The 57,671-nt window shown below is 40.0% G+C and carries 51 protein-coding genes (1 of these 51 running past the window's edge); 35 read left to right on the top strand and 16 right to left on the bottom strand.

Features of this window, described 5'->3' with window-relative positions:
- The 7 genes from AN389_RS14715 to AN389_RS14685 form a co-directional block, all read right to left on the bottom strand.
- Positions 1-152, bottom strand: partial view of a calmodulin gene (locus tag AN389_RS14715; RefSeq protein ID WP_055016193.1) — the 5' portion only. Its footprint begins 61 nt before the window's first position; 152 of the gene's 213 nt are visible here — the first part of the coding sequence; the start codon lies at positions 150-152; its stop codon lies beyond the left edge, outside the window.
- Positions 153-295: 143 nt separating this feature from the next.
- Positions 296-508, bottom strand: a complete 213-nt coding sequence (locus AN389_RS14710) for an EF-hand domain-containing protein (RefSeq protein WP_055016194.1) — start codon at positions 506-508, stop codon at positions 296-298.
- 461 nt (positions 509-969) lie between these two features.
- The gene (locus AN389_RS14705; RefSeq protein WP_055016195.1) at positions 970-1,632 is read right to left on the bottom strand and encodes a flagellar brake protein; all 663 of its coding nucleotides are present in this window, start codon (positions 1,630-1,632) and stop codon (positions 970-972) included.
- Between the two features lie 29 nt (positions 1,633-1,661).
- Positions 1,662-3,113, bottom strand: a complete 1,452-nt coding sequence (locus AN389_RS14700; RefSeq protein WP_055016196.1) for a TrkH family potassium uptake protein — start codon at positions 3,111-3,113, stop codon at positions 1,662-1,664.
- A 213-nt stretch (positions 3,114-3,326) separates the two neighbouring features.
- Positions 3,327-3,941 carry a YigZ family protein gene (locus AN389_RS14695; RefSeq protein WP_055016197.1) on the bottom strand — a complete coding sequence of 205 codons (615 nt, stop codon included), beginning with the start codon at positions 3,939-3,941 and terminating at the stop codon, positions 3,327-3,329.
- A gap of 86 nt (positions 3,942-4,027) precedes the next feature.
- Positions 4,028-5,350, bottom strand: a complete 1,323-nt coding sequence (gene pepQ, locus AN389_RS14690) for a Xaa-Pro dipeptidase (RefSeq protein WP_055016198.1) — start codon at positions 5,348-5,350, stop codon at positions 4,028-4,030.
- Between the two features lie 184 nt (positions 5,351-5,534).
- The gene (locus tag AN389_RS14685) at positions 5,535-7,421 is read right to left on the bottom strand and encodes a transglycosylase SLT domain-containing protein (protein ID WP_055016199.1); all 1,887 of its coding nucleotides are present in this window, start codon (positions 7,419-7,421) and stop codon (positions 5,535-5,537) included.
- A 295-nt stretch (positions 7,422-7,716) separates the two neighbouring features.
- Here AN389_RS14685 and fadB point away from each other — a divergent pair, with 295 nt between their 5' ends.
- From fadB to tusA, 3 genes are all read left to right on the top strand, one after another.
- Positions 7,717-9,876 carry a fatty acid oxidation complex subunit alpha FadB gene (gene fadB, locus AN389_RS14680; protein ID WP_055020135.1) on the top strand — a complete coding sequence of 720 codons (2,160 nt, stop codon included), beginning with the start codon at positions 7,717-7,719 and terminating at the stop codon, positions 9,874-9,876.
- A gap of 4 nt (positions 9,877-9,880) precedes the next feature.
- Positions 9,881-11,050 carry an acetyl-CoA C-acyltransferase FadA gene (fadA, locus tag AN389_RS14675; RefSeq protein ID WP_055016201.1) on the top strand — a complete coding sequence of 390 codons (1,170 nt, stop codon included), beginning with the start codon at positions 9,881-9,883 and terminating at the stop codon, positions 11,048-11,050.
- 244 nt (positions 11,051-11,294) lie between these two features.
- Positions 11,295-11,534, top strand: a complete 240-nt coding sequence (gene tusA, locus AN389_RS14670) for a sulfurtransferase TusA (protein WP_055016202.1) — start codon at positions 11,295-11,297, stop codon at positions 11,532-11,534.
- A 120-nt stretch (positions 11,535-11,654) separates the two neighbouring features.
- Here the strand turns inward: tusA and AN389_RS14665 are convergent, their stop codons facing one another.
- From AN389_RS14665 to dnaA, 8 genes are all read right to left on the bottom strand, one after another.
- Positions 11,655-12,179: an REP-associated tyrosine transposase gene (locus AN389_RS14665; protein WP_055018540.1), complete on the bottom strand. Its 525-nt coding sequence runs from the start codon at positions 12,177-12,179 to the stop codon at positions 11,655-11,657.
- 631 nt (positions 12,180-12,810) lie between these two features.
- Positions 12,811-13,260 carry a hypothetical protein gene (locus AN389_RS14660; protein ID WP_055020134.1) on the bottom strand — a complete coding sequence of 150 codons (450 nt, stop codon included), beginning with the start codon at positions 13,258-13,260 and terminating at the stop codon, positions 12,811-12,813.
- A gap of 72 nt (positions 13,261-13,332) precedes the next feature.
- Positions 13,333-15,402: a glycine--tRNA ligase subunit beta gene (gene glyS / locus AN389_RS14655; RefSeq protein WP_055020133.1), complete on the bottom strand. Its 2,070-nt coding sequence runs from the start codon at positions 15,400-15,402 to the stop codon at positions 13,333-13,335.
- Positions 15,403-15,404: 2 nt separating this feature from the next.
- Entirely contained in the window at positions 15,405-16,307 is a 903-nt protein-coding gene (gene glyQ / locus AN389_RS14650) for a glycine--tRNA ligase subunit alpha (protein WP_004588055.1), read from the bottom strand.
- A gap of 140 nt (positions 16,308-16,447) precedes the next feature.
- Positions 16,448-18,874, bottom strand: a complete 2,427-nt coding sequence (gyrB, locus tag AN389_RS14645; protein ID WP_055018542.1) for a DNA topoisomerase (ATP-hydrolyzing) subunit B — start codon at positions 18,872-18,874, stop codon at positions 16,448-16,450.
- Between the two features lie 12 nt (positions 18,875-18,886).
- Complete coding sequence (recF, locus tag AN389_RS14640) at positions 18,887-19,981, bottom strand: DNA replication/repair protein RecF (RefSeq protein ID WP_024032132.1); 1,095 nt, start codon at positions 19,979-19,981, stop codon at positions 18,887-18,889.
- Between the two features lie 14 nt (positions 19,982-19,995).
- Entirely contained in the window at positions 19,996-21,099 is a 1,104-nt protein-coding gene (gene dnaN, locus AN389_RS14635) for a DNA polymerase III subunit beta (RefSeq protein WP_004588058.1), read from the bottom strand.
- A gap of 13 nt (positions 21,100-21,112) precedes the next feature.
- The gene (gene dnaA / locus AN389_RS14630; RefSeq protein WP_055016225.1) at positions 21,113-22,504 is read right to left on the bottom strand and encodes a chromosomal replication initiator protein DnaA; all 1,392 of its coding nucleotides are present in this window, start codon (positions 22,502-22,504) and stop codon (positions 21,113-21,115) included.
- 616 nt (positions 22,505-23,120) lie between these two features.
- Between dnaA and rpmH the strand changes: the two genes are divergently transcribed.
- The 30 genes from rpmH (at position 23,121) to glmU (ending at position 53,222) form a co-directional block, all read left to right on the top strand.
- Positions 23,121-23,255, top strand: coding sequence for a 50S ribosomal protein L34 (rpmH, locus tag AN389_RS14625; protein ID WP_004335215.1), 135 nt, complete (start codon positions 23,121-23,123; stop codon positions 23,253-23,255).
- A 7-nt stretch (positions 23,256-23,262) separates the two neighbouring features.
- The gene (gene rnpA / locus AN389_RS14620) at positions 23,263-23,688 is read left to right on the top strand and encodes a ribonuclease P protein component (protein ID WP_082422755.1); all 426 of its coding nucleotides are present in this window, start codon (positions 23,263-23,265) and stop codon (positions 23,686-23,688) included.
- Between the two features lie 125 nt (positions 23,689-23,813).
- A complete protein-coding gene (gene yidD / locus AN389_RS14615; RefSeq protein ID WP_004588061.1) occupies positions 23,814-24,089 on the top strand; it encodes a membrane protein insertion efficiency factor YidD in 276 nt (91 codons plus the stop codon).
- An 8-nt stretch (positions 24,090-24,097) separates the two neighbouring features.
- Positions 24,098-25,732 (top strand): membrane protein insertase YidC, encoded by a 1,635-nt coding sequence (gene yidC / locus AN389_RS14610; protein WP_055016207.1) that lies wholly within the window; start codon positions 24,098-24,100, stop codon positions 25,730-25,732.
- A gap of 166 nt (positions 25,733-25,898) precedes the next feature.
- A complete protein-coding gene (gene mnmE / locus AN389_RS14605; protein ID WP_055020132.1) occupies positions 25,899-27,263 on the top strand; it encodes a tRNA uridine-5-carboxymethylaminomethyl(34) synthesis GTPase MnmE in 1,365 nt (454 codons plus the stop codon).
- 176 nt (positions 27,264-27,439) lie between these two features.
- Positions 27,440-28,573 (top strand): site-specific integrase, encoded by a 1,134-nt coding sequence (locus AN389_RS14600; RefSeq protein ID WP_055020131.1) that lies wholly within the window; start codon positions 27,440-27,442, stop codon positions 28,571-28,573.
- A gap of 436 nt (positions 28,574-29,009) precedes the next feature.
- Positions 29,010-30,638, top strand: a complete 1,629-nt coding sequence (locus tag AN389_RS14595; protein WP_055020130.1) for a hypothetical protein — start codon at positions 29,010-29,012, stop codon at positions 30,636-30,638.
- A 684-nt stretch (positions 30,639-31,322) separates the two neighbouring features.
- Positions 31,323-32,189: a phage integrase N-terminal domain-containing protein gene (locus AN389_RS14590; RefSeq protein WP_055020129.1), complete on the top strand. Its 867-nt coding sequence runs from the start codon at positions 31,323-31,325 to the stop codon at positions 32,187-32,189.
- Positions 32,190-32,456: 267 nt separating this feature from the next.
- Positions 32,457-32,621: a hypothetical protein gene (locus AN389_RS20400; protein ID WP_160318635.1), complete on the top strand. Its 165-nt coding sequence runs from the start codon at positions 32,457-32,459 to the stop codon at positions 32,619-32,621.
- 50 nt (positions 32,622-32,671) lie between these two features.
- A complete protein-coding gene (locus AN389_RS14585) occupies positions 32,672-34,225 on the top strand; it encodes an anti-phage dCTP deaminase (RefSeq protein WP_055020128.1) in 1,554 nt (517 codons plus the stop codon).
- Positions 34,226-34,589: 364 nt separating this feature from the next.
- Positions 34,590-34,790 carry a hypothetical protein gene (locus AN389_RS14580; RefSeq protein ID WP_055020127.1) on the top strand — a complete coding sequence of 67 codons (201 nt, stop codon included), beginning with the start codon at positions 34,590-34,592 and terminating at the stop codon, positions 34,788-34,790.
- A 31-nt stretch (positions 34,791-34,821) separates the two neighbouring features.
- On the top strand, positions 34,822-35,097 hold the full coding sequence (locus AN389_RS14575) for a hypothetical protein (protein ID WP_235575983.1): 276 nt from the start codon (positions 34,822-34,824) through the stop codon (positions 35,095-35,097).
- A gap of 497 nt (positions 35,098-35,594) precedes the next feature.
- Positions 35,595-37,289, top strand: a complete 1,695-nt coding sequence (locus tag AN389_RS14570; protein ID WP_055020126.1) for a DUF927 domain-containing protein — start codon at positions 35,595-35,597, stop codon at positions 37,287-37,289.
- A gap of 63 nt (positions 37,290-37,352) precedes the next feature.
- Positions 37,353-37,685 (top strand): excisionase family DNA-binding protein, encoded by a 333-nt coding sequence (locus tag AN389_RS14565; protein WP_055020125.1) that lies wholly within the window; start codon positions 37,353-37,355, stop codon positions 37,683-37,685.
- Between the two features lie 61 nt (positions 37,686-37,746).
- Positions 37,747-38,349: a hypothetical protein gene (locus AN389_RS14560; protein ID WP_055020124.1), complete on the top strand. Its 603-nt coding sequence runs from the start codon at positions 37,747-37,749 to the stop codon at positions 38,347-38,349.
- Between the two features lie 1,042 nt (positions 38,350-39,391).
- Positions 39,392-39,841, top strand: coding sequence for an FMN-binding protein MioC (mioC, locus tag AN389_RS14555; RefSeq protein WP_055016211.1), 450 nt, complete (start codon positions 39,392-39,394; stop codon positions 39,839-39,841).
- Positions 39,842-40,267: 426 nt separating this feature from the next.
- Entirely contained in the window at positions 40,268-42,157 is a 1,890-nt protein-coding gene (gene mnmG, locus AN389_RS14550; protein ID WP_055020123.1) for a tRNA uridine-5-carboxymethylaminomethyl(34) synthesis enzyme MnmG, read from the top strand.
- A 15-nt stretch (positions 42,158-42,172) separates the two neighbouring features.
- Positions 42,173-42,793 carry a 16S rRNA (guanine(527)-N(7))-methyltransferase RsmG gene (rsmG, locus tag AN389_RS14545; RefSeq protein ID WP_055016213.1) on the top strand — a complete coding sequence of 207 codons (621 nt, stop codon included), beginning with the start codon at positions 42,173-42,175 and terminating at the stop codon, positions 42,791-42,793.
- 14 nt (positions 42,794-42,807) lie between these two features.
- A complete protein-coding gene (locus AN389_RS14540) occupies positions 42,808-43,593 on the top strand; it encodes a ParA family protein (RefSeq protein WP_004588067.1) in 786 nt (261 codons plus the stop codon).
- 20 nt (positions 43,594-43,613) lie between these two features.
- Positions 43,614-44,540 carry a ParB/RepB/Spo0J family partition protein gene (locus tag AN389_RS14535; RefSeq protein WP_055016214.1) on the top strand — a complete coding sequence of 309 codons (927 nt, stop codon included), beginning with the start codon at positions 43,614-43,616 and terminating at the stop codon, positions 44,538-44,540.
- A 142-nt stretch (positions 44,541-44,682) separates the two neighbouring features.
- On the top strand, positions 44,683-45,063 hold the full coding sequence (locus tag AN389_RS14530; RefSeq protein ID WP_055016215.1) for an ATP synthase subunit I: 381 nt from the start codon (positions 44,683-44,685) through the stop codon (positions 45,061-45,063).
- A 14-nt stretch (positions 45,064-45,077) separates the two neighbouring features.
- Positions 45,078-45,935, top strand: a complete 858-nt coding sequence (gene atpB, locus AN389_RS14525; RefSeq protein WP_055016216.1) for a F0F1 ATP synthase subunit A — start codon at positions 45,078-45,080, stop codon at positions 45,933-45,935.
- Between the two features lie 51 nt (positions 45,936-45,986).
- A complete protein-coding gene (gene atpE, locus AN389_RS14520; protein WP_004588071.1) occupies positions 45,987-46,220 on the top strand; it encodes a F0F1 ATP synthase subunit C in 234 nt (77 codons plus the stop codon).
- 42 nt (positions 46,221-46,262) lie between these two features.
- Complete coding sequence (gene atpF, locus AN389_RS14515; RefSeq protein ID WP_004588072.1) at positions 46,263-46,733, top strand: F0F1 ATP synthase subunit B; 471 nt, start codon at positions 46,263-46,265, stop codon at positions 46,731-46,733.
- Between the two features lie 16 nt (positions 46,734-46,749).
- Positions 46,750-47,283 carry a F0F1 ATP synthase subunit delta gene (atpH, locus tag AN389_RS14510; RefSeq protein ID WP_004588073.1) on the top strand — a complete coding sequence of 178 codons (534 nt, stop codon included), beginning with the start codon at positions 46,750-46,752 and terminating at the stop codon, positions 47,281-47,283.
- Positions 47,284-47,297: 14 nt separating this feature from the next.
- Positions 47,298-48,839 (top strand): F0F1 ATP synthase subunit alpha, encoded by a 1,542-nt coding sequence (atpA, locus tag AN389_RS14505; RefSeq protein ID WP_055016218.1) that lies wholly within the window; start codon positions 47,298-47,300, stop codon positions 48,837-48,839.
- A 60-nt stretch (positions 48,840-48,899) separates the two neighbouring features.
- Positions 48,900-49,760 (top strand): F0F1 ATP synthase subunit gamma, encoded by an 861-nt coding sequence (gene atpG, locus AN389_RS14500; protein WP_055016219.1) that lies wholly within the window; start codon positions 48,900-48,902, stop codon positions 49,758-49,760.
- A 33-nt stretch (positions 49,761-49,793) separates the two neighbouring features.
- The gene (atpD, locus tag AN389_RS14495; RefSeq protein WP_055016220.1) at positions 49,794-51,179 is read left to right on the top strand and encodes a F0F1 ATP synthase subunit beta; all 1,386 of its coding nucleotides are present in this window, start codon (positions 49,794-49,796) and stop codon (positions 51,177-51,179) included.
- Positions 51,180-51,192: 13 nt separating this feature from the next.
- A complete protein-coding gene (locus tag AN389_RS14490) occupies positions 51,193-51,615 on the top strand; it encodes a F0F1 ATP synthase subunit epsilon (protein WP_055016221.1) in 423 nt (140 codons plus the stop codon).
- A gap of 248 nt (positions 51,616-51,863) precedes the next feature.
- Complete coding sequence (gene glmU, locus AN389_RS14485; RefSeq protein WP_055020122.1) at positions 51,864-53,222, top strand: bifunctional UDP-N-acetylglucosamine diphosphorylase/glucosamine-1-phosphate N-acetyltransferase GlmU; 1,359 nt, start codon at positions 51,864-51,866, stop codon at positions 53,220-53,222.
- A 28-nt stretch (positions 53,223-53,250) separates the two neighbouring features.
- Here glmU and AN389_RS14480 read toward each other — a convergent pair whose 3' ends face one another.
- Positions 53,251-54,093, bottom strand: a complete 843-nt coding sequence (locus AN389_RS14480) for a LytTR family DNA-binding domain-containing protein (protein WP_055020121.1) — start codon at positions 54,091-54,093, stop codon at positions 53,251-53,253.
- 141 nt (positions 54,094-54,234) lie between these two features.
- On the opposite strand from AN389_RS14480, the gene AN389_RS14475 reads away from it, so the two are divergent.
- Together AN389_RS14475 and AN389_RS14470 are read left to right on the top strand one after the other, a co-directional pair.
- A complete protein-coding gene (locus tag AN389_RS14475; RefSeq protein ID WP_082429336.1) occupies positions 54,235-55,458 on the top strand; it encodes an acyltransferase family protein in 1,224 nt (407 codons plus the stop codon).
- An 85-nt stretch (positions 55,459-55,543) separates the two neighbouring features.
- On the top strand, positions 55,544-57,337 hold the full coding sequence (locus tag AN389_RS14470) for a choice-of-anchor I family protein (RefSeq protein WP_055020120.1): 1,794 nt from the start codon (positions 55,544-55,546) through the stop codon (positions 57,335-57,337).
- Positions 57,338-57,671: the final 334 nt, after the last annotated feature.

Genomic DNA, 57,671 nt, shown 5'->3' with positions numbered 1-57,671 from the left:
AATTCAGCCATTAAATCCGCATCAACCGATGCTTCAGCTTGGCTGATTGCACCATTGCCATCTACGTCTAACGTATCAAAATCTGTTGCTGCAATTGCAGCTGAAGAAGAGGCAATTGCTATTAGTGCCAGCGCTTTATTTAAATGCTTCATAATTTAATCCTTCAATATACAAGTTACTTAAGTTTAATAAGTCATATTTTTAAATTAATGATTTTCACATCCTTGTTATCCTTTTTCGTAAGCTCCCTTGCCTACTTAGGTTGTCATTGGCAACTCAGGATTGTTATCACATATTAAGCTTTTGAAAATTCTTCTTTTGATAACTCACCATTTTGGTCAGTATCTAATTCTGAGAACATACTCATCAGTTTTGCATCAATAGATGCTTCTGATTTGCTGATTGTGCCGCTGCCATCTACATCTAACGTATCAAAATCGGTTGCTGCAAATGCTGCTGATGATGAAGCTAGGGCGATAAGTGCTAAAGTTTTATTAATGCTTTTCATAATATAATTCCTTCAAGTATATGTGTGCGATTAAGTGGTTTACTTTAAATCACGTTTGTTCAGTACAACCAGACTATTACAACTTAAATGCCAGTTTTTAAAACATTATATTTTTCATATAGTTAAAATAGGTTTTAGCGATTTTTAATAAATTGAGGCGATTTTTTTGTTGCAAACTAGCAACAAGAAGAATTACTTATTTTATAAGTGCAATTAATTCAATAACTTACACATAATAAAAAAGCTACAATTTTTAGCTTAAATTGCAACAGTGATAAGTTTTCAAGAAAGGAGGCTAAAATTTAGGTGTAAGGGGAGCTAAAATATAAAATTAGCTTACTAGTAAAAGACAGCTATATGATTGATTTTATAGTAATAAAAAATTAATTTTTGTGTTTTTTTAAAAATTTTATGGTCATTAAAGTAAAAAACGACCATTTGTTGCTATTAAGCGAAACCGCTTAATCTAATGGCAGCTCGAGTATAGCGGGATCAATAAAATGCTCTTTCATAAACGCCTTCATTTCCTCTTCACTGGCTAAAAGCTTAATACCGCAATTAACCCCCGCGGCGTGCGGTTTTACACTGCATATTTCGCCAGTAAATGCTTTATTGTTGGTATCAACCGTCACCGTACATTGCATATCTTTTATATTTTCGTCGCTTTGATCGCCGCGTACATCAAACATCACCCCGGTAAGCGAAATATCTTTAATCACCCCTTCAAGTACTCTATCGTCACTGAGCGTTAATTTTGCAGGTAATAAGGTCGGTATGCGTGTTTGCGCGCGCAAAGCAAATAACTGAACTTGTGTAGGGTAATTAATAAAAATGAGCCTAGTAGGATGTGAAGCTATCGACATCACCTGCTGCCTAAATGCTATTACTTGCCCGCCACTGCCTTCAATAACCGCTCTTACTACGACCATTACACCGTCACGCAAATAATCATTAGCAGCAGGTAATCGTTTTGAACTTGGGTAATTTAAAATAATAAACTTGTTTTCTAGCAAACCAATAAACTCTGTTTTTACACGTTTACTACTAGTAGGCGTAACAATTTCCAAGTCGACTACTCGCCCTGTTGTTAACTGGTGTAATTTATCTAAATTAGAATGTGGCATGCCTGTTCCTAAGCATCATTTATATATTATTACCCACGCCAAAAGGTCGGCGTAAATAGCACGAGTAAGGTAAATATTTCTAAGCGACCAAATACCATGGCAATCGTTAATAGCCATTTAGCACCATCGCTCACTGCCCCATAGTGCGATGCAACATCACCTAAGCCCGGGCCTAAATTATTTAAACACGCCGCTGTAGCCGAGAACGCGGTAATGTTGTCCATACCGGTTCCCATTAGCGCCAGCATTATAATAATAAACACCAATGCATACGCTGAGAAAAACCCCCATACGGCTTCGACTACTTTATCGGGTAAGGCTTTACGACCCAGCTTAATAGAGTATATAGCGCGTGGGTGCACTAAGCGGTTAAGCTCACGTATGCCTTGTAGGTATAGTAAAAACACGCGTACGACTTTCATACCACCACCGGTTGAACCTGCACAGCCACCTATAAAGCTCGAAAAAATAAGTAATATAGGCAAAAACAACGGCCATGTGGAAAAGTTGTCGGTAGCAAAGCCGGCTGTGGTACTCATAGAAACAGCCTGAAACAAGGCTTGGTCGAGTGTTTCATCGCCATCGGCAAATATTTCGTTAGATGAAAGCACGGTAAAACAAATAACCACCAGCGCTAACTGTATCAGTAAAAAAACTTTAAATTCGGGGTCGCGAATGTACACCTGAATATTACGACTTGCTACTGCCGCGTAGTGCAACGAAAAGTTAACCGCAGCAATAATTAAAAAGAATACACAAATAAAATTAATCACAGGGCTGTCGAAGTGCCCTATTGAGGCATCGTAAGTAGAAAACCCGCCAATCGCCACGGTAGAAAACGCATGGCATATGGCATCAAACCACTCCATTCCTGCCGCCCAATAGGCCAACATGCACGAAATAGTTAGTGACACATAAATGTACCAAAGGTGCTTTGCGGTATCGGCAATGCGGGGGGTCATTTTTGAATCTTTTACAGGACCTGGGATCTCAGCTCGGTATAACTGCATACCACCGACCCCAAGCATAGGCAGTATAGCAACAGCAAGTACAATGATACCCATACCGCCAAACCACTGTAATTGCTGGCGATAAAACAAAACAGACTTAGGCAGGTATTCAATACCGGTAAGTACAGTGGCACCAGTTGTTGTAAGGCCCGAAAAGGCCTCAAACACCGCATCGGCCATAGATAAGTTAGGCTCTTGTAAAAAAATCAGCGGTAACGATGCAAACGCCCCTAGTACCAGCCAAAACAAGACAACGATTAAAAAGCCTTCGCGCGCTTTTAAGTCGCCGTTTTCATGCCTGTTTGGGTAATAGGCTGTTAAACCAATTACCACACTAAATATAAACGCTAATACAAAAGGAACACCACCACCATCTTTATAAAATAAAGACACCACCGCAGGTGGCACCATGGTAATACTAAACAGCGCAACTAGTTGGCCAAGGATTTTTATGATGGTACGAAATTGCATGTAGCTTATCGCTTTTATTATTAGTAAATATAAGTGTGTAATACCAATCCGCAATAATATTTAATCATTTTCAGGGGCTAAACGTGTCGCTATCTGCGTTAAAAAATTCTCATTTAGAATAACTAAATAGCGAATTTTTTGCCTTGCTATCAACACGTTTATCCATCCTCAAAATAGATCACTTAATTATGCGGATTGCTATAAGTTATTGTCTTACTCTTTGATAGTTAACTCAACTGCGCCATGGCTTAAATCAAAAATATCTTTAATGGCCTGATTAGCTTGGCGACTATCAATAGTAATAACCCATTCAATATTAGCAGTAAATTGTTTTTCTATATTAAGTACTTGATAGTTGGTTTTTAACAACTGCTCTATAGCGCCCTGCATGCTGTATTCACTTTGGCCAACAATCTCGATACTTGGTACTTTTGTTACCGTTTTTAGCTGCGAAAGTGCGTTATTTAGCGATCCGCCATAGGCACGCACTAACCCTCCAGTACCAAGCTTTATACCACCAAAATAACGGGTAACTACTGCAGTAATTTCGCCAAGCCCAGAGCCCACCAGCACATTAAGCATGGGTTTTCCTGCAGTGCCATTTGGCTCGCCATCATCAGAAAAACCATAAACATGGCTGCCACCTGGGTTACCCGCTACGTGGGCCCAACAATTATGACGTGCATCGGGGTACTTTTCTTCAATACTTTTAATAAAGGCTTTAGCTGCATTAAGGTCTGGTGTGTGGGCAATATGCACAATAAAGGTGCTCTTTTTAATTTCTTCTTGATGAAACACATCAGCAGCCGGGTATTTATATTCAGACATAATTAAAGCTCAATTAAAAATGGGGCCAAAAGGCCCCTTTGTATTCGCGTATTTTAGCGCGTATTAGCGAACTCGTCTTTATTAGCTTAGTCGAGCGCTAAATCTCGAGTCATATTTTCTAGGCTGTCTTCGTGAACAATAATATTGTCTTCAATACGAATACCGCCATATGGTTTTAACGTCTCGATTTTATCCCAGTTAATAAACTGTTTACTGTCGGTTTGCGCTAAATCACCTAATAACGAGTCTATAAAGTAAAGCCCTGGTTCAATAGTAAACACTTGGTTTTTCTCTATTAAGCGCGTGCAGCGTAAAAATGGGTGCCCTTCAGGCGATGGCTGGTGCGTGCCTTTATCATCACGCATAAAACCGCCCATATCATGCACCTGTAAACCCAGGTGATGGCCCAAACCATGAGGAAAAAACGTTGAAGTAATTTTACGCTCAACAATTTCTGTGGCAGGTAAGTTTACAATATTGAAGTCACTCAGTACTTGGGCAATACGGTTATGACAATCAACGTGTAAATCGCCATACAACATGCCTGGCTTTAAGGCGTTGCCTAGCTCAATTTGTATTTGCGTCATTGTTTGTACTAGCTCAGCAAATTCACCCTGCTTTTTAAAATCGTACGTACGGGTTATATCTGCGGCATAACCATTAAAGTTTGCGCCAGCATCGATTAAAAACGAATTATGAGTAAGTGGTGCTGTTGGCTCAAAATGCGTGTAATGCAAAATAGCGCAATTTTCGTTAAGCGCAACTATATTGCCATACGGCATTTCGTTTTCGCTTTGGCGTGTAGCCATAAGGTACGCTTGTTGAATATCAAATTCGCTACCACCATTGTAAAAGGCATCGCGTGCAGCTTTGTGCCCATCTACCGCAATACGGTTAGCTTGGCGTAAACATTCAAGCTCGTACTGTGTTTTATAGGCGCGGTTATAGTGAAAATAATTAAGTACTGGCTCTGGATTCATAATACTAAAACCTAGCGCTTGTGCTACCTCTAGGTATTCGCCCATGTAAGCATACTTAGCCTTATCGTAAGGTAATAGTTTTTCAACTTGATCAGGCTGTAGCAATAATTCTATATCAAAGTACTCAGCCCAAAAATCGCGTGGCTCATCGGGCACTTTGTGCCAAAAATCAACGGGGCGGTAAAAAATAAGCTTAGGTTTATCGCTCCCATTTACCACAATCCAACAATGTGGATTATCAATAACAGGAAGCCATGCTTTAAAGTGTGGATTAACTTTAAATGGGTAATACATGTCGTCTAAAAACTGGCGCTTAGCTTGGCCTGAGTGAATAACTAAACCCTCGAGCCCTTCACGGTCACAAATTGTACGCGTACGTTGTTGTAATGTGGCAATATGCTCTGCATATAAAACGGCTAATTTATCCATTGTTAATCCATCTGTTAAATTTAACTTGCTTTGAGTCTACCACTTAAACGTAAAGCGCTCAAAAAAGGGGGATATTTAACATGTAAATATCCCCCTAATACTTATACCCATCGTGTTAAGTTATTAGCCCTTTATTTAGCACGCTCGAATTGCTAAATATTTAAGGCTATTAGTATTACATAATTTACCCACCCATTTTCATATTGAGTAACGGCGCGAGCACGTTTCCTTCTCGGCCCATTCGGGTGTGGTAAACTTGGCGATAAGCAAACACGTTTTTTACGTAATCTCGTGTTTCTCTATAGGGGATCAGCTCAACCCATAGCTCTGCGGGTATAGCTTCGTCAGGTAACCAACGTTTAATACGATGATACCCTGCGTTATAAGATGCCGTAGCGAGTATTTCATTACCTTTGTTTTTCTTTTTCAAGTACTGCAAGTAACTAGTACCTAAGCGTATATTGGTTTTAGGTTGATACAAACGCGTACTCGATACCGTCGCTTTGTTAACGTATTCTGCCGTGCTAGGTAGCAGCTGCATTAAACCGCGTGCATTAGCGTGGGATCGTGCATCGGGTGCAAACGAGCTTTCACGCCGCGCAATGGCAATACTCCACGCGGGATCTATTTTGTTACGCTTGCTATAACGTTCAAAAATATCTTGAAATGCAAACGGAAAACGCAGTTCGACATAATCCCACGCTTTTATTTTAGCTAACGTAAATATAACGTTATCGTGCCAATTGTTTTGCGCTGCTACTTTTGAGGCCGCCAGTTTTTCTTCGTCGGTAGAGGTATTGGTTAAGTAATTCCACTCTCGGCGTGCTGAGGTGAAACGCTCTAGTTCGTAAAGTGCTTTTGCGCGTTTAAAGCCCGGCGCATTCATCACTTTATCCACCAGTTTTTGGTCAACCTCTAAAGGGTGATTGTTTAAATCGACCGGCAGCCCTAAACGTGCCGCCGCTAAAAAACCATAGTAATCGCGATTTGTGGCTACTTTAGCCCAAATTTCTTCTGCTCTTTGTTGCTCCCCTCGCTTAGCATAGCTATAAGCCAGCCAATACTGCTGGCCTAAACTTAAATTATCTTTACCCGTAAAAAAAGCTGCTATGCCTTCCCAGTCTTGGGTTTTGAGCATATTACCAAGTTGCCACTGAATTAACTTTTTGTCTTGCCGCGCTTTTGGCACTTTATTAAGCCAAAAGCTGGCTTGCTTGTGCCCACTTGAAGCAAGCGATAAAGCAAACGTGTAATATAAATCTGCTTTTTCTTCGTCGCTGTAGTTAAACATTTTTTCTAGCTTTTGCCAGGCCCTTAAAGCCAGCGCTTTATCGCGCCAAATTAGACGCTTAACTCCGTAAATGGCTATTTCGCCTTCTTTTGCCGACTTATTTTTATACCGATATAACCCCGCTGCAGCACTTGGGTCACGGCGTACTTTTAAATATAAATCGGCTAAGTAACGCTCGTTTTTAGGTAACAACGTTTTTAAATAAGGCAGTAAGCTTTGGGTACCGCCCTGCGCTGCAAGCGTTATGCGCTTCCATACACGCTCATTATTTAAATAGCCTTTTTTGCGCCATTGTGAAAATAGCGAGTCGCATTCATTTGGTTGCGACTTACCCACCGTCCATAAATCGGTAACTTGATTAAAAATGGCTTTTTCTGGCGCCCCTAAATCAAGTTGAAAATCTAAAAACGTGCATGTTAGCGCTGCGTTAGACGTTTCTCGGTAGTTTTTTATATAAGCGGCTTTTTTATTATTTTTTTCAAGATACTCCAACCATGCTTTACGTACCGGCCACTCAAGCGGGGTATGTTCATAAATGGTTAGGTAGTTTTCTATTTCGCTTTGATACTTAATATTAGGATGGCGTTGCCAATATGTTTTTTCGACATACGGCTTTAGCGGATGATCTAACCCGTTTATTGCTTCTTTAAAGTCTTGGTAACTTCCATAGCGCACTTTCTTTTCTGCATCTAAAAACGCGTCATTATCGATACTCGCTTGGGCAGAACTAAAAGGAAGAATAAAGGCAGCTGCCACAGCGCTTAATAAAATTTTTTTCATAATATCCTTTAGGTTTAATGACCTGTCAGGGTTAATAATTTCCAGATTGGGACACTAAAACAATAATGAGAGTGCCTTTAATAAAATATGAACATCATTTAATTTACGCACTCATGATAATTAATGAGTACCTTTCGCACATTCCAGTACACCTTAGCACCAAACCAGCTATATTTTAACCAGCCGTTTGTAACCGAGTTAAATTTTTCGTTGCATTTTAATTTTAAAGCAAGCACACTGGTCGAAATGCAAACTCATCGTACCAGTCTTAGTTCGTCAACTAGGGAGAATAATAATGTTATATAAAAGCGATTCCTTTGAAGTTAGCTTCCTAAAGGAAAACATCGCCGAGTTTAAGTTTTGTGTTGCAGGCTCTGTAAACACACTATCTCAGCAAACTCTTTCAGATTGTGCAGCAGCATTAAAAGAATTAGCGTCTAATTCTGATATCAAAGGCATGATTTTTACCAGTGATAAAGACCACTTTATAATTGGCGCAGATATCTTCGAATTTTTACCAACATTTACTAAACCAGAAGAAGAATTAGTAACGTGGATTAAAAACGCAACCGACGTTTTTGACGCAATCGAAGACTTACCATACCCAACTCTTAGCGCTATAAACGGCTTGGCACTTGGTGGCGGGTGTGAGTGGGCACTTGCTACCGATTATCGTGTTGCAAGTGAAACTGCAAAAATGGGCTTACCAGAAGTTAAACTTGGCATAATGCCTGGTTTTGGTGGCACAGTGCGCTTACCACGCATTATTGGCGCTGATAACGCCATGCTTTGGATTACCTCAGGTAAAGAAAATCGCGCCGCTGATGCACTAAAAGTAGGTGCGTTTGACGCGGTAGTTAGTGCTGACAAACTACTAGAGTCAAGCCTAGCAACACTTGAATTAGCAATTGCAGGCAAGTTAGATTGGCAAGCAAAACGTAACGTAAAACTTCAGCCACTTAAATTAAACCGTGTTGAGCAAGGCATGAGCTTTGCGATGGCAGAAGGTATGGTAATGGGTAAAACCAAAGGCCACTATCCTGCACCGGTTATGGCAGTTCGCACTATTAAAGCAGCGGCCAACTGTGATCGCACCGAAGCAATGGCAATCGAAAATGCTAACTTTGCAAAACTTGCACGTACTAACGAAGCTGCTGCACAAACGGGCATTTTCTTAAATGACCAGTTTATTAAAGGTAAAGCACGCAAGCTTGCTAAACACAGCGATGTAGAAATTAAACAAGCGGCTGTATTAGGCGCGGGTATTATGGGCGGCGGTATTGCATACCAGTCTGCTTATAAAGGTACACCAATTGTAATGAAAGACATCCAACAGGATGCGCTTGATTTAGGTATGGGTGAAGCATCTAAACTACTTGGTGCAAAAGTTAAACGCGGCCACATGCCAATGGAAAAAATGCTGGCAACGCTTAGCAAAATTAAGCCAACGCTTAATGATGCAGACCTTCAAAACGCCAACATTATTGTTGAGGCCGTTGTAGAAAACCCTAAAGTTAAGCAAGCAGTACTAGCCGACCTTGAAAAGAACCTGCCAGAAGGTACGGTACTTACGTCAAACACATCGACTATCTGTATTGATTTACTCGCAGAAGCACTCGATAAGCCAGAAAACTTCTGTGGTATGCACTTTTTCAACCCAGTGCCTAAAATGCCATTAGTAGAAATTATCCGTGGTGCAAAAACCTCTGATAAAACAATTAACGCTGTTGTTGATTACGCCCTTAAACTTGGCAAGTCACCAATTGTTGTAAACGATTGCCCAGGCTTTTTTGTAAACCGTGTTTTATTCCCTTACTTTGCAGGCTTTAGCAAACTCGTTGTTGAAGGCGCTAACTTTGCAAAAGTAGATAAAGTAATGGAAAACGTATTTGGCTGGCCAATGGGCCCAGCTTACCTACTTGATGTTGTAGGTATTGATACAGCTTACCACTGTACTGGTGTAATGGCAGACGGTTTCCCTGAGCGTATGGCACGTGCAGAAAAAGATCCGGTGACTGTTTTTGCTAACGAAAAACGTTTTGGTCAAAAGAACAAAGCAGGTTTTTACAAGTACGAAACGGACCGTCGTGGTCGTCTTAAAAAATCAAGCGATGCAACAGCAGTTGAGCTACTAGCACCAATTACTGATGCACCGAAAGAATTTGATAAACAAGAAATCATTGACCGTTGTATGATTCCAATGATCAACGAAGTGCTTCTTTGTTTACAAGAAGGCATTGTTGCTTCTCCTCAAGAAGCTGATATGGCCCTTGTATACGGCGTTGGTTTCCCTCCATTTAGAGGCGGTGCGTTCCGTTACTTAGATCAAACAGGTTTAGCTAACTTTGTTGCAGCAGCAGACAAATATGCTCACCTAGGTGCGATTTACCAAGTATCAGAGCAAACTCGCAAATGGGCCGAAGAAGGTCGTGTTTTCTATAAGGTGGAAGGTTAATATCATGAATAATCCAGTAATTGTAGATTGTATCCGCACACCAATGGGTCGCTCAAAAGGCGGCGTATTTAAAAACAAGCGTGCGGAAGATTTAAGTGCTCACCTTATGAAAGGGTTATTAGAGCGCAACCCAGCAGTTGACCCTGCATCAATTGACGATATTTATTGGGGCTGTGTACAGCAAACACTAGAGCAAGGCTTTAACGTTGCACGTAACGCCTCGTTACTTGCGGGTATTCCACACTCTGTACCTGCTACAACCGTTAACCGTTTATGTGGCTCGTCAATGCAAGCATTGCATGACGCAGCACGCGCTATTATGACAGGCGCTGGCGACACTTACCTAATTGGTGGTGTTGAGCACATGGGTCATGTTCCTATGACTCACGGTAACGACTTTCACCCTGGCTTAGCAACTTCAATTGCACAAGCATCTGGCTCTATGGGTTTAACTGCAGAATACCTTGCGACTATCCACGGTATTAGCCGCCAGCAGCAAGACGAATTTGCATACCGCTCACATCAACGTGCACATGCTGCAACAGTTGAAGGCCGTTTCCGCCGCGAAATTTTAGCAATGGAAGGTCACGCAGCTGATGGTTCTTTAATTTTAGTTGAAGATGATGAAGTAATTCGCCCTGAAACAACGGTAGAAGGTTTATCTCAGCTTCGCCCAGTATTTAACCCGGCTTCTGGCTCGGTTACTGCGGGTACGTCTTCTGCACTTTCTGATGGCGCTTCAGCGATGTTAGTAATGAGCGAAGAAAAAGCTAAAGAGCTTGGTTTACCAATTCGTGCGCGCGTTAAAGCAATGGCTGTTGCAGGTTGCGATCCATCAATTATGGGTTACGGCCCAGTACCAGCAAGTAAAAAAGCACTTGCACAAGCAGGTCTTACTATTGATGACATTGACGTAGCAGAGCTTAACGAAGCCTTTGCGGCACAATCACTGCCTGTACTTAAAGACTTAGGTTTAGCAGACGTGGTTGATGAAAAAGTGAATTTAAACGGCGGCGCAATCGCACTTGGTCATCCACTAGGTTGTTCGGGTTCGCGTATTAGCACCTCGCTTATCCACTTAATGGAAGATAAAAATGCAAAATACGGTTTAGCCACTATGTGTATTGGTTTAGGCCAAGGCATCGCGACTGTATTTGAACGTGTTCAAGACTAACTATTAGCTTAAACATGTAAAACCATCTTGGTGATTAAAAAGGCGAGCTAGCGCAAGTTAGTTCGCCTTTTTTTATGCCACCAGCTTATTGCTGATATGAATAATGTGATCGGGTGTATTAAACCAGATTATTTTTTACTGTTTTACCCTTACCCGTTATATGCAAAACAGTTAACCAAACAGATTAATTGCGCTAAACTACCCGACCTAACCAAGCCGCGACTATTTTTACAGGTAACTTTTTATGAGCTTTGATAACCCCGATCACCAATTAGACGCCATGGGCCTACGCTGCCCAGAACCTGTAATGATGATTCGCGCTGCTATTCGCAAAATTAATGATGGCGAAACACTACTTATTATTGCCGACGACCCTTCAACCACTCGCGATATTCCAAGCTTTTGTACGTTCATGGATCACACGCTGGTGGCTAAAGATGTTGAAGAAGCACCGTATAGGTATGTGGTGAAGAAAGGGCTTTAAGGTTTGAAAGTTAGTTTAGTAAGTTGGTTTTTTAATATTTAACGCATCGTCAAGAGCATAAGCCAAATGTAGGTTGGGTTGAGTTTTACGAAACCCAACTTGTTTTATCCCACCGAAATATTATTCATCATACAAAGTGCACGAATCACTATTGCAATCCCAATATTGGCTTAGTTTAGAATTTTTGACGTATTGATGAAAACTTGAAAATGGCCAATCATTCACTTTAATAACATGGTTATGTTTCACTGGGTTGTAGTGAATATAATTAATATGGTTGTTTAAGTCTTCTTCATCCCTAATTTTATGTTCCCAATAGCGACGCTGCCAAATCCCGCGCTCACCTTTGGCTATTCGACTTTTATTACAAAACTCTGTTGATGGCAGCTCTCGAGAAAAGCCTGATTTAATAAGTCGCCAACGCATTGCGTAATTACTATCACCTTTAGGTAATTGCCAAATAGCATGAAGGTGATCGGGCATGATAACAATTGCAATCGTCTTTATTGGATGCTTTTTTGCCACCTTTGAATATACACGGCGTAATAACTCTATATTTTCCACAAGCAAAGACTGAGATCTATCTTCTAAATTTACCGTAAAAAAATAACATGCGCCCGCCTCTAACATACGCTTATAACGCATATTTTTATCCATAAAATAAACAGATAAATAAGAGTATAGATTAGTTTTGTTAATTGTAATCAAGACAAGTTTACGTAACTCAACGAATTTGATAACCACCAGCACAGTTCTATTCGCCGCATATGTTGGGTTTCGTTTCACTCTACCCAACCTACTTAAAATCTACTTATCTTTTATCACGCTTTTGATTTACGACTGTAGTTAGACTAACTAAGCTCATAAACATACAATCAATAAAAATTATTATTGATGTAGGTTGGGTTGAGTTTTACGAAACCCAACGAATTTGATAACCACCAGCATAGTTCTATTCGCCGCATATGTTGGATTTCGTTTCACTCTACCCAACCTACTTAAAATCTACTTATCTTTTATAACGCTTTTGATTTACGACTGTAATTAGACTAACTAAGCTCATAAATTGATTGTATGTTTATAGCAATCAATAAAAATTATTATTGATGTAGGTTGGTTTGAGTTTTACGAAACCCAACGTATTTGATAACCAGTAGCCCAGTTTTACTCGACGCACATTTTGGGTTTCGTTTCACTCTAACCAACCTACGACATCCTTGTCACAAATCTATATGCCCACTCGGGCAGCTAAAAGCTGACAGCTCCCAACTAATAGCTATTTCTTCGTTATCGTCACTTTCGGCTTATCATAGTCACTGTAATCAATGCTTACTATATACGTGCCTTTTATTGCGGGCGAGTAGCTAAAGTAATTATAAATAGTATTACAGTCTGCAAGTACAGATTGGCCGAGCGTTAGTTTTTGCCCTGCCGGTTGGGCATCGCTGTAGCCGCAGTTGTAGCCTTCACTAAAATCGGCGTCGGCTATTTTAAATTCGTACACTTTACCCGGGGTACTAAATTTAACTTCTGCTTGGTAAAGCGCGCCGCCCACAGGCATAAATTGGTACTGAGGTTCTGCGTCCCAAAGTGTAAAGTCGCCTCTAAGGTAAATTGTTTTATCCAACTCTTGCTGTGGCAGCACATCGTTAATAGACACCTGGCTAGTACATGCGGTTAGTAAGCTGGCAATAGCAAGCGTTAAAATTCGTTTCATCGGCATCATTAATTGAAGTCCTTTGTTCTGTTAAAACTAAAAAGCCAGCAAAACGCTGGCTTTCTATTGGCTTAAGCGAGGTTATTTTTGTAGTACAGATATATCTGCAATATCTAAAAATAAGCGGCTTAACTGGCTTAATAGCGCAAGGCGATTTTGCTTTACAGCTTCATCGTCGGCCATAACCATGACGTTGTCAAAAAAGTTATCAACACTTTGACGGATACCGGCTAATTGGCTCAATGCCTCTTGGTAGTTTCCATCAGCGTAAAGTGGTGCAAGTTCAGTGGCAAATTTAGCAACTTGTGAAGCAAGTGCTATTTCTGCGTCATCACTTAACAAGCTCTCATTCACATCGCCTGCCGCAGTAATGTTATTTTTAGCTAGGATGTTACCTACACGCTTATTAGCTGCTGCAAGCGCTTCTGCGGCGTCTAATGTACGGAAATGGCTTACTGCTTTAACTCGGCGATCAAAATCAACAGGCTTAGTTGGACGGCGTGCAAGCACAGCTTGAATAACGTCTACTTCAATCCCCTCATCTTGATACCATGCACGGAAGCGCCCTAGCATAAAATCAAATACGTCGGTTGATACATTTAGATTAGTTAGCTTATCACCAAATAGTGTTTGTGCTTTTGCTACTAAGTCTAAAATATCCAGTGGTAGTTCTTTTTCTACCATGATACGCAGTGCACCAATGGCAGCACGACGAAGCGCAAATGGGTCTTTGTCGCCTTTTGGTGCTTGGCCTATACCAAAAATACCCACCAGCGTATCAAACTTATCAGCAATAGCGACTGCACAGCTAATTAGGTTTGTAGGTAGGTTATCACCTGCAAAGCGAGGCATGTATTGCTCGTTTTGTGCAATAGCTACATCTTCTGCTTCACCATCAAAGCGTGCATAGTGCATACCCATCACACCTTGCACGTCGGTAAATTCCATTACCATTTCGGTCATTAAGTCAGTTTTACTTAATAGGCCGGCACGTTTTGCAAGGTCTTTGTCGGCACCTAGTTGCTCTGCAATGTAGCCAGCAAGTTCGCTAATACGTACAGATTTATCTTTAAGCGTACCTAACTGCTTTTGGAATAAAACAGTATCAAGTGACTCTAGTCGGCTTTCTAAGGTTTTCTTTTTATCAGTCTCAAAGAAGAACTGCGCATCAGCTAAACGTGGGCGCACTACTTTTTCGTTACCTGAAATTACCACGCTTGGATCTTTACTTTCGATGTTAGATACAAACAAAAACTTATTTAAAAGTTTGCCGTCTTGATCTAATAGCGGGAAGTATTTTTGATCGTCCTTCATGGTGTAAATTAGTGCTTCGGCAGGTACATCTAAAAATGCCTCTTCAAATGTTGCCGTTAACGTTACTGGCCACTCTACCAGTGATGTTACTTCTTCTAATAAGTCTTCATCCATCGCAACAACCGCATTCACTGCGCTTGCAGCGTCTTCTATTTGTGCACGAATTAGCGCTTTACGTTGTTCGTAATCAGCAATAACGTAGGCAGATTTTAATACGTCGAACACGTCATCTGCGTGGTTAATGGTGATTTTTTCTGGGTGGTGAAAACGGTGGCCTTGTAACTGGTTAGTTACTTGCTTACCTAAAATTTCGCCTTCAATAAGTTCATCACCAAATAAAATAGTGACGGTATGAACTGGACGAATAAATTGTGTTTTATTCGCGCCCCAACGCATCGGCTTAGGAATTGGTAGCTTTGCTAACGACTTTGCAATGGCATCGCTCATTAGGGTTTTGGTTTCTTGTCCTGCTACTTTAGCAATATGTAAAAGCCAAGCGCCTTTATCGGTTTCGAGAGTTTGTGCTTCACTTACCTCAATACCACAACCACGTGCCCAACCCATTGCTGCTTTTGTTGGGTTACCTTCGCTATCGAACGCTGCTTTCATTGCAGGGCCGCGCTTTTCAACTTCTTTATCTTGCTGCTTAGCTTCAAGCGCTTTTACTTGTAAACCTAAACGACGAGGCGATGCATACCAGCTTACACCTTCATGCCCAAGCTCTAGTGTTTCAAGCTCAGCTGTTAGGTTTGCGGCAAAGGCTTCTGCTAATTTACGCAGTGCTTTTGGTGGCAGCTCTTCGGTGCCAATTTCTACTAATAAATTTTGTGCTGACATGCTTACTTATCCTTACACAGCGGGAAACCAAGCGCTTCACGTGCATCGTAATAACTTTGTGCACATGCTTTTGATAACGCTCTTACACGTAAAATATAACGTTGACGCTCAGTAACCGAAATTGCATGGCGCGCATCTAATAAGTTAAATGCATGCGATGCTTTCATTACTTGCTCGTATGCAGGTAGTGGTAAATTTGCTTCAATTAGCTTTTGGCTTTCTGCTTCACATTTATCAAACTGTGCAAATAAGTCATCTACGTTTGCGTGTTCAAAGTTGTAAGTAGATTGTTCTACTTCATTTTGATGGAATACATCGCCGTAAGTTACACGCCCTAATGGACCATCTGCCCATACTAGGTCGTAAATACTGTCTACACCTTGAATGTACATTGCTAAACGCTCTAGGCCGTAAGTAATTTCACCGGTTACAGGAGAGCACTCTAAGCCCCCTACCTGCTGAAAGTAAGTAAACTGCGTTACTTCCATACCATTTAGCCAAATCTCCCAACCTAAGCCCCATGCGCCTAGCGTTGGTGATTCCCAGTTATCTTCTACAAAGCGTACTTCGTGCGTTAGGGTATCAATGCCCATTGCTTCTAGCGAGCCTAGGTAAAGCTCTTGAATGTTATCTGGTGATGGCTTTAAAACTACCTGAAATTGGTAGTAATGTTGTAAGCGGTTTGGGTTTTCACCGTAGCGGCCATCGGTAGGACGACGACACGGTTGCACGTATGCGCTCGACATTGGCTCAGGGCCAATAGATTTTAAGAATGTTTGCGGGTGAAATGTCCCTGCGCCCACTTCCATATCAAGTGGTTGAATAATGACACAGCCTTGCTGTGCCCAATAATCCTGTAAAGCCAGGATCAAACCTTGAAAGGTTTTAACGTCATATTTTTGCATATTTGGCTTTTTACTATCTGAAAGTAGCGTGAAAATTACCCTCAGTATACCTTGTGCACACGCAGGTTTTAAGCAGTTTGTGCGGTTGTTAAAATAAAAAAGGAGCCATTAGGCTCCTTTTAAGATATGAGTATAATTTTTTATACGTCTAGGTTAACTACGCGAAGAGCGTTCGTTTCAATAAAGTCACGGCGTGGCTCTACTTGATCGCCCATTAAGGTTGCAAACAATTGATCCGCCGCTACAGCATCTTCAATTGTAACCTGTAGCATGCGTCGCGCTGAAGGATCCATGGTTGTTTCCCAAAGCTGATCAGGGTTCATTTCACCTAACCCTTTATAGCGCTGAATGTAGATCCCGCGCTTAGATTCTGCGATCAACCACTCTAAAGCATCCACAAAGTTATCAACAGGTTTTGTTTTCTCACCACGTTGAATATATGCGCCTTCACCAAGGATGTTAGCAATGTTAGTACCAGTCACAGCAATGCGTTGGTAGTCGCGCGAGGCAATAAAGTCGTAGTGTAATACATGGGCTTTATCAACACCGTGCTGACGAATATTCACAACCGGGAAGTACAAGTTACGCTCTGCATCGTGCTCTGTGCCAGCATGGAAAATTGTTGCATCTTCATCACGTGCTATTAAGTCATCAACAAGCTCTTTAGTCCACTCAATTACTTTAGCTTCGTTAGATAAGTCTTCTACTTTTAACTCGCTTTGGTAAATCAAACGTTCCATCACCGTGTTAGGGTATTTACGTTTTAAGCGTTCAATGACTTTAACTGTGTTTTGGTAATCTTGTACTATTTTCTCAAGCGCTTCGCCTTCAATCGCACTTGCATTTTCGCTTGTGTAAAGCGCTGCATTATTTAGTGCAAGTGATGTTAGGTAGTCTACAAGCGCAGGATCGTCTTTAATATAACGCTCTTGCTTACCTTTTTTCACTTTATAAAGTGGCGGTTGTGCAATGTAAATGTATCCACGCTCAACAATTTCTGGCATCTGGCGGTAGAAGAACGTTAATAGCAATGTACGAATGTGAGAACCATCCACGTCCGCATCGGTCATGATTATGATGCTGTGATAACGCAGCTTTTCTGGGTCATATTCATCACGGCCAATACCGCAACCTAGTGCTGTAATTAGCGTTGCTACTTCTTGTGAAGAAAGCATTTTGTCAAAGCGTGCTTTCTCTACGTTCAAGATTTTACCTTTAAGTGGCAAAATTGCTTGGTTTTTACGATTACGACCCTGCTTAGCTGAACCGCCAGCTGAGTCACCCTCCACTATATATAGTTCAGATAATGAAGGGTCTTTTTCTTGGCAGTCTGCTAATTTACCAGGTAAGCCTGCTAAATCCATAGCGCCTTTACGACGAGTCATTTCACGGGCTTTACGCGCGGCTTCACGTGCTCGTGCTGCATCAATAATTTTACCAACAACAATTTTGGCATCCATTGGGTTTTCTAGTAAGAAATCAGAAAACTTTTCAGCCATTGCTTGCTCAACCGCAGATTTAACTTCGCTTGATACTAGTTTGTCTTTAGTTTGTGATGAGAACTTAGGATCAGGTACTTTAACACTTACAACCGCTGTTAAGCCTTCACGCGCATCATCGCCCGTTGCGTTACTGGTTGTTTTAGCTTTTTTGTTAAAGCCTTCTTTTTCCATGTAGTTATTAAGTGTACGTGTAAGCGCAGATCTAAAGCCGGCTAAGTGAGTACCACCATCACGTTGTGGAATATTATTAGTAAAACAGTAAATGTTTTCCTGGAAGCCATCGTTCCACTGCATTGAAACTTCTACGCTAATACCATCTTCTTCACGCTCGTGAGTAAAGTGGAATACACCTTTATGTACTGGTGTTTTATTGCGGTTTAAGTATTCAACAAACGCTTGGATACCGCCATCATATTTAAAGTGGTCGGTTTTATTTTCTTCGCGTTCATCAGTTAAGATGATACTTACACCTGAATTCAAAAACGATAGCTCGCGTAAACGCTTAGCTAAAATATCGTAATGAAAATCTAGGTTTGTAAATGTCTCAGCACTCGGCCAAAAACGTAGTTCTGTACCTGTTGTATCAGCGTCGCCAATAATAGCTAATGGTGCGTTTGGTACGCCCATGCTGTAAGTTTGCTCGTGTAGTTTGCCTTCACGACGAATAGTAAGTGTTAGTTTTTCTGATAATGCATTTACTACTGATACACCAACACCGTGTAAGCCACCTGATACTTTATAAGAGTTATCATCAAACTTACCACCAGCATGAAGTACCGTCATGATAACTTCGGCAGCAGACACACCTTCTTCTTCATGGATAGAAGTTGGGATACCACGGCCGTTATCTCTTACCGAGACTGAACCGTCTAAGTGAATCGTTACATAAATATCATCACAATGACCTGCTAAGGCTTCATCGATAGAGTTATCAACGACCTCAAACACCATGTGGTGTAAGCCTGTGCCATCATCGGTGTCCCCTATATACATTCCAGGACGCTTTCTAACTGCGTCTAATCCTTTAAGTACTTTAATACTCGACGAATCGTAATTCTCAGACATGGTTAATCCCACTTATCTTGTTATTAGGTTGCCATGTTTCACGTGGAACATTTGTAGTTCTCGTTGCATGGGTTCCACCACAGCAGAAATACTTTCAGACAAAATTGAAGAGATAAAAATTTGAGAACTGCAATGAGCCAATAATTGCCCCACTTTCTCTTTTGTATCTTCGCCTAACTCTGAAGGTAGATCATCTATTAGCAATATAGATTGCTTATCTGTCTCTGACTCAATTAAACTATTTTGCGTTACTTTTAACGCATAAAGCAATAACTTCAATTGACCGCGCGAAAACGTATTTTCTACACTGTTGCCAGCGACACTAAAACTAAAATCGGCCTTATGAGGGCCTTTACTAGTAAAACCTTGGCGAGCGTCTCGCTCAAAGTTTTGCTCTAATGCATCACTTAAAGACTCGCTGTCTTTCCAGCCTGCATTAAAGTTGATTTCTAAATCGCGTATAAGCGTTAATTCTGCACACATTTTATCAAAAAACTGCTGCTTAAACCTACTTATATACGCCATTCTTAATTTATTTATTTGTTCTGCCAGTCTAACAAATTCTTTGTCCCAAAACCTAATTTGGTCAAAATAATTCTTTGGCTTACTTTTTAAAAGTGCATTGCGTTGTTTAAGTACTTTATTAAACGATTGCCATAAATAAAAAAACTCATGTTCCACGTGGAACAAACCCAAATCTAAAAATTTACGTCGCTCTTTTGGGCCACCAAAAAACAATGAATAGCTTTCGGGTGTAATAATTTGCACAGGCATTAACTGTGCAAGCTCAGAGATTTTTCTACTGGCTTTGCCTTGTATTTTTAAATTAGTTTCACCGCTTTGGGTTTTACTAATCCCAATAGGAATAGACAAGTCGTGTAGCGCTTTGCGGCCATGTATTACAAACTGATCTTGTTGATGTTGAATAATACTTTTATGTTTAGGTGTTCGAAAAGATTTGCCATGAGAAAGGTAATAAATAGCCTCTAAAAGGCTGGTTTTTCCGCTGCCGTTTTCACCATAAATTATATTAACGCCGTTGACTGGTTCTAGCGTCAGTGCCTCAATATTACGAAAATACTTGAGGCTCAAGTGACTTAAACTCATTTATAATGGGTATCTTATAATCGCATAGGCATAACCACGTACATTGCCTCTTCATCGCCCGCACCTTCAATAAGTGCACTGCTGTTTGAATCAGCTAATGTAAATAGTACATCTTCTGTTTTTAATGTATTTAGTACATCTAATACATACGACACATTAAAACCAATTTCTAGTTCATCACCCTCGTACATTACTTCTACTATTTCCTCAGCCTCTTCTTGCTCAGGATTATTAGCCGTAATTTTAAGTAAGCCGTTAGCTAAGTTTAGGCGTACACCTCTAAACTTTTCGTTTGATAAAATAGACACACGTTGAAACGCATTACGTAACCACTCGCGGTTAGCAGTAATCACTTTATCTCCACCACGTGGTAATACACGGCGGTAATCCGGGAAACGGCCATCCACTAACTTACTTGTAAAAGTAAATTCCACATCGATAATACGAATATGGTTAGCGCCAAATTGAATAGTAACTAATTCTTCATCAGCCACCATAAGGCGCATAATTTCTTGCACACCTTTGCGTGGTATGATTAATTGGCGCTGCGTATTTAACGATTGACCTAATTCTTTTTGCGCTATTGCCAAACGGTGGCCATCGGTCGCCACTGTTTTAATGTCAGTATTATCAACTTCAAACGACATGCCATTTAAATAGTAACGCACATCTTGATTTGCCATCGAAAAATGCGTGCTTTCAAGCAACTTGCGTAGCTCTAAACGCGTTAATTGAAACTCTACCTCGCCATCCCATTGCTCTAAATTAGGAAAGTCTTCCGCGGCAAGTGTAGTCAATGAAAAGCGGCTTTTACCACTGGTTAATAGCAGTTGGTGCTCTTGTAAGCTCAATGTGAGCTCAGAGCCATCTGGTAGGCTTTTACAAATATCGAGTAATTTTTTAGCAGGTAGCGTTAATTTTGTATCAGCAATATCATCACCAACAAAAACACCTGCAACGAGTTCAATTTCAAGGTCTGTACCTGTCATTGAAAGTTGCCCGTTTTCTACCACTAACAATACATTAGATAATATAGGTAACGTATGTTTACGCTCAATCGCACCCGATACTTGCACTAATGGCTTTAAAAATTGTTCTCTTGAAATGGTTATTTGCATAATAAAGTCAGCCCTAAGATGACAACGTTCTTATTAAATTTTGATAATCTTCTTTTATTTCGTGGCTTTCATCACGTAGTGATTTAACCTTACGACACGCATGTAATACGGTGGTGTGGTCACGCCCACCAAATGCGTCACCAATCTCAGGTAAGCTGTGATTAGTTAATTCTTTAGATAATGCCATGGCTACCTGACGCGGCCTTGCGATAGAACGGCTGCGGCGCTTAGATAACAAGTCAGACACACGTATTCTGTAATACTCAGCCACGGTGCGTTGTATGTTGTCTATAGTGACAAGTTTGTCTTGTAGTGCCAACAAATCGCGCAATGCTTCTTTCACAAAGTCGATAGAAATCGGACGACCGGTAAAATTAGCATTAGCTATTACACGATTAAGTGCACCCTCTAGTTCGCGTACGTTTGAACGTAATTTTTTAGCGATAAAAAAGGCAACTTCGTGCGGTAAGTTAATTTTACTCTGCTGCGCTTTTTTCATTAAAATAGCAACGCGCGTTTCAAGTTCTGGCGGCTCTATCGCAATCGTTAAACCCCAACCAAAACGTGATTTAAGCCTGTCTTCTACGCCCTCAATTTCTTTTGGGTAGCGATCAGAGGTTAAAATAATTTGCTGATTACCCTCTAATAATGCGTTAAAGGTATGAAAAAACTCTTCTTGCGAGCGCTCTTTATTAGCAAAAAATTGAATATCATCAATCATTAGCGCATCTACACTACGGTAATAACGTTTAAATTCTTCGATGGCGTTATTTTGTAGTGCTTTTACCATGTCTTGCACAAAACGCTCAGAATGCATGTAAACAATTTTAGCATCGGGCTTGTTTGCCATAATGCCATTACCTACTGCATGTAATAAGTGAGTTTTACCTAAGCCTGTACCACCGTAAATAAATACTGGGTTAAAGGCAGAGCCAGGGTTATCTGCAACTTGTGTTGCAGCCGCTTTTGCTAGCTGGTTAGATTTACCCTCAACAAAACTGTCAAAGGTATAGTTTTCTTTTATATTAGATTTATAGCCCGATTTAGGCGCAGGCTCTACTGGTGCTTTTTGCTCTACAGGTTGCTGTTTAGCAGGTGTCTGTGCACTAGGTGATGCAGGGGCTTCAACACTTGGCGCCGCCGCTTGAGTATTGAGTAGTGGTTTACTACCTACATCAAAACGTAATTCGGGCGCTTCATCACCACAAATTTCTACCAGTAACTCATTAATTCGGTTTAAATACTTTTCTCTTACCCAATCAAGAACAAAGCGATTAGGTGCGTAAATCGTTAAGGTATCTTCGGTACTTTCTGCTTGTAGCGGTCTTACCCACATACTGAATTGTTGCGAAGGCAACTCATCTTGCAATACATATAAACAACTTTGCCAAACCGACAGATACACAGTTAAACTCCCAGAGGTATAATTTTTATTCCCGCACATCAATAATGATTAAAAATCATGCATTTATTGCGTTTAATTGGCCAGCTACGCGACCCAAGACCGCGTATTATGAAGGCACTTTATCCACAAGTAAAAGATTGATTTTTATAAAATTGTTGATATCAGTGTATAAATATCTTAATAGACTGATTTATATCGACTTTTATTTTAAAGCCAGATAACAGATCATAACAAAAACACAGGCAGATCGCGAACCAATTTTACGATCTAAATGAGTTTTCCCATGCTTTTATTCACTTTTTAAACATCAGCTGTGGAAAACTTCTTTATTATGATGATCCTAGTTGATCACCCTACTTTATTACGATCCACATTCTTTTAGTCGCTCCAGGCTATTAATTCGCCTTTTTGCATAAAAGCAGACCATTTTGCTTTAAATTTAATCCATAAATATCAAGCCAGCGCACAAAAAATGTAATAAACACGGTGTTTACAGCGCAATTATGATTGACTTTAAAGTGCTTAATCTATAATATCTCGCGCTCGCAATGGCACCTGTGCCAGGATCGCGACCTGCATAGGATGTTTTAACTTTAACCGATCGGATGAGATTGTTATGAAAAGAACTTTTCAACCTAGCGTTTTAAAACGCAAACGTGCTCACGGCTTCCGTGCTCGCATGGCAACTGTAAATGGCCGTAAAGTATTAGCACGTCGCCGCGCTAAAGGCCGCAAAGTACTTTCTGCTTAATATATAAGTGGAAGACTTTAGCTTTGGCAGGGAGTTACGTCTGTTAACTCCCTCGCATTACTCTCGCATATTTAATGAACCCGCTCGGGCTGCAACTCCTTTATTTACTCTTTTAGCTAAACCTAATGACCAAGATAAACCTAGGTTAGGACTTACTGTTGCTAAAAAACGTGTAAAAAAGGCATGCCAACGTAACCGTATTAAACGACTCGCTCGCGAAAGTTTTCGTTTAAATCAACACACCATCGATAATATTGATATTGTGCTTATGGTAAAAAATGGTATTGATGAGCAGTCTAACGAAGAAATAACCAAACAACTTACAAAATTGTGGCGCAAAATTAATGAACGCTGCAAACCGGGTGCACCTAAGCCACCACCCTTTAAAAAACGCCCAAACAAATCAGCTAAATCTAATAAACAAACCCGATAGCAATAGAATTGCAGGGTTAATTAGGGTATCTTTAGCTCACCTTTTAATCATGCGTTTAAAATCTTTAATTGAGCTTTTAAATACATGGTATCTATTCACTAAATATTCGCAGGGGCATAAACACCATGAGGTTACTTAAACCACTTGTTGCTATACCAAAGCGCTGTTTAGTGTTATTTATCCGCGGTTATCAAATGTGGATAAGCCCACTACTAGGCCCGCATTGTCGTTTTAATCCAAGCTGCTCCCATTATGCTATTCAAGCAATTAATTTGCATGGATTTGTAAAAGGGAGTTGGTTAGCACTTAAACGCATATTAAAATGCCATCCTTTACATTCAGGCGGAGAAGACCCCGTTCCTGAAAAATTAACCCGTATTAACCACCAACACGAGAAATAAGAGCTGTTATGGAATCGCAACGCACGTTTTTATTAATCGGTTTAATGTTAGTGTCGTTTTTATTATTTCAAGAATGGAATAACGATTACAACACGCCTAAAGCCGATCCAAGTGCCACTACACAAACACTAAACACAACGTCACCAGAGTCTGATGATTATATACCGTCATCGTCAGATTCAGGTTTACCTGCTTCGGCTACTGCTGCTAAGCGCTCAGTTATAGAAATAACAACTGACGTTTTCACAGTAAAAATCGACACCAAAGGCGGTGACATTGTTGAAACAGACTTACTCCAGTACGAAGATACTAAAGGCAGCGATATACCTTATATGCTACTTGGTGAGTTTGAGGGCAAACAATACTTTTCACAAAGCGGTCTAATTGGTTTAAATGGCCCAGATGCATCAGCAAATGGTCGTCCTACTTACCAAGCAACGCAACAAGCTTACACGCTAAATGGTGATGAGTTACGTGTACCGCTTACCTATGTTGATAGTAACGGCGTAAGTTTTACTAAAACATATGTATTCAAAAAAGGTCAGTACGATGTAGACCTAGAGTACACAGTAAACAACACGACAAGTGCGCCAGTACAAGTACAGCTATACACGCAAATTAAGCGTACCGTACAAGAAAAAGGCAGTTTAGTAGATCAAAACTACTTAGGTGCTGCTTACGGTACTGATGAAGAGTCGTACGAAAAATACAGCTTTTCAGATATGGCTGACAAAAACCTAAATAAAAATACCCAAGGCGGTTACGTAGCATTTATTCAGCATTACTTTGTAAGTGCATGGGTACCTAAGCAAGACGAAACACACACGCTTTATAGTTTAATTACTAAAAGTAATGCTGCGATTATTGGTACAAAAGCAGCGCCTGTAAATGTACAAGCCGGCAGTGAGCAAACACTCAGTGCGACCTACTACATGGGCCCTAAAGAGTCTGACTTATTAGAAGCGCTTCATCCAGATTTAGACCTTACTGTAGATTACGGTTGGTTATGGTTTATTTCGCAGCCTTTATTTGTACTTCTTAAATGGTTACACAGCATTTTAGGTAACTGGGGTGTTGCTATTATTGCCATCACAATTATCGTCAAAACGTTAATGTACCCGCTTACTAAAGCGCAATATACATCAATGGCTAAAATGCGTGCCCTTCAGCCTAAAATGGCAGCCCTTAAAGAAAAATATGGTGATGACCGTCAAAAGTTCGGCCAAGCTACTATGGAGATGTACCGCAAAGAAAAAGTTAACCCTATGGGTGGCTGTTTCCCTATTTTGCTACAAATGCCTATTTTCTTAGCGCTATTTTACGTATTCTTAGAATCGACAGAACTACGTCATGCTGAATTTGTACTTTGGCTAACTGACCTTTCAACAAAAGACCCATACTACGTGTTACCAATATTGTTTGGTGCAAGTATGTTTGTAACGCAAAAGCTACAACCAATGACGGTTACCGATCCAATGCAGCAAAAAATGATGACCTTTATGCCGGTTATCTTCTCTGTATTCTTCTTATGGTTCCCATCTGGTTTAGTACTTTACTGGTTAGTGTCTAACTTAATTTCTATTGTCCAGATGCTTATCATCTACCGTGGCATGGAAAAGAAAGGAATAAAAGTAAGAGGCTAATTGCCTATACCCAAGCCACATCAAGATGGTTTGGGTATATTACTTATATAAAGGCGACTTAGGTCGCCTTTTTTATTGCCTGTTTTTTATAACTGCGATTCGCTACAAATAAATGCATAGGTTACAATAGCGCCATTAAAGTTACTCTCGTTGGCAAATTAATAGCATGATCAATCAAGACACAATTGCAGCACAAGCTACCGCTCCTGGGCGTGGTGGCGTAGGTATAATTCGAGTTTCTGGCAGCCTTGCTAAAAGCGTAGCCGAAAAAATAATAGGTAAAGTACCTAAGCTTCGCTATGCCGACTACGTTCCTTTTAAAAGTTTAAGTGGTGAGCAACTTGACCAAGGTATTGCTATTTATTTTGCAGGCCCAAACTCATTTACCGGCGAAGACATACTTGAACTGCAAGGTCACGGCGGCCCCGTTGTACTGGACATGCTATTAAAAGAAATTAGCCAAATAGAGGGCGTTCGTTTAGCAAAGCCTGGTGAGTTTTCTGAACGCGCCTTTATGAACGATAAGCTAGATTTAACCCAAGCAGAGGCTATTAGCGATTTAATTAATGCAACCTCTGAGCAAGCTGCTAAAAGTGCCCTACAATCGCTACAAGGTGAGTTTTCTAAACATATAGAAACCCTAGTAGAGAAAGTTATTCATTTACGTATGTATGTAGAGGCTGCCATTGACTTCCCTGACGAGGAAATTGACTTTTTATCCGATGGCAAAGTATCGGGTGATTTAGATGCCATCATCAGTCAATTAAACACAGTAACAAGCCAGGCTAAGCAAGGCAGTATTATGCGCGAAGGTATGCGTGTTGTTATTGCTGGGCGCCCTAATGCAGGTAAATCAAGCCTACTTAATGCCCTAGCAGGACGCGAAGCCGCCATAGTAACCGAAATAGCTGGTACTACTCGCGACGTACTACGGGAGCACATCCATATTGATGGCATGCCACTGCATATTATCGATACCGCAGGCCTACGTGAAAGCCCAGACCGTGTTGAACAAATAGGTATAGAGCGCGCGTGGGATGAAATAAACCAAGCTGACCGCGTGTTGTTTATGCTTGATGGCACCGACACCACCGACACCGATCCACACGCTATATGGCCTGAATTTATGGCAAAATTACCGCAAGGTATGGGTGTTACTGTTATCAGAAATAAAGCCGATTTATCGGGCGATGCAGTAGGTATGGATGAAAACCAACAATACCCTGTAATTAGTTTAAGCGCTAAAAATGCACAAGGTATTGAACTTGTTCGCGACCACTTAAAAGCTTGTATTGGTTTTCAGGGCGCTACAGAAGGTGGCTTTATGGCACGCCGTCGCCACTTAGATGCACTTGAACATGCGGCCTATCACTTAGATACTGGTAAAACACAGTTAGAAATGCACGTAGCCGGCGAAATATTAGCCGAAGAGCTACGCTTAACGCAGCAGTACTTAAACGAAATAACCGGTGAATTTACCTCAGACGACCTACTAGGCAAAATATTTAGCTCGTTCTGTATTGGTAAATAACAAGGTAAACTAAAGGAAACAAACATCCAACTTAAGTTAAAAAACCTAATTTATTCATACATTTAATTACTTTTTTGTATTTCTCTAGCTTCCTTTAGTTTCATAATATGGGCCTCGAATGGCCCACCGACCTCTTTGTTGTGGGCCACTATTGGTCCACCAAAGAGGAAGTTATTATGAAACTAACCATCGAGAAAAAATCAGCTGATAGCACAGGCCGCCAACAACTACTATTAACCAGAAATTATGGTTCTTACCTTAACGAAAACGGCAAACGAGTTAAACGCCGTAAAAGACAATCAATGGACTTGTTCATTTATGCCAATCCTAAAGACAAGTTCCAACGTGACCACAATAAAAAGACCTTAGATATTTCAGAAAAGATAAGAGCGCAAGCGATTGTCGATTTAGCTAACAACAAGCACCACTTTGAAGACTCAGAAAAACAGCAAGAAAGCTTTTATAGCTACATGCAGCAAATTATTAATGACAAAGAGCACACTGATAGCCCATCAAACGTATCATTGTGGGAATCATCGTTAATGCATCTAAAGAGATATTGTGAGGGTAACCCTTTATCCTTTGCTGACTTCGATGCTGATGTATTACTTGGGTTCAGAACATACCTAATAAAACATGCACGAACAAAATCAGATAAGCTACTTTCTTCAAATACTACATCATGCTATTTCAATAAAGTGAGAGCGGCTTTAAACAAAGCATTTCACGAAGGCATTATTCGCCGAAATCCTGTAAACGAAGTAAAAAGCATCAAGATAGAACAAAACCCTCGTAATTACTTAGAAGAGGAAGAAGTAACTGCACTTTATAAAACAGAGTGCCGGTATGATGTACTGAAGCGAGCATTCTTATTCGGATGCCTCACAGGCATGCGCTGGAGCGATATTCAAAAGTTAACGTGGGGCAAACTCACAATGATCGATCCACGAGCAACTTTTAATCACATTAAAACAGGGCAACTTCAGTACTTATACCTTCCATCTGATGCCACTATGCTCTTAGATTCACCAGGAGAAGCCCATGAACGTGTATTTAAAGGCTTAAGATACTCAAGCTATACAAATGTTGCACTAACACAGTGGATGCTCAGAGCGGGGATTACAAAGCACATTACCTTTCACTGTGCGAGACACACATTTGCTGTACGTATGCTAACTAATGATGTTGATATTTATACCGTATCAAAGTTGCTTGGTCATTCAGAATTAAAAACGACACAAATCTATACAGACATCATAGATCGTAAGCGAAAAGAGGCGATGACCACCTTACCTAGCCTATTTCAATAAAGGATATTAGGTTGGGAAATATGGGAAACTGGGAAAGTATAATAAAAACAAACAAATATAATATTATTTACCTTCCCTCTTTCCCATTTTTTATTTGAAAAGCCAGTTGTATCCAGGAGGTGTGAAAGCGTCGAGTGCTTGCCACTCAGAGCGCCGCATACCTCTTGGATAACCTTCACTACGCAGAGAAAATCCAGTCAAGCAAGAAATCGCCCGAAGGGTTGCGAAGCAAGGGGGCCCCGCTTGCGGGGTTCCGATTTATTGCTTTACTGGATTTGAAAGGAGTGGTTTTTATACACTGCCTATTATCAAGACCATAATGCAAGGCTGTTACTCTTAAGCAATATGTATATGTATACAAGGGCCGATGTGGTAATTTAATTTTATTCTTAGGAACAGATATATAAATTAGTCTAACCGATAAGGATATTAAATAGTGTCACTACAAGTCATCCAACAACATATCTTAGAATTTTTAAATTCCAGAGATCCAGAAGTCCTTGCTATAAGTGGGGCTTGGGGAGTAGGTAAAACTTTTGCTTGGAATCAAGAGCTAGTCAACTGTAGGAATAATAAAACGTTAGCTTTTGATAAGTATTCATACGTCAGTTTATTTGGAGTCAACTCTTTAGAAGTATTGAAGACAACCCTATTCGAAAATCTTATTGATAGCTCTTTGATAGGATCAGACCCGAGCTTGAAATCGTTAAAGGATAATACTGTTAGTATGAGTAAGTCCCTCGGACAAAAAAGCATAAAGCAAATTAAAAACTTGCCATTTTTGAAAAATGCTTCTTCAGTACTCGATGCAATGTCTTATATGTACGTGTCCAACAGTTTAATCTGTATAGACGATCTTGAAAGGAAAGGTGATGCACTCAGCTCTAAAGATATTCTTGGCATAGTGTCTCAATTGAAAGAGCAAAAGAAGTGCAAGATTGTTCTCTTACTAAATGAAGCGAGTATTTCTGATAGCCCAGACTACAAAGAATTTAAGGAAAAAGTTATAGATAAGGAGATAACTTTTAATCCTACTCCGTCAGAATGTATCGACCTAATTATCCCTAATGAATTTGAGTGGATCGAAACAGTTCGTGAGTGTGCAGAAACCCTTAGCCTAACAAATATGCGAGTGATTTCTAAAGCATATTCTCTAATTTCAAAGTGCTTACAACATTGTGATAACTTAGAGCAAGAAATATCTAGGCAAATTTGTCACACTATCACCTTGTTCACTACGAGCTATTACTGCTCCAGTTCAAATAAACGCATACCGCCCATAGATTTTATTAAAGCCAATTCATTTATTAAATTGTCTACAGAAGAAACTGATGATCATAAAAAGTGGAGAGGTCTATTAGTTGCGTATCAATTCACCTATGTAGACGACTTAGATAAAGCACTATTCCAAATAGTTGAGTCTGGATTTATCGATGTTGAACCTTTTAAAGCCATAGCCAAACAAACCAATAAAAAGTTAATTGAATCTAATCAAGAGAATCTCTTTCGTGAAATCTGGAAAGAGTTTCACAACTCTTTTTGTGAAGAGGCGGACTTTGTTGAGCGTTTCATGGTAATTACAACAAATGCAATTAGCTCAATAAGTGCTGCTAACTTAAGTAGTTCTGTTCGGCTGCTGCGGGAGCTAGGGCAACAAAGTAAAGCTTCCGAACTGATAGATGTTTTTGTCTCAAAAAACCTAGAACTAGGACGTTTAAATTATCTCGATAAGTATGATGACTTTGGTCTTGAAATTGATAATGAACTAATCGAAAGTGTTACAGCAGCACTAAATAATTCCCCTAACTTGGAACCCACCAGAGAGTTCCTGATTAGAGTATGTACAAGTTATGATACTAGTGAAGAAGATAAGGCGAGAATGTCTCAAATCACGGAATCAGAGTTCTATGATTTCTTTAAAGAAGAAAGCGGAGAACCCTGGAGAAAATTATTAAAACAGTCATCTGGTGAACATGCTGAAGCAAATGCAAAGTCGGCTTTGAAGAAAATCGCCCAGGAGTCCAAGCTAAACGAAATAAAACTAAAAAGGCTTGGGTTAGATTAGGAAAGCACTACAATACGAGCAATAAAGTGAATGTCTGATTATCGCCTCTACCCGATGTAAGTGACCTTCAATGGCTATTTAGTAAAGAGATCTCAAACAAAGATTAGAAACATTCTTACTTCCTAAACCACCTCTAAAATTTTAACTTTATGGCTGATTTATAACGAGTCGTCCCTACTCGAAAGAGGTAGGGACGACTCGCAGAGTCGCCCATCGAGGCCACTGCTCATGATGCCTCGACACCAAATCCGCCTTGAAAAATTGCAGGGCCAAAAGAGGGATGGAGATTTGGGCGCGTCGAAAAGGTGTTGCAATCTCTGATCACTGTGATAGTTTTAATAATGAACCAGCTCGAAATGAGCACAAAGAAAAAGGGCGTACTCACTGCCCGCAACACGTTCCTGAGGAGCTGCATTCGCAGCATTAAGGGTCACACGACCACCCCACTATAAACAACACAAATATAAACCACAGTAGTTCGCGCTGTATTTCAACAGAAATCACACGGCTCAGCTTTGTTGCTTTAGACCAGTTAGCCTTTATGTCTTTCGACAATATGCTCGGTTACGCACCGTTCATATGGCTTTAAAACTTACCTATTTTGGCGTTTCGCCCCCTGGTCTTCGGTTTGGTGTTTTTCTCAATACTTTCAAAACTATTTTTTAAATTTATGAGGAACATGAAATGAGCCAATTAGGATATCGTCTTCACCAAATGGTGAACGACACACACCGCGAAAGTAGCTTTAGCACTAGAGCTACCCGAAGCAAAGTTTTAAACCTTGCAGCAACACAACTACTTAGCCATGGTTATAGATTAAGAGATCCATCAGGTCTTAAAACCAAACATATCAATCACCTTGTAACGCGTTGGCAAGATGAAGGTTTAGCACCCAAAACGATTAAAAACAGAATGGCAGCACTGCGTTGGATTGCCGAAAAAATAGGTAAACCTAATATCTGTTCTCGCAGCAATGATGATTACGGCATTCCCAGAGCTCGCAACAACCCTATTGGCAAGTCAAAAACGTTAGACATGGATAAGCATGCCAAGATCAAGAGTGACTTGATCAAGCTTTCCCTGCGTTTGCAGCAAGAGTTTGGGCTTAGAAAAGAGGAGTGTATGAAATTCAGCTTATCCTATGCTTTGATAAATGCTAACACTCTACAAATAAAAGGCTCATGGGCTAAGGGTGGCAAATACCGCAAAATTCCGATTTTAAAAGAATCTCAACAACAGCTTATTCGTGATATTGCCGCTGTTACTAAAGGCGCACTTATCGAACCTGACAAAAACTATAAGTCACAAATGGAACAGTACGACCGCGAAACAATTCGAGTTGGATTAAATAAAAATCACGGACTGCGTCATCATTACGCAAGGGAGCGTTATTTAGAGCTTACAGGCTGGAAATGCCCTGCCGACGGTGGCCCGCATAGAAAAGAGCTCTCGCCAACCGATTATGAGCACGATACCAAAGTCCGTGAGCAAATTAGCCAAGAGTTAGGTCATGAACGTTTGAAGATAACCTATGCATATTTAGGAAGTTAACAGCCCTTTATTAAATATATAGTTGCTTTTATTTAAGATTTTCGTTTCAAAGAATAAATTTGGCTTTCATTTGATTGGTAGCTATTAGAAAAAAAGTCGTTGATTTTATCTGTTATGCTTTGAGTCATTTTAGCCTAACATATTTATCTTTCGAGTTTACTGTGCTATCAATATATCAAAGGAGAAGGTGTTGTTTATTTGCGTGTCTGTATGTAAAATGCGCGCGCATTTACTTGTATCACGTTACTTTAGTATTTAGGAAAAGCCATGATAATCAAATATTTAGAAGAAGAAGAAACTAAAAATGTTTCTCCACAGGTTGTAAAAAACAACTCTTCTAAGGTTAAATGTTTGTACAGTGTTCGTAAGAAAAGGAAAGAAGAAGAAGCAAAAGCTAGAGTTTATAAAGCAGTTAACACTTTGAAATGGTAAATATTATTGTAATAATGATTCTTGCTAATCAATGAAGCAAGGATATTATTATGGCTCAAACAGCGGAAAAAATATCTGAGTTACCAACAGCTCAGAAAAATATTGATAAAAATAAAGAAACTCCCCTCTCAACCATCCAAAAAAGAAGATCTCAAGAACTAATTATTGGTTTATGCGGTTCTGTAGGTTCAGGTATTCGAGGCCTGAAGAGAACTTTAGAGAAACAACTCCAAGAATTTGGATATTATGTTGAGCATATCCGTCTAAGTGAACTTATTATCTCTGCTAATGAAAAACCTAGTGAATTAAGCGAGTTAACCGGTTTTCAAAGGTATAAAGCACTACAAGATGCTGGTGATGCATTAAGAAAAAAGCATCGTTCAAGTATCTTAGCTGAAATGGCAATACGTGAAATAACCTTCTCAAGAGAAAAAGAATTTGGAGGAAAAGAAGATACTGGAGGTGCTTTAAAAAACCAGCAAAAAGCTGCTTATATAATTGATCAGTTGAAGCATCCTGAGGAAATTCTTCTGTTGAAAGAGGCTTATCGTAATAACTTCTACCAACTTGGCATGTTGAGAACCGAAAATGAAAGACGCGCAAATTTAACTGAAGAGCGCATGAGTGAAAGCGAAGCTGGTGTCTTGATTGAGCGAGACAGAAAAGCTGTCGTATCTCATGGGCAACATGTAGAAAAGTGCTTACATAAATCAGACTACTTTATCAGAAACATAGATAACCAAGATGATATTAAAAGTTCTGTGACAAGGTTTATTAAACTTGTTCATGGAACTGACCACATAACCCCAACAAAAGATGAAGTAGGAATATATGCTGCGTATTCAGCATCTTTGCAGTCAGCATGTTTATCTCGACAAGTAGGAGCAGCAATAGCCGATAATGAAGGGAATATTTTATCGACAGGTTGCAATGATGTACCTAAATTTGGTGGCGGGCTTTATAATGCTGAAAGTAAAAATGATAGACGTTGCTTTAATCACGAAGGGCGCTGTTTTAATGATAAACACAAAGATCTTCTAAAATTAGAAATCGAGCAAATCTTAAAAAATCGAAATATCAAAGACTCAAGTGAAATAGCCAAGCAAATAATAGAAGAATCAAAGGCTAAATCATTGATTGAATATTCTAGAGCAATACATGCTGAAATGGACGCAATAACTTCTCTAGCAAGAAATGTGAACAATAGCACAGTAGGTAAGACCTTATACTGTACAACTTACCCATGCCATGTTTGTGCAAGACACATAGTTGCATCAGGAATAGAAAGGGTTGTTTACATAGAACCTTATGAAAAGAGTTTAGCAACGCAACTACATAGTGATTCTATTTACCATCCTGATAATAGAACTCAAGAGGGCAAAGTTCTAATTGAAAATTTTGAAGGTGTGTCACCATTCAGGTATTCAAAGTTTTTCAGCTTTAATCAAAAAAGGAAGGATCATGCAGGAGAAGTAATTGGTAGGTTTGTTTCAGGCTCTGGCCATGTTGATTATCAACACCTTGATAGTTATGGCGAGTATGAGCTCAAGATAATTCAAATGCTTGATGAAGAGCTTCCAGAAATAGAAGCCCCACAAGATTAAAGAAAGGGTGACAGATGTCACCTTTTTTATAACGACTTTCCTAAAAAATAACTATTCAATAAAAATATTATTGACGACTCTACAACCTATAAAAAAACTATTTGGATGAGATTGTAGAAAGATAGCTTTCTATTAAATGTGGTACCACCTCAGATAAAAAAGGACGCTAATACATAAAAGTTAAAGAAATTTTTTAATAAATTTTATGACTAAGCTGTCTTAATATACTGAATTTTGTATGTAATTTACTACTCTTCTTTTTAGCGTAAGACATATCCCATTGATTTAGCCCCATTACTCAACTTAACTGAAAGTAAGCTCAATTATAGTTCAAATTAGGCATGCCTAATTTTAGGAATCTAGTATGTGGAAAAAAGCGTTAAAAGTATCAGGTTTAGTGGCACTAGGTGTTGTTGATGTTTTGCTATCAGTTTCTGATGAAAATGACCAGCTAGATGAATTGGATGATGGTATGGGTAACATTATTGCTGATGGTGAAGAGATGACTCGCGCAGAAGCTGAAGACGTTAAAGCGCGTGGCGAGCTATACGATACTTACCTGTAAATTAGGCATGCCTAATTTGAAAGGGGAAATGATGACAAATAAAGAGCTTTGGCCATTTAAGCCTGTATACGATGAGCTGAAGATCCGCTTAGCTGGTATCGAGGATGAGTGTAAGCCATTAGGTTTAGAGGTTAATCTTCGCAATGAAACGGAAGAAGAGATGTTTATTGCTTTAACCACACAAAAAGCATTTGCATTTAATGTAATGAATGAACATGACGATATTTGGGATATTCAACTGGAGTCTTTTTCCGCATTTAAAAATCGTAGCGCTCAAATTTTCTTTCCTTTCACGGGCCTTAAGTAACTGGATTTTAGAGCTTTGCAATTGGGAAGGTAATATCTATTTAGGTAATACAAGACATTAGGGTGTTCTTATGACTGATTATGACTGGTTTCAAATGTGGGTATTAATGGTGCTGGCTATTCGCGCGACTCGCCACTTCGACAAACTAAAACATGATCTATTTGAAGCAATTAAAGAGGGGAAAATATAGCAATGGCTCCTTTACTAACAGGCTGCGCTTTAATTCTAGTAATAGTGATATTTTTTGCTGTTCTATTCCATTTTAAGGTTAAAAGATAATATTCAACCCTATAGTTAATGCTTTTTTGTTATCAAAATAAATTAGGCATGCCTAATTCTACCCTGCCAGAGCATACATTTTAGCCTTTAACGCCGTACCCAAAAAAAAACCACTTTCACTAACCCCCCCTTTTCTGGGAATTAAGACTTGCCTTCGTGATTGAATTGGTTTTGAGAAAACAACCGAAACCAATAGAAACTAGAAGGTAACTAATAACATGTATGAATTAAGAGATTCAGGTTTATTTTACACCCCGACAACTGATTCAGAATCGAGGTTCTTGTGTGGCCCAATTCAAGTACTTGGCATTTCAAGGGGAGATAATGGCACTAAGGACTATGGTTTGCTTGTTGAATGGAAAAACTTAGACGGTATTTGCATACGTAAGCTGATACCTCGACGTCGGATAATGAATGAAAAAAGTAACTTTGTAAAAGAGCTACTTTTGGATACAGGGCTTGTAATATCAAGCCGTAAAGGAGTTTGGGAGCCAATAATATCTTACCTCATTCAAGCAAGACCAAAGCAGAGATATAAAAGCTCGGCTCAAGCAGGCTGGCTTAATAATAGCTTTGTCACACCGAGCTGGTGCGTTAGCAATGGAGCTGAAAAAGTTATTTATTCAGGAAATAAAAGCAACGAATTCCTCAGTACTTCAGGTACTGTTTCGAGTTGGCAAAAAGAGGTAGGAAGCCTGTGTATTAATAACCCGATCTTAGCCTTCACTGTCTGTGTCGGGTTAAGCGCCCCACTGCTTCATTGGCTGAACTGGCCTAGCAGTGGTGTGCATTTATTTGGTAAATCGAAAATATCCAAAACAACCATACTAATTCTAGCAGCTAGCCTATATTCCGGTACTAACTTTTACTATACGTGGAGAGCAACAGAAAACGGGCTAGAAGCCACTGCTGTTGAGCATAATGACTTGCTCCTTTGCCTTGATGAGCTCCATCAGGCCCCGCCTGAAGTTGTCGACCAATCTATATACACCCTCGCAAATGGACTGTCTAAAATGCGCAGTAACAAAACCATTACTCAAGACGACATAAAAAACTGGCGTCTACTTTATTTAAGTACCGGAGAAATGGGGCTAGAGGAGAAATTGGCACCAATTCAAAAAGGAGTCAAAGCTGGGCAGGAAATTCGCTTTTTAGAAGTTCCAGTCCAGAGAAAGTATGGGGCCTATGATGAGCTGTACGGTCACAAAACGATGAATGACTTTTCTGACTCTATCTGGAAAGCAGTAAAAGAAAACCACGGAACGATCATGCCTAAATGGATTGAACACTTAAGTTCAATTGACGATCTTTCTGGCTTGTTAGCTTATCGAGTCCATGAACTTCGCGATAAGTGGCAAATAAGTAAAGACAATAATCATGGCAGCCAGGTACTTGAAGCAGCTAAACGTTTTGCACTGTTTGGGGTTGCTGGCGAAATAGCTATATCAGCAGGGTTAATGCCTTGGCCAAAAGGCTTTGGAGAGCATTCAGCGAAAGTAGCGTTTGACTCTTGGCTTGAGATGCGAGGCTCTTCCAATGACTCTGAGGATGAAAAGCTGCTTAAAGAAATACCTATCGCATTAAAACGCTGGCGCAACAAACTATTACCTGAAGGTCAGCCGCTGAATGATAACTATGGTTACGCATTAGATTTTGACGGCAAACAAGCATGGTTGTTAACACGCCAAGCATTTCTGGAAGGACTAAATATTAAGTACAAGCAGCAAATATCCCAAGCGGTAAAATTTATGGAAGAAAAATCTTGGATGGAAACGAGCGAAGGACGCGATACTTTCAAGCGTGTTGTGGATGGCGGGCCAAAGGGTGGCCGTTACTACAAAGTTATTCCACATCGCATAACCGAAGAACTCGCGCTAGATGAAGCGCTTTCGCGAGCCGCTTTCCCATGTTAGTGGATTGAATTTAAAACAGTTTCCCAATTTCCCGTTTTCCCAAGAGATTTAAGAGAGTAGACTATGAACGTGAGCAAAAATGAAAGACCAAGTAATGTTCAAAAGATGACTTTACTAGAAAAAGTACAGATAAAAAGTTATCTAAGCACAGTATCTAATCTTACCGTCGATGAATGTGTTATCTACACAGGGTTAGCAAAAAGCTATATTTATAAACTCACACATGAGGGGATCATCCCTCATTCAAAGCCCAATGGCAGAAGAATCATTTTTAATCGGTTAGAGCTTGATGAGTGGTTATTTAGTAATAAGGTTCAAAGTGGTGATGATCTGAGTGATTTCATCAAACACTCGGCAAAAGCACTTAATAGAAAAGCGTCTACAGGATATAGGTAGTAGCGTAGCCTTATTTCCAATAATATATACTCTGCCAATCAATAAAAATGGAATATTTAATATGTTCATAGCACCAAATTTCACTGCTAATCAATGGAAAAATTTAAAGTTAGAGCAAAACGAACAGGATTGGCAGAAAGCTATAGATATTTTCAAAAGTAGGATTGAATCAAGATACATAGAACCTGTCGAGAAGCTCCTAGAAATTGAAGATGAATTGAAGCCATCTGAGCGGAGATTTGGTTTTACAATATTAGCTATAAATCTATTACTAATGGAAACAATTCAAGCATTCAAAGATGGGTTAGAAACGACTGATGGTCAATCTAAAAAAGTTTTTAAAAACTTTCTGAAATCTAGCCCACACTTCTCACCTTACTTCACTACTGATAGCCAACGAGAAACATTTTATAAAGCTTTTAGGTGCGGTATTCTCCATCAAGGTGAAATTCAAAGCTCTGCTTTAGTTTGGTCGATAGGTGAGCTGTATGAACGTGCTGAAGGAATGGAAACATTAAATAGAAACGCTGTTCATAAGGCAATAAAATCTGATTTGGAAGACTATATCAATGGGTTAAGAAATCCGGCTTCAGAAAGCTTGAGAGCAAAATTCAGAAAAAAAATGGATTTCTTGGCAAACCGCCAAGAACAGGTAGTTAACTAACCTGCAAAAAAAAGCTTACTTTCTTTAAGTTTACTTGCACGATATTTTCTAATGCGAAAGTGGGCCACCACAGACCCACCAATAAAATATAAACCCACTGTTTTTATTGATTTTTTCACTTATTGTATTGGTAAATAAGTCACTAAATCAGCGTAAAATAACACTTACTTTAGGGCACATTTGTGCCCTTTTTTATACCCAGTATAGAAATTTAAAAAGCTAAAAAAGGGCTAAAGTTAAATAAAAACGCGCCTAATTTTAGCGTTTACAACTCACCTATTTAATCTCTCATAATACAAAAAAACACCAGGTAAAGCATATAATTGGCGCTCTATATAGCTAAAAAAAAGTGCTGATATGGCGCTAAACGCTAAGCTTAAGTAGATCATTTTAGCTAAAGTTAGTGAGTTTATTAGCAAAAGTAACCGCTACTATTAATGCCCACGCTCCCATTTTTAATTGATCCACCAGCCAAACTCCTCGCCTAACATAAAAAATTAACGGAACTAATTAAAAATATTATCCACAATCGCCTACTTTATGGCTAATAAGTCAAAAATAGCGGCCCATTTATACGCTTAAACAGTCACGATCCATATAAAAGCGTGGTTTATTACACTTAATTTCACTTTTTTAAGGCTGATCAGCTTAAAGAGATCGTTATTTAAAAATAATTTTTTGATCGCTTTTTGAGTTATCAACAAGATTACTATCCACATTATGATCAACCACAGGCTAGCTATATAAATTCATGCGCTGGTGGACTCACGTATAATAAAAAATCAATAACTTAGCTATATTTAGATCGTCTAAAAGCAGTAGTTAAGCAGAACTTTCCCCAACCTTATCAACAACTTGATCAGAAGATTACATTTAAATAGTTTTTGTTAACTCATTTAAATTCAATAGCTTATATATTGAATTTCAACAAAGAGTAAAAACAACTCAAAAATAGTTATACAAAATTACAAAGGTTTTCTTTACTGCAAGCCTAACTCAGTTATCATAGCGGGCAAATAAGTAATGTGTGATCAGTTTAAATATGAGTTCTGTAAATATAATCGTGGGTAGTCAAATGGGATCTGCAGAATATGTAGCAGAACAACTATGTGATGAGTTAAATAACCAAGGTATAAGTGCTGAACTACATGATCAACCTAATTTATCTGATATTGATCAACACAATACAATATGGCTTATATGCACATCGACCTATGGCGCGGGCGATTACCCCGACAACCTTTTACCCTTTATTGAGCAGCTAAATCAGCAAAGTGACTTGTCAGCAATTAAATACTCAGTCATTGGCTTAGGTGATACTAGCTACGACACCTATAACCTTGCTGGGCGCAATATAAATAGTTTAATGGCCAGCAAAGGCGCAAAATGCATAGCGCCAAGGCTTGAATTAAATATTCTTGATGAGGCATTACCCGAAGATACCGCGCTTGAGTGGTTAGACTCGTGGATAGAGAAAACACAATTAAAGTAATGTGATCGGTTAAAATGCATAAACAAAGTTACCCACAATTTACTAATAATTTAATAGATTTTGTGGATAACCGCTGATCAAACTGCATTTTTAAGCATGCTTATCCATGGGATAAGATCCAATCGATATTGGGCTGTGTATAAACCCCCTTTTTGATCAGAGCTTATTTGCCTGATGATCCGATCATATTAACACCTTTAGATCTGATCTAATTTTATGTTTTAAATGAATAAATAGAGCTTATCAACAGAAAACCCGATCACTAGTAGTAATAGTATTAAAAGATCTCTTTAAAAGATCCTTTATATTATAAGTGATCAGTGACTTAGATCTTGGCCACTGTTTAATCATTTATCTTCTGCTAATTTCTAGGTAGAATACGCTCCCTTTTGAAGTTTACTGGTTTGATTAAGTAGGATCCCATTAATGATTTTTCACGAAAAGTTTGACGTTATCGTAGTAGGTGGTGGACATGCAGGCACTGAAGCCTCATTGGCTGCTGCACGTATGGGGATGAATACCCTGCTGCTAACTCATAATATGGATACACTTGGTCAAATGTCTTGCAACCCTGCAATTGGTGGCATAGGCAAAGGCCATTTGGTTAAAGAAATTGATGCCCTTGGCGGTGCTATGGCACAAGCTATTGATAAAGGCGGTATTCAATTTCGTACCTTAAATTCTTCAAAAGGACCTGCTGTTCGCGCAACTCGAGCACAAGCTGATCGTGCTTTATACAAAGCAGCAATTCAAAACACCTTACAAAACCAAGAAAACCTAAAAATATTTCAGCAATCGTGTGATGATCTTATTGTTGAAAATAACAAAGTTATTGGTGTAGTAACCCAAATGGGATTACGTTTTAGCGCACCAAGCGTTGTATTAACTGTAGGTACTTTCCTTGGTGGACAAATACATATTGGTTTGGAGAATTTTAAAGGTGGACGTGCAGGCGATCCCCCTTCAATTGCACTTGCTGATCGTTTACGTGAATTACCGTTTAGAGTAGACCGTTTAAAAACCGGTACTCCACCACGTATTGATGCCCGTACAGTTGATTTTAGCAAGATGCAAGAGCAACCAGGTGATGCACCTACACCGGTATTTTCGTTTATTGGTAAACAAAGCGATCACCCACAGCAAATACCGTGTTATATCACCTACACTAATGAAAAGACCCATGAGGTTATTCGTAACAATTTACATCGCTCGCCTATGTACTCTGGCGTAATTGAAGGCATTGGACCACGTTACTGCCCTTCAATAGAAGATAAAATTGTGCGCTTTGCTGATAAAGACAAACATCAAATATTTGTAGAGCCAGAAGGATTAACTTCTTATGAGCTTTACCCTAACGGTATTTCAACCAGCTTACCGTTTGATGTGCAGTTACAAATTGTGCAGTCGATAGATGGTTTTGAAAACGCACATATTTGTCGTCCTGGTTATGCTATTGAATACGACTTCTTTGACCCACGTGATTTAAAGCAGTCACTAGAAACTAAATTTATAGACGGATTATTCTTTGCAGGCCAAATAAATGGCACTACTGGTTACGAAGAAGCCGGTGCACAAGGTTTAATTGCCGGCATGAACGCCGCTTTACAAGTGCAAGGCAAAGACGCGTGGACTCCACGTCGTGATGAAGCCTATGTGGGCGTACTTATTGACGACTTAGCAACGCTTGGTACAAAAGAACCGTACCGCATGTTTACTAGCCGTGCAGAATACCGTTTATTACTGCGTGAAGATAACGCTGATATTCGCTTAACAGAAAAAGGCCGTGAACTTGGTTTAGTTAACGATGAGCGCTGGCAGGCATTTAATGAAAAAATGGAAGTGATCGAAAAAGAGAAACAGCGTATTAAAGAAACCTGGATCCATAAAGATCATGCTGTGGTTAATCAAGTAAACGCCTTATTAAAAACACCGCTTACTCGTGAAGCAAGTTTAGAGGATCTACTTCGCCGTCCAGAAATTCGTTACGACGATTTAATGGCTATTGATGGATTAGGATCTGAGTTTACAAACCAAGCTGCACTTGAACAAGTTGAGATCCACACTAAATACGCAGGTTACATTGCGCGCCAGCAAGATGAGATCAATAAACAACTTCGCCATGAAGAAACCATTTTGCCTAAAGAGTTCGATTACTCAACGGTATCGGGTTTATCAAACGAGGTTGTTGCTAAGTTAACAGATGCGCGTCCAGACACTATTGGCCAAGCTTCTCGTATTTCTGGTATCACCCCAGCGGCGATTTCGCTATTATTAGTGTATCTGAAGAAGCAAGGCTTATTACGCAAAACTGCGTAACGGTAAAGGTAAACTGTGTTACAGCAACAATTATCAACATTGTTAGCGCAAACTGATATTGCGCTAACCGAAAAACAACAACAGCAATTAGTTAAATACGTTGAGTTACTAAACAAATGGAACAAAGCGTATAATTTAACGTCTGTGCGCTTACCAGAAGAAATGATGATTAAGCACATTATGGACAGCTTAGTTGTTGCACCTCATTTACCCGGTCATCATTATATTGATGTAGGCACAGGTCCTGGCTTACCGGGTATTGTGTTAGCTATTGCACTACCTGATACGCAATTTGTGTTGCTTGATAGTTTAGGCAAGCGTGTTCGCTTTTTAATGCAAGTTAAACATGAGCTTGGGCTAAATAATGTCACCCCAGTGCAGTCAAGAGTTGAAGAATATCAACCAAGTGTTAAATTAGATGGCGTACTCAGTCGTGCGTTTGCTTCACTGCAAGATATGGTTGATTGGTGTTCACACTTAATTGATCACTCAGGCAAATTTATTGCACTAAAAGGTGTGTTCCCTAGTGAAGAGCTAGAGTCGCTACCTGAGGGTGTAAAATTTGAAGAGAAAATCTCACTAGTAGTGCCTGAGCTTGATGCACAACGACATTTAATTATTCTTTCTAAAGACTAGGGATCAGAGACATAGTGGCAAAAGTCATCGCATTAGCAAATCAAAAAGGCGGCGTTGGTAAAACAACAACGGCTGTTAATCTCGCTGCATCTATGGCTGCAACGAAGCGTAAAGTGCTGTTAATAGATCTCGACCCCCAAGGTAACGCTACAATGGGTAGCGGTGTAGACAAGTATGGCGATGTAGCCACCATTTACGATTTACTCATTGAAGAAAAGCCAATGGATGAAGTGATAATCACTGAAACCTCGGGTGAGTATCATATGATAGCGGCCAACGGCGATGTGACCGCAGCCGAAGTAAAATTAATGGAATTGTTTGCACGCGAAGTTCGCCTTCGTAATGCGCTTGAAAAAATACAAGATAAATACGAATTTATTTTTATCGACTGCCCGCCTTCACTAAATATGTTAACAGTAAACGCCATGGCTGCTGCTGATTCTATTTTAGTACCAATGCAATGTGAATATTACGCGCTTGAAGGGTTAACCGCATTAATGGACACTATTACGCAACTTGCTAAGTTAGTTAACCCTAACTTACAAATCGAAGGCATTCTTCGTACTATGTACGATCCGCGTAATCGATTAGCAAATGACGTATCAGAACAATTAAAACAACATTTTGGCGATAAAGTATACCGCACCGTAATCCCACGTAATGTGCGTCTTGCCGAGGCACCGAGTTTTGGTGCACCAGCAATGTACTACGACCGCGCATCAAGTGGTGCAAAAGCCTACTTAGCACTTGCGGGCGAAATGCTACGCAGAAAAGAAAAAACAGCGCCGGTAGTCGCCTAACTTTAAGGTAAAAAAATAACATGTCTGCTAAAAAACGAGGTTTAGGCCGAGGACTCGATGCCCTTTTAAGTTCATCAAAACCAGCGCCAAGCTCAAGCAAGGAACAAGACACAGTCAATGTGACTGAAACTGTACAAGCTGTTGCTCAGCCTATTACGAATGAATTGCAAAATTTGCCTATCGAGTTTTTGCATTCAGGAAAATACCAGCCTCGTAAAGATATGTCTGAAGAAGCGCTAGAGGAGCTCGCAAGCTCTATTCGCTCACAAGGCATTATTCAACCAATTGTTGTACGCCCTGTTGCAGAAAATAGCTTTGAAATCATTGCTGGTGAGCGTCGTTGGCGTGCTGCGCAAATAGCAAAACTTGAAAGCGTACCTTGTATTGTAAAAGAAGTGCCAGATGAAGCTGCCGTTGCCATTGCGCTAATAGAAAACATTCAGCGTGAAGATTTAAACGCAATGGAAGAAGCGATTGCGTTAAACCGATTATTAAATGAATTTGAATTAACGCATCAGCAAGTTGCCGATGCAGTGGGTAAATCGCGCACTACCGTGACTAATTTACTACGATTAAACAATTTAAATAGCGATGTTAAAATTTTGTTAGAGCATGGCGACATAGAAATGGGTCACGCACGTTGTTTATTAGCACTTGAAGGTGAAGCGCAATCTGACGCTGCACGATTAGCTGTTGCTAAAGCTCTGACTGTTCGCGAAACAGAAAAATTAGTACGCTCAATTTTAGAGCCGGTAGTCGCGAAAGAGGCACCTGAAAAAGACCCAGATGTTAAGCGTTTAGAGCAAAAATTAGCCGACAACTTAGGGGCTAAAGTAGAAATAAATTACAATGCGAAAGGTAAAGGTAAATTGGTTATTTCTTACACCAACTTAGATGAGCTTGATGGCATTTTAAATCGTATAAATCACAGCAATACCGACCATTAAAATTTTACATGTCCAATAAGAGACATTTGTAGCTATTTTGTGTTACAAAGCGTCTACTCAAGTTGCAAAACTGGTAGGATTAAGTATAATTTCGCCAGTTTTCACACCCTAACAATTAGAACGCCATAAAGGTTAACTAAACGTGACTAATAAGTTAGCAAGACCTTATAGGCTTGCCGCATTTAAATTAATTTGTCTTCAGGGTATCGTAGCACTTGTAGCTGCAGTAATTATTTTTGTTGGTTGGGGAGTTAACGCCAGTACATCAGCACTTGCTGGTAGCAGCGTTGCAATACTTCCTCACCTAGTATTTGCGCTTTATGCATTCAGATATATGGGTGCAAGCAAAGCAAATCAAGCGTATACCTCGTTAAAACGCGGTAACGGATTAAAATTTATGCTAACAATCGTATTGTTTGCACTGATACTCAAGTCAACCACGGTCGTTTTAGTGCCGTTTTTTTGTGTTTATGTATTGGTGCTCTTTAGTGGATTGTTCGCGCCCGTTTTTTTTAAACATTAACTTTGGGATATAACATGGCTGCAGAAGAAGTTACTATATCAAGCCATATCCAGCATCACTTAACAAACGCTAAGATGTGTATGACCGACTCAGGTCTTGCCTTCAACAAAGCGTGTGCAGACAGTGGTTTCTGGACATGGAATATAGATACCCTCGCATGGTCAATCGGACTAGGTCTAATATTTTTATGGATCTTCCGTAGCGCCGCAAAAAAAGCACACACAGGAGTACCTGGTAAATTTCAATGTTTTATTGAAATGATTGTTGAGTTCGTTGGTGACAACGTACGTGACACTTACCATGGTAAAAGCAAATTAATTGCTCCATTAGCCTTAACAATTTTTGTTTGGGTGTTCTTAATGAACTTAATGGATTTAATCCCAGTTGATTTCTTACCTGCATTTGCCGGTTTTGTTGGTGAGCAAGCCTTTGGCATGGACTCACACGACGTTTACATGAAAATTGTACCAACCACAGACATAAACTTAACCGCTGCATTAGCATTGGGTGTGTTTATTCTGATGATTGGTTACTCTATTAAAATTAAAGGGGTTGGTGGCTTCATTAAAGAGCTTACACTTCACCCGTTTAGCTCTAATAGCAAAGTAGCTATGATTTTCTTAATTCCTTGTAATCTATTACTAGAAACAATCGCTTTAGTGTCTAAGCCTTTCTCGTTAGCACTGCGTTTATTCGGTAACTTATACGCTGGTGAATTGATATTCATACTTATCGGCGCAGTTGGTTTAATGCAACTTCCGTTGCACTTTGTTTGGGCTGTATTCCATATCTTAGTAATCGTGTTACAAGCATTCGTATTTATGATGCTAACAATTGTTTACCTAAGCATGGCAAGCTCTGACAATCACTAATTTATACACTTTTTATATTTAACTTTAACAATTGAAACTTTGGAGAAAAAAATGGAACTAGTATTAGGTCTTAAGTACATCGCAGTTGCTTTACTTATCGGCTTCGGTGCAATCGGTACTGCTATCGGCTTCGGTAACATGGGTGGTAAATTCCTAGAAGCATGTGCGCGTCAGCCTGAACTTGCACCTTCATTACAAGTTAAGATGTTCATCCTAGCTGGTCTAATCGATGCGGTAGCAATGATCGGTGTTGGTATCGCAATGGTAATCCTGTTCGTACTTTAATTTTATTTTTTGAACAGCTTACTATTTTAAGGAGGAGCGGTCGTGAACATAACAGCCACTCTTATCGGTGAATTAATTGCGTTTACGGTGTTTGTACTATTTTGTATGAAATATGTATGGCCACCACTTAATGATGCAATTGAGTCTCGCCAGAAGAAAATTGAAGATGGTTTAGCTGCCTCTGATAGAGCCGAAAAAGACTTAGAACTTGCGCAACAAAAAGCTGCTGAGCAGCTTAAAGATGCAAAAGCTCAAGCGGCTGATATCATTGAACAAGCTAAAAAGCGTGCCGTGCTTATTGTTGACGAAGAAACTGTTCGTGGACAAGAAGAGCGTGAAAAAATTATTGCTCAAGGGCACTCTGAAATCGAATCAGAGCGTAACCGTGTAACAGAAGAGCTACGTAAGCAAGTAGCAACTCTGGCAGTGGTTGGCGCAGAAAGAATTTTAGAGCGTGAAATCAATCAAGCCGCACATAGTGACATCGTTGAAAAACTTGTCGCTGAGCTGTAATTAGGAGGGTATGAGCATGTCTGAATTGACTACTATCGCTCGCCCATACGCTAAAGCGGCTTTTGAACTTGCCGTTGAAAAAGGCACAATTGAAAGCTGGAATGACATGTTGTTTTTTGCAGGCGAAGTTGCCAGCAATGAACAAGCATCAGCCATTTTAGCTGGATTGCCTACTGCTACTGCACAAGCTGAGTTATTTATTAACTTATGTGCTGAGCAGCTCAACGAACAAGGTCAGAACCTAGTGAAGGTGATGGCTGAAAATGGACGTTTGATTGCACTGCCTGAGGTTGCTCAGTTATTCGCTGCGTTTAAAGCAGAGTATGACAAAGAAATCGACGTAGATGTGATTTCGGCAACCCCTCTTGCTGCAGCGCAGCAAGAGTCATTGGTAGCGACACTTGAAAAACGTTTCGCACGCAAAGTTAAGCTGAATTGTAGTGAAGACGCTGCAGTAGTTGGCGGCCTTATTATTAAGGCGGGTGACACTGTAATCGACGGCTCAGTACGCGGTAAATTAAACCGCTTAGCCACAACACTACAATCGTAATTGGGAAAAAGAGCATGCAACTTAATTCCACTGAAATTTCAGATCTGATCAAACAACGTATTGAGCAGTTCGAAGTTGTAAGTGAAGCTCGTAACGAAGGTACTATCGTATCTGTTACTGACGGTATCATCCGCATCCACGGTCTAGCTGACTGTATGCAAGGTGAGATGATTGAGCTTCCAGGCAACCGTTATGCTATCGCACTAAACCTTGAGCGTGACTCAATTGGTGCAGTAGTTATGGGTCCATACGCTGACCTTACTGAAGGCGTAAAAGTATACACAACTGGTCGTATCCTAGAAGTTCCTGTTGGTGCTGGCTTACTTGGTCGTGTTGTAAACACACTAGGTGCTCCTATCGACGGTAAAGGCGCTTTAGATAACGACGGTTTTGAACCTGTAGAAAAAATTGCACCAGGTGTAATCGAGCGTCAATCTGTAGATGAGCCAGTTCAAACTGGTTACAAATCTATCGATGCGATGATTCCAGTTGGTCGTGGTCAGCGTGAGCTTGTAATCGGTGACCGCCAAACAGGTAAAACTGCACTAGCAATCGATGCAATCATCAACCAAAAGAACACAGGCGTTAAGTGTGTGTACGTAGCGGTTGGCCAAAAAGCATCTACTATTGCTAACGTAGTACGTAAATTAGAAGAGCACGGTGCACTTGCAAATACTATCGTAGTTGTAGCATCTGCTTCTGAGTCTGCGGCACTTCAGTACTTAGCACCGTTCTCGGGCTGTACTATGGGTGAATACTTCCGTGACCGTGGTGAAAACGCATTAATCGTATATGATGATTTATCTAAGCAAGCTGTTGCTTACCGTCAAATCTCATTACTACTTAAGCGTCCACCAGGTCGTGAAGCATACCCAGGTGACGTATTCTACCTTCACTCGCGTCTTTTAGAGCGTGCATCGCGTGTAAACGCTGATTACGTTGAAAAGTTCACTAATGGTGAAGTGAAAGGACAAACTGGTTCATTGACGGCATTGCCAATCATTGAAACTCAAGGCGGCGACGTTTCTGCGTTCGTACCGACAAACGTTATCTCTATCACCGATGGTCAGATCTTCTTAGAAACTGACTTATTCAACTCAGGTATCCGTCCGGCAGTAAATGCTGGTATCTCGGTATCGCGTGTTGGTGGTGCTGCACAAACTAAAATCGTTAAGAAACTAGGTGGCGGTATCCGTCTAGCCCTAGCTCAGTACCGTGAATTAGCTGCGTTCTCGCAGTTCGCGTCTGACCTTGATGATGCTACTCGTGCTCAACTTGAGCATGGTGAGCGTGTAACAGAGCTAATGAAGCAGAAACAGTACGCACCAATGTCTGTTGCTGAAATGTCTTTGTCGTTATTTGCAGCTGAGAAAGGTTACTTACAAGACATCGAAATCTCTAAGATTATGGATTTCGAAGCGGCTTTACTTTCTTATGCAAGTAGCACATACGCAGAGCTTGTGGCTCAAATCAATGAAACTGGTAACTACAACGCCGAGATCGAAGCGCAACTTAAAGAACTTCTTGAGAAGTTCAAGTCTACGCAAACTTGGTAATTTAGTTATTAATGGTGCGCTTTAGTTTACTAAAGCACACCTTGATTCGGAGAGAGAGTCATGGCCAGCGGAAAAGAGATTAAAAGCAAGATCGGGAGTATTAAAAATACTCAAAAGATCACTAGCGCAATGGAAATGGTTGCTGCGTCTAAAATGAAAAAGGCGCAAGAACGAGTGGCTTCAAGCCGTCCATACGCTGACAAATTACGCAAAGTAATTGGTCGTGTTGCTCAAGCAAATCTTGATTTTACTCACCCGTTCTTAGAAGAGCGTGAAGTAAAACGAGTTGGTTATATTGTTATCTCTACTGACCGTGGTCTATGTGGCGGCTTAAACTCAAACGAGTTTAAAAAAGTTGCATTAGACATTAAAGCGTGGAAAGAAAAAGGCGTAGACGCTGATTTTGCAACTTTAGGTAGCAAAGCGGCTAGCTTCTTTCAACGTTTTGGCGGTCAAGTGCTTGCTAAAAAAGCAGGCCTTGGAGATAAGCCTTCAGTACAAGACGTAATTGGTCCTGTAAAAATTATGCTAGATGCATTTTCTGAAGGTAAAATTGACCGTTTATTCCTGGTATATAACAACTTTGTTAATACCATGAAGCAAGAGCCAACAGTAGATCAGTTACTCCCTTTGCCAAAAGCTGAAGAAGAAGTATCTGCCCACACATGGGATTACTTATACGAGCCAGGCCCAGACGCTATATTAGAGTCTTTGCTTGTACGCTTTGTTGAGTCTCAAGTGTACCAAGGTGTGGTTGAGAACGCTGCCTCTGAACAGGCTGCCCGTATGGTTGCAATGAAAGCTGCAACAGATAATGCCGGCGACCTTATGGATGAGTTACAGCTTGTTTATAACAAGGCCCGCCAAGCAGCAATCACACAAGAAATTAGTGAGATTGTTTCTGGTTCAGCCGCAGTTTAATGCTTCAGGCAAAGATTAACGAGAGGAATAGACATGAGTTTAGGTAAGGTCGTCCAAATTATCGGTGCCGTTGTAGATATTGAGTTTTCTCAAGACAACGTGCCAGCCGTATATGACGCACTAAAAGTAACAGATGGCGATTTAGCTGGTTTGACTTTAGAAGTTCAACAACAGCTAGGTGGCGGTGTTGTTCGTACTATCGCACTAGGTACTACTGACGGTTTACGTCGTGGCGCAGCGGTAGAAAATACAGGTGAAGCGATTCAAGTTCCAGTTGGTAAAGCAACGCTTGGTCGTATCATGAACGTACTTGGTGAGCCAATTGATGAAGCTGGCCCAATCGGCGAAGAAGACCGTATGTCTATTCACCGGGCAGCGCCTTCATACGAAGAGCAATCAAGTTCAGTAGAACTTTTAGAAACTGGTATCAAGGTAATCGACCTTGTATGTCCATTCGCTAAAGGTGGTAAAGTTGGTTTATTCGGTGGTGCCGGTGTAGGTAAAACCGTAAACATGATGGAACTTATCCGTAACATCGCAATCGAGCACAGCGGCTACTCAGTATTCGCAGGTGTTGGTGAGCGTACTCGTGAGGGTAACGATTTCTACCATGAGATGAACGATTCAAACGTACTTGATAAAGTATCGCTTGTATACGGTCAGATGAACGAGCCTCCAGGTAACCGTTTACGCGTAGCGTTAACAGGTCTTACTATGGCTGAAAAGTTCCGTGACGAAGGTCGCGACGTACTTTTCTTCGTAGATAACATCTACCGTTACACGCTTGCTGGTACAGAAGTATCTGCACTACTTGGTCGTATGCCATCAGCGGTAGGTTACCAGCCTACACTAGCTGAAGAGATGGGTGTGCTTCAAGAGCGTATCGCTTCAACGAAGACAGGTTCAATTACATCAATCCAAGCGGTATACGTACCTGCGGATGATTTAACGGATCCATCTCCAGCAACTACCTTTGCTCACTTAGATGCAACAGTAGTACTTTCACGTGATATCGCATCACTTGGTATTTACCCAGCGGTAGACCCACTTGATTCATCTTCACGTCAACTTGACCCATTAGTAATTGGTCAAGATCACTACGATACAGCACGTGGTGTTCAAACAGTTCTTCAGCGTTACAAAGAACTTAAAGACATCATTGCAATCTTAGGTATGGACGAGCTTTCTGACGAAGATAAGCAACTTGTATCTCGTGCACGTAAAATCCAGCGTTTCCTATCTCAGCCGTTCTTCGTGGCAGAGGTATTTACAGGTGCGCCAGGTAAATACGTATCACTAAAAGACACAATTGCTGGCTTTAAAGGTATTCTAAGCGGTGAATTTGATGACCTTCCAGAACAAGCGTTCTACATGGTTGGTTCTATCGAAGAAGCTCAAGAAAAAGCTAAAAGCATGTAATTAGGAGGGTAGTATGGCAGCTATGACTGTACACCTTGACGTAGTAAGCGCAGAGCAGAGCTTGTTCTCTGGTCTAGTTGAATCGATTCAAGTATCTGGTAGTGAAGGTGAGCTAGGTGTTAATGCCGGTCACGCCCCACTACTAACTGCCCTTAAACCTGGTATGGTACGTTTAGTTAAGCAACATGGTGAAGAAGAACTGATCTATATTGCTGGCGGTACACTAGAAGTTCAACCGAACATAGTAACCGTACTTGCAGATACAGCTGTTCGTGGTGAAGACCTTGACGAACAAGCGGCAGAGCAAGCTAAACGTGACGCAGAAAGCCAAATGGCTAATGCGTCAGCTGCTGAGTTTGATTATCAACAAGCAGCGATGCAATTAGCAGAAGCTATTGCACAACTTCGCGTAATTCAGCAATTACGTAAAAAGTAAGCCTATCCGGTTTTAAAAAGCCCACATTATGTGGGCTTTTTTGTGCCTGTAATTTGGCTTTACACTTATATCGGTTGGCAAAGCTGGTTACAATAAGTGTAATTATTATGAACAGTTTGTTTATCATAGATTCAGTCATTATTTTTTATTATATGACTGAGTATGTATACATGGAGTGACATGCGTAATCTGACAAACTCACTTTCATTAACTCATCAATAAAACAACGGAAAAAGGAAATTGTTTTAATGGCTCTAACAACAGTAATTCTTGCTGCGGGTAAAGGTACTCGTATGCGCTCTGCTTTACCAAAAGTACTGCACAAAGTGGCGGGTAAACCTATGGTGCAGCATGTTATAGATAACGCAAAGGCACTGGGTGCAACCACCACTAATTTAGTTTACGGACACGGCGGCGAACTATTACAACAACAACTTGCCGATAACGATGTAAATTGGGTACTGCAAGCAGAACAACTTGGTACCGGCCATGCTGTTGCACAAGCAAACCCTCATATTAACGATGACGATACCGTATTAGTTTTATACGGCGATGTTCCGCTAACAAAGCAATCAACGCTTGAGCGCTTATTAGCTGCAACACCTAATAATGGTTTAGCGGTATTAACCGTTAATTTGGTTAACCCTAATGGCTACGGCCGTATGCTGCGTGAAAATGGCAAGCTTGTTGGTATTGTTGAGCAAAAAGACGCAAGTGCAGAACAGTTACTTATTAGCGAAGTAAATACCGGCATTATGGCAGTTAACGGCAAGCTTTTAAAAACATGGTTAGGCAATCTATCTAACAACAATGCACAAGGCGAGTACTACCTTACCGATATCGTTGCGATGGCACACAGTGAAGGTGTAGAAATTACTTCGGCGCAGCCAGATCATGCAATGGAAGTTGAAGGCGCAAATAACCGCGTACAACTTGCAGGTCTTGAACGAGCTTATCAAGCATGGCAAGCAGAAGAGCTAATGTTAAATGGTGCCACCCTCGCCGACCCAGCCCGTATAGATGTTCGTGGCAACGTTAAAACAGGCGAAGACGTATTAATTGATATAAACGTTATTTTTGAAGGCAATGTTATTCTTGGTAATAATGTACAAATTGGCCCTAACTGCGTACTTAAAAACTGTACCATAGGCGACAACGTTGTAATAAAAGCAAATACCCTAATTGAAGATGCAAGCGTAGCTGCTCAATGTACGCTAGGCCCATACGCCCGCTTACGCCCAGGTGCGGTAATGGAAGAAGACTCGCACATTGGTAACTTTGTAGAGATGAAAAAAACCCGCTTAGGTAAGGGTTCTAAAGCAAACCACTTAAGTTACTTAGGCGACGCTGAAATTGGCGAAAAAGTAAATATTGGCGCAGGTACAATTACCTGTAACTACGATGGAGTTAATAAAGCAAAAACCATTATTGGTGATAACGCCTTTATTGGTTCAAATTCATCACTTGTTGCTCCTGTAAATATTGGTGCAACAGCAACAATAGGTGCAGGCTCTGTGATCACCAGTACCGTTGAAGATGAGCAGCTTGCAATAGCACGCTCTAAACAGCGTAATTTAACCGGCTGGAAACGACCAGTTAAAAAATAATAATGAAAGGCTACTTAGGTAGCCTTTTTTATTTCAGCTTTAGCTTAAATTGCTCTTTGTAGCGTCTAGATAGGTTAAGTACTTTACCTGTAGTTAGCTTTATTTCACTATCACCACTAGGTAGCGGTGTAATAGACTCTATTCTATCAAGGTTTACGCCATGGCTGCGGTGGACTCTACAAAAGCCTTTATCTTCTAATTGCTTACTTAGTACTGTAAGGGTCGTTCTTAAAGGGTAAATAGACGTGCCAATATATAAGTTTACATAGTTACCTGATGATTCAAGCCAATCAACATCGTCTATTTTTACAATAAATTCTTTGCCACGCTTTTTTACGAGCAAACGGTTTAGAGTGGGTGTTGCTTGTTGCTCGCTTTCTTCTATAGAAGATGCCTCCCCTAATAACTGCTGAACAACATATTGATATGCTTTTATTAGCGTAATAAAAAACACAAAGCTAATAGCATCCTTTTGGTATTCGTATATTAATTCAAACCAACTCAGTCCAAAATCATAAGAGCGACCATAAGCTAAATATACAAGCTTGCGACTACCAACCATAATAGCAATATGTAACATGCTAAATATAATCGAAGCGCCAAAATACATAGCCAATGAAGCAGGTACTTTTTGCCAATTAAAAGGTGTGTTTTTCAAAAACCAAATTAAAGCCGGAAACATAAGCAATGATCCTAGCGCGCTTGAATACTCCCATACAAATGGCTCCCAAATTAAAAATGTTAAATCACCAGCTCTTTTTGCCTCCATTATTTGGGTTGTAGCGTTTATTGTATTGTTTATCAAAATATATGCGCAAAGTAATGCAGAGGCATATAGGGTTTGAAAACGCTGAAAGTGTTGTAGGTTCATAATATGTGCTTATATTTATGCGGTGGGTTTATCCCTAAATACCACCTTTTATCACTATTGCTTGTAATATAAGCACTTATGAATAGTTTTTGCGAGTTGTTTAAGCCTTACTAGTACCAATACGCATATATTGGCTTAAGCATGAATAAACAATTACACCTCACAACTCATTTAAATAATCGTCATTACTTTCTTGATTGGCTAAGAGTAATTGCGTTTGCTGTACTTATTTTTTATCACATAGGTATGTTGTACAGCGAAAATTGGGGTTTTCACTTTAAAAGTACTTATACATCTCAATACGTAGAGTATTTTATGTTGATGTTTGCTCCTTGGAGAATGCTACTTATATGGTTTATATCTGGGGTAGCACTTAGCTTTATGCTTGATAAGGTAAGTGGCGTTAAATCAAACTTCTTTTTTATTTTAAATCGCTCTATTTTTATATTACTCCCTTTGCTGGTGGGCTTATGGTTAATAGTTCCCTTTCAGCTGTATGCAGAGATGTCGCAACAAAGCGTTATAAACATATCGTATTGGCAGTTTTACTCCGCGTTTTTAGATATTAATAATGAAATGTTTACTAATTACCAATCTGGAGTATGGCCGCACATAGATGTAAATCATTTATGGTATTTACGTTCTCTTTGGCAGTTTATGCTTATCATTTTTTTATTTTCACTATTCATGAAGCTTCCTATTTTTACGCCTTTGCTCAAGTTGGTTAAAATAAACCTACCCTTACTAGCAAGCTTATTAGTCATAGCAATGCTGCTTACTAATAACTATTTAAAAGGAGATGCAATTCGTGAAACTAACGGCTTTATATTTTTATTGATAGGGTACCTGTTAGCAAAGTACGCTTATTTTTGGGCGAGCTTAAAACACTATTTTTGCCTGCTATGTGTAAGCTTTGCCCTGTTGTGTATATACATAGTAATGGCTTATCAAAACGTGTTTGATTTACCTAGCTATGTTTTTACTACTCTTTACAACATTCAAAGAGTATTGGGAGTGCTAACCATGCTTGCACTCGCACAGCATTTTTTAAACTTTAAAACTAGCTACTTAAAAATATTAAATAGTTGGGTATTCCCTTTTTATCTATTACATCAAAGTGTACTCATAATTCTATGTTTTGTTTTGCAGCCTTTAAAGCTTGGTTATTTTATTGAGCCACTCTTAGTTGTTATTGGTACATGGTGTGTTTGCGCGGTCATTACATTAGTCGTTACACGCATTGATATTTTAGGGCCTTTTATAGGTGTTAAAGCTAAAAATAGCTATTCCAAGCCTTTTAAATTATTAGGTTATACAGTAAGTCTTGTTCTTGTATGCCCCTTAGCATTAAAACTCGTTTTTTAAGTTAAAAAAGCTTTATTAAAAGTGCCATAACTTTGTCATACCGGTGTGTTGATATTTACCAAATACCACACTAAGGAAAATAACAATGTTAAAAAGGTCACTTATAGCACTTTCACTCATATCAATATTAACAGGTTGCTCACTAGATGGAGATGACGGCCAAGACGGCACGCAAGGTATCCAAGGGGAGCAAGGTACTGCGGGTCAAAATGGGACTAACGGCACCAATGCAAACTCTGCGTTAAATATAAGTTTAATAGGCCGCGCTGTACTTAATGCCCAAAGCCCTGAAGGCGCGGCTGAAATAGTTGCATATCAAGCATCTAAAAAGTGGATTTACGCTATTAATAGCTCTGGTGATGAAGCTGTAGTGAACATTATACCCACCGACACCTTTGATACTGCTGCACTCGTTCAAGATAACGAAGGAACAGTGAATGCAACTAACCTTACATCAACCATTACCCTTACTTTAAATGACAACACCCCAGGCGATGCCAACAGCATAGCAATAGATGAAAATAACCAATTATTGGCTGTTGCAATGGCTGCTAAAACCTTGGGCGAAGCAGGTCAAATAGCGTTTTATAATATTAGCGGCGATACACCGGTGTTTATTAAAAATGTAACGGCCGGTTTTTTACCTGACATGGTGACCTTTAGTCATAATGGGGGAAAAGTCGTTGTTGCTAATGAAGGCGAACCTAATGGCGATTACAGTATCGACCCTGAGGGCTCTATCAGTGTTATTAATATTGAAAATGGCGTAATTGCCGATACGGCCACCAATATTGATTTTACTGCATATAACAATCAACAAACCGAGCTTGAAGACAAAGGGCTAGTTTTTGCCAACCCCACAGGGCGAACAATTAATGGAAATGAAATAAATACAACAGTTGCTATGGACCTAGAGCCTGAGTACGTCAGCATTTCTAAAGATAACAAATATGCCTATATATCAATTCAAGAAAATAACGCACTAGCTATCGTTAATTTAGAAGATAACTCTCTTGAACTAAAAGGGTTAGGATTTAAAGATTGGTCAGATTTACAAATAGACGCATCAGATAAAGACGGCGGTGTTAATTTTAAATCGTACCCAGGGCTTTATGGTATGTATCAGCCAGATACAATCTCAAGCTTTAGCTGGAAAGGCGCAAACTTTATAGTGTCGGCAAATGAAGGTGATGCACGTGAATATTTCTTTGATACAACAGGCGAGGCAGACTGCATAGCAAAAGGTGGTCTAGATTACGATGAAGATGATGGCTGTCTTGCCTATATAGATGAAAGCCGTGTTGAAGATTTAACGCTTGCAGCTAATTTTGATTACTTAAATAACGACGATGACGATATAGGCCGCTTGAAGGTAAGCACTGTAAAAGGTGATACGAATGACGACGGTCAATACGAATCGCTTTATGCCTATGGTGCACGCTCGTTTACCATTTGGGACAGTAATGGGCTGGTGGTGTTTGACTCAGGCGACGACATAGGCCGTATAACTGCATCTGTACATGGCGAAGCCTTTAATAACAATGAAGATGAAAACGAAGGTGACACACGCTCAGATGATAAAGGCGCAGAACCGGAAGCGCTAACAATAGGTACGATAGACGAACGCACTTTTGCCTTTATAGGTCTTGAGCGCATGGGCGGGATTATGGTTTACGATATTACCAACCCTTACGATGTGCAATTTGAAGATTACTTTTATAACCGAGGTGTAATAGAGGGAGCAGATATAACCGGCGACCTTGCACCCGAAGGCATGGTGTTTGTACCGGCTGAGCAAAGTGCCACTGAAAAACCACTCCTTATGATAGGTAATGAGATCTCAGGTTCTGTAGCTGTATGGCAAATTGCAGCAAATTAAAACCAACAAAGCAGTACAGCGCTTACTAAATGTACTGCTTTTTCTAACGCGTAAATATTAGCTATAAAATAGCGACTTAATATGCGCGTTTTTTAATCTGAAATCAGTCTGCAGGCCTTTATTTGTATGTGTTTCATACTAAATTCATTTATTTGTCAAAAAGCTGAAATAAAACATTGACCCCCGCTCGAATCTCCCTATAATGCGACCCCACTGAGACGGGAAACGCTGAAGCATAGCAAAGTACAACGGCTCAGAGAGTTAAGTAAAACTTAGGTTTTAAATCATCGCAAGAAAGTTTAAAATTAAGTGTTGACTCGAAAAATAAAGGATG

It is taken from the genome of Pseudoalteromonas sp. P1-7a (genome assembly GCF_001401855.1).
Lineage (GTDB): Bacteria > Pseudomonadota > Gammaproteobacteria > Enterobacterales > Alteromonadaceae > Pseudoalteromonas.
The sequence above is the reverse complement of the archived record's forward strand: the minus strand, read 5'-3'. Positions and strand labels throughout refer to the sequence as shown.

What these genes read in the sequence shown, in the direction of transcription:
- fadA (WP_055016201.1), top strand. Translation starts at nt 9,881, where the DNA reads ATGAATAATCCAGTAATTGTAGATTGTATCCGCACACCAATGGGTCGC.
- AN389_RS14535 (WP_055016214.1), top strand. Translation starts at nt 43,614, where the DNA reads ATGTCTGCTAAAAAACGAGGTTTAGGCCGAGGACTCGATGCCCTTTTA.
- AN389_RS14695 (WP_055016197.1), bottom strand. Translation starts at nt 3,941, where the DNA reads ATGTCTGAATATAAATACCCGGCTGCTGATGTGTTTCATCAAGAAGAA.
- yidC (WP_055016207.1), top strand. Translation starts at nt 24,098, where the DNA reads ATGGAATCGCAACGCACGTTTTTATTAATCGGTTTAATGTTAGTGTCG.
- atpH (WP_004588073.1), top strand. Translation starts at nt 46,750, where the DNA reads ATGTCTGAATTGACTACTATCGCTCGCCCATACGCTAAAGCGGCTTTT.
- rpmH (WP_004335215.1), top strand. Translation starts at nt 23,121, where the DNA reads ATGAAAAGAACTTTTCAACCTAGCGTTTTAAAACGCAAACGTGCTCAC.
- AN389_RS14560 (WP_055020124.1), top strand. Translation starts at nt 37,747, where the DNA reads ATGTTCATAGCACCAAATTTCACTGCTAATCAATGGAAAAATTTAAAG.
- glmU (WP_055020122.1), top strand. Translation starts at nt 51,864, where the DNA reads ATGGCTCTAACAACAGTAATTCTTGCTGCGGGTAAAGGTACTCGTATG.
- AN389_RS14575 (WP_235575983.1), top strand. Translation starts at nt 34,822, where the DNA reads ATGACAAATAAAGAGCTTTGGCCATTTAAGCCTGTATACGATGAGCTG.
- mnmG (WP_055020123.1), top strand. Translation starts at nt 40,268, where the DNA reads ATGATTTTTCACGAAAAGTTTGACGTTATCGTAGTAGGTGGTGGACAT.
- AN389_RS14685 (WP_055016199.1), bottom strand. Translation starts at nt 7,421, where the DNA reads ATGAAAAAAATTTTATTAAGCGCTGTGGCAGCTGCCTTTATTCTTCCT.
- AN389_RS14570 (WP_055020126.1), top strand. Translation starts at nt 35,595, where the DNA reads ATGTATGAATTAAGAGATTCAGGTTTATTTTACACCCCGACAACTGAT.
- AN389_RS14660 (WP_055020134.1), bottom strand. Translation starts at nt 13,260, where the DNA reads ATGATGCCGATGAAACGAATTTTAACGCTTGCTATTGCCAGCTTACTA.
- AN389_RS14600 (WP_055020131.1), top strand. Translation starts at nt 27,440, where the DNA reads ATGAAACTAACCATCGAGAAAAAATCAGCTGATAGCACAGGCCGCCAA.
- pepQ (WP_055016198.1), bottom strand. Translation starts at nt 5,350, where the DNA reads ATGGATAAATTAGCCGTTTTATATGCAGAGCATATTGCCACATTACAA.
- atpA (WP_055016218.1), top strand. Translation starts at nt 47,298, where the DNA reads ATGCAACTTAATTCCACTGAAATTTCAGATCTGATCAAACAACGTATT.
- atpD (WP_055016220.1), top strand. Translation starts at nt 49,794, where the DNA reads ATGAGTTTAGGTAAGGTCGTCCAAATTATCGGTGCCGTTGTAGATATT.
- AN389_RS14480 (WP_055020121.1), bottom strand. Translation starts at nt 54,093, where the DNA reads ATGAACCTACAACACTTTCAGCGTTTTCAAACCCTATATGCCTCTGCA.
- AN389_RS14470 (WP_055020120.1), top strand. Translation starts at nt 55,544, where the DNA reads ATGTTAAAAAGGTCACTTATAGCACTTTCACTCATATCAATATTAACA.
- atpE (WP_004588071.1), top strand. Translation starts at nt 45,987, where the DNA reads ATGGAACTAGTATTAGGTCTTAAGTACATCGCAGTTGCTTTACTTATC.
- AN389_RS14590 (WP_055020129.1), top strand. Translation starts at nt 31,323, where the DNA reads ATGAGCCAATTAGGATATCGTCTTCACCAAATGGTGAACGACACACAC.
- AN389_RS14665 (WP_055018540.1), bottom strand. Translation starts at nt 12,179, where the DNA reads ATGCGTTATAAGCGTATGTTAGAGGCGGGCGCATGTTATTTTTTTACG.
- AN389_RS14705 (WP_055016195.1), bottom strand. Translation starts at nt 1,632, where the DNA reads ATGCCACATTCTAATTTAGATAAATTACACCAGTTAACAACAGGGCGA.
- AN389_RS14475 (WP_082429336.1), top strand. Translation starts at nt 54,235, where the DNA reads ATGAATAAACAATTACACCTCACAACTCATTTAAATAATCGTCATTAC.
- atpG (WP_055016219.1), top strand. Translation starts at nt 48,900, where the DNA reads ATGGCCAGCGGAAAAGAGATTAAAAGCAAGATCGGGAGTATTAAAAAT.
- glyS (WP_055020133.1), bottom strand. Translation starts at nt 15,402, where the DNA reads ATGTCAGCACAAAATTTATTAGTAGAAATTGGCACCGAAGAGCTGCCA.
- yidD (WP_004588061.1), top strand. Translation starts at nt 23,814, where the DNA reads ATGAGGTTACTTAAACCACTTGTTGCTATACCAAAGCGCTGTTTAGTG.
- AN389_RS14490 (WP_055016221.1), top strand. Translation starts at nt 51,193, where the DNA reads ATGGCAGCTATGACTGTACACCTTGACGTAGTAAGCGCAGAGCAGAGC.
- recF (WP_024032132.1), bottom strand. Translation starts at nt 19,981, where the DNA reads ATGAGTTTAAGTCACTTGAGCCTCAAGTATTTTCGTAATATTGAGGCA.
- tusA (WP_055016202.1), top strand. Translation starts at nt 11,295, where the DNA reads ATGAGCTTTGATAACCCCGATCACCAATTAGACGCCATGGGCCTACGC.
- mioC (WP_055016211.1), top strand. Translation starts at nt 39,392, where the DNA reads ATGAGTTCTGTAAATATAATCGTGGGTAGTCAAATGGGATCTGCAGAA.
- fadB (WP_055020135.1), top strand. Translation starts at nt 7,717, where the DNA reads ATGTTATATAAAAGCGATTCCTTTGAAGTTAGCTTCCTAAAGGAAAAC.
- mnmE (WP_055020132.1), top strand. Translation starts at nt 25,899, where the DNA reads ATGATCAATCAAGACACAATTGCAGCACAAGCTACCGCTCCTGGGCGT.
- AN389_RS14710 (WP_055016194.1), bottom strand. Translation starts at nt 508, where the DNA reads ATGAAAAGCATTAATAAAACTTTAGCACTTATCGCCCTAGCTTCATCA.
- AN389_RS14580 (WP_055020127.1), top strand. Translation starts at nt 34,590, where the DNA reads ATGTGGAAAAAAGCGTTAAAAGTATCAGGTTTAGTGGCACTAGGTGTT.
- AN389_RS14700 (WP_055016196.1), bottom strand. Translation starts at nt 3,113, where the DNA reads ATGCAATTTCGTACCATCATAAAAATCCTTGGCCAACTAGTTGCGCTG.
- AN389_RS20400 (WP_160318635.1), top strand. Translation starts at nt 32,457, where the DNA reads ATGATAATCAAATATTTAGAAGAAGAAGAAACTAAAAATGTTTCTCCA.
- gyrB (WP_055018542.1), bottom strand. Translation starts at nt 18,874, where the DNA reads ATGTCTGAGAATTACGATTCGTCGAGTATTAAAGTACTTAAAGGATTA.
- atpB (WP_055016216.1), top strand. Translation starts at nt 45,078, where the DNA reads ATGGCTGCAGAAGAAGTTACTATATCAAGCCATATCCAGCATCACTTA.
- AN389_RS14585 (WP_055020128.1), top strand. Translation starts at nt 32,672, where the DNA reads ATGGCTCAAACAGCGGAAAAAATATCTGAGTTACCAACAGCTCAGAAA.
- dnaN (WP_004588058.1), bottom strand. Translation starts at nt 21,099, where the DNA reads ATGCAAATAACCATTTCAAGAGAACAATTTTTAAAGCCATTAGTGCAA.
- AN389_RS14565 (WP_055020125.1), top strand. Translation starts at nt 37,353, where the DNA reads ATGAACGTGAGCAAAAATGAAAGACCAAGTAATGTTCAAAAGATGACT.
- glyQ (WP_004588055.1), bottom strand. Translation starts at nt 16,307, where the DNA reads ATGCAAAAATATGACGTTAAAACCTTTCAAGGTTTGATCCTGGCTTTA.